Source organism: Pseudomonas sp. GW822-FHT02E03, from assembly GCF_058802325.1.
The window spans coordinates 56,717-113,241 of record NZ_JBXAOA010000001.1 but is presented as its reverse complement, the minus strand read 5'-3'; the positions used below and the strand labels follow the sequence as shown (position 1 = coordinate 113,241).

Genomic DNA, 56,525 nt, shown 5'->3' with positions numbered 1-56,525 from the left:
CCAACTTCATCGGCGTCTATCGACTGAACTTCCTCTCCCAATGATCGGTGCCCGCATGCTGCGCATTTGCTCTCGAATTCCATTGCTGCTGGCCCTTCTGGCGCCTTTGGCCACGGTCAACGCCGAAGACACCGTCGAGCCAAGCGGCTACACGCCGGTGGCCGGTGAAAGCTTTTTCCTGCTGGCCGACAGCAGTTTCGCCAGCGACGAACAGGCGATGGTTCGCCTCGAAGCGCCGGGCCGCGATTACCGCCGGTTCCGCATGGAACCTTACGGCGGCGCGGACATTCGCGTGTATCGCATCGACAAACCGCTGGATTTCCTCAAGCGCCAGAAGAACCTGCACCGCGTGGTCAGTGACGGCCAGTTCAAGGGCGAAGGCCTGTCGAACACCCTCGCGTACCTGTGGGACAACTGGTACCGCAAATCCCGTCGGGTGATGCAGCGGGCGTTTTCCTACGAATCGCGTAAACAAGTCACCGAGGAAGTGCCGGAACTGAAGATGGGCACCGCCATCGCCGCGCCAACGCCCTACGACGCACAGCCGCAATTCGCGTTGATTCCAGGCCTGCCGGTGGTCAGTCAATTCCGTTATCCGCTGTGGCAAGCCAAACCGATCCAGCCGCCTCCAGGGGTGAACCTGGCCGGTTCTTCCAGCGAGTTTGTCAGTGTCTCGCCGGGCAATGTGTACATCCCGTTGGGCAACCTGAAGCCGGGCCTGTACCTGGTGGAAGCACTGGTCGGCAAATACCGCGCGACCACCATGGTTTTCGTTTCCAACACCGTGGCCGTGAGCAAGATTGCTGGCGATGAATTGCTGGTGTGGGCCGCGCGCAAACACGAAGGCAGTTCGGTGCCAAAAGTGAATGTGCTGTGGACCGACGGCCTGGGCGTGATGAGCAGCGGCGCGACTGATGCCGACGGTTTGCTGCGCCTGAAGCACGTCAGCCCGGAGCGTTCGTTCGTGATCGGCGAGGACGAAGAGGGCGGGGTGTTCGTCTCCGAGAACTTCTACTACGACAGCGAAATCTACGACACCAAACTCTATGCGTTCACCGACCGGCCGCTGTATCGGCCGGGGGATTGGGTGTCGCTGAAAATCGTCGGTCGCGAGTTCAAGAATGCGCGGGATTCCGTGGCACCGACCGCTGCCGACGTCAATGTCACCGTGCTCGATGCCACGGGCACGGCGCTGCAATCGTTGGCGCTGAAGCTTGATTCCAAGGCCGGTACTCAGGGCCGTTTCCAGTTGCCGGACAACGCCGTGGCTGGCGGCTATGAGCTGCGTTTCAGCTACAAGGATCAGGCCTACAGCAGCGCCTTCCGTGTTGCCGAATACATCAAGCCGCACTTCGAAATTTCCATGAACCTGGCCAAGCAGGATTACCGCACCGGCGAACCGGTGAAGGGCAGTCTGGTGCTGTTGTACCCGGACGGCAAACCGGTGGCCAACGCCAAGTTGAGCCTGAGCCTGCGCGCCCAGCAATTGTCGATGGTCGACAACGAGCTGCAATACCTCGGGCAATTCCCGGTGGAGCTGACCAGCGCCGAACTGACCACCGACGCCAAGGGTAACGCCAGCCTCGATCTGCCCGCCGCCGAGAAACCGAGCCGCTACATGCTCACCGTGTTCGCCAGCGATGGCGCGGCGTATCGGGTCAAGACCACCAAGGAAATCCTCATCGATCGCGGTGCCGCGAGTTTCCGCCTGAGCGCGCCGCAGCGGTTCAGCGCGGTGGGCGGTAAGGTTGCCTTCAGCTATGCCAACGAAGGTGGCAGCGAGCAGAGCAAAGCGGTCACCCCGAGCAGCTACAGCTGGGTGCGACTTGAAGATCAGACCACTGGCGAAGGTAAACTCACCGCCAAAGATAAAGGCTTCACCCTGGCCTTCGACCGTCCGGGCACTTACAACCTGACGCTGAAAGATGATCACGGCCGCGTGCTTGGCGCGACCGGTCATTCGGTCACCGGCGATGGCGTTAAAGCCGTGCCCGGCACCGTGGAAATCGTCCTCGATAAACCCGAGTACAAGGCCGGCGACGAAGCCCTCGCGTTGATCACTTTCCCCGAGCCGATTATCGATGCGCTGTTGTCGCTGGAACGCGACAAGGTCGAGGCCACGGCGCTGCTGTCCAAGGGCAGCGACTGGCTGAAGATGGAAAAAATCAGCGACACCCAGTACCGCGCGCGCATCCTGGTGAAGGACACCTTCGCGCCGAACCTGACGTTCTCGGTTCTTTACACCAAGGGTGGCCAATACAGCTTCCAGAACGCCGGGATCAAGGTGATCGCGCCGCAAATCGATGTGGCGATCACCACCGACAAAGAGGCGTATCAACCAGGGGATACGGTTACCGTCGATCTCGCTACGCAGTTCGCCGGCAAAGCCATTCCGGCGCACCTGACGGTCAGTGTCGTGGACGAGATGGTCTACGCCCTACAACCGGAAGTCGCGCCGACCATCGACCAGTTTTTCTACCACCCACGCCGCAACAACGTGCGCACCAGCGCCAGTTTGTCGTTCATCAGCTACGACGTGGCATTGCCGGGCAGCCCAGGCGCGCCGGGCAAAGCCAACCGCAGCGAACGTGGCGTGAAAGTGCTGGAACGGCCACGTCGCGAAGACGTCGACACCGCCGCGTGGCAGCCTGAATTGATCACCGATGCGAATGGCAAAACCCGCTTCACCTTCAAAATGCCGGACTCGCTGACCCGCTGGCGCATCACCGCCCGCGCCATCGCCGATGACGGTCAGGTCGGGCAGAAGAAGCAGTTCGTGCGCTCGGAAAAACCGCTGTACCTGAAGTGGAGCGGCCCGACCAAGTTCCGCAACAGCGACAAACCGGACCTCGGTGTGTTCGCATTCAGTCAGGCCGAGAAACCGGTCAAGGCTGAGCTGGTGATTCATTACGCGGGCGCCGAGCAACGTGTGCCGGTCACGTTGAACAACGGCATCAACTACATTGCATTGCCAGCGTTCACAGTGGCCAATGGCGAGTGGACCGCCGAGCTGGTGCAGGACGGCAAAACCGCTGATGCCCTGGCCGTGCGCCTGACCGCGACCGGCGAAGGCTGGCAGGTAACGCAGAGTCAAAGCCTGGACGTGGCCAGCGGTGATACACCGTTGACCTTGCCCGCAGACGCCACGGATATTCGCCTGCGTCTGGATGACAGCCCGCAAGCGCTGTTCCGTTCGGCCCTCGATGATCTGCTGAGCTATCCGTATGGCGGCGTTGAACAGACCGCCAGCCGTTTGCTGCCATTGAGCATCGCTTATCCGACCTTATCGTCGAACCCGCAGATCCGCGATCGCTTGCGTTTGATCATGCAGAACAGCCGCCTGCGGCTGGTACAAATGGCCGGCCCGTCGGCGAGCTTCACCTGGTGGGGCTTTGACGGTGAGCCGGATGCGTTCCTCACCGCCTATGCCTATTACGCCGACTGGCACGCCAGCAAAGCGCTGGAACTGAGCCTGCCGCCGGAGCATTGGCAGCGGGTGCTGGAGGTGTACGCCAAGCAGGCGCAGAACACGCCGCTGTTGCAGCGGGCACTGATTCTGTCGTTTGCCAAGCAGATGCAATTGCCGGTGAACACGCTGCTCAGCGGTTTGATCGACGATTTGGTGAAAGCCGGCGAAGGTCATGGGGCGAGCGTGATGGACGATGGCGAAGAGAGCCTGGTCATGAACGATCCGGACTCGGCATTGGGGCTGGCCAGTGCTCGGCTGTTGACCGCATCGATGGCGCGTCAGGCCAAGGTCAATCTGCCGGAGGCGTTCAATCGTCAACTGGACGCTGCGCAACAACAAGTGGCCGCCAGCTCCCAGCCATTTGTCGAAGCCTTGAACCTGTCGCTGCAAGCCTTTGATCAGGCTCACGCGCAAGCGCTGTTGCAACGCCTGTTGCCACAGCAATCGACCCTGGAACGCGCCTTGGCGCTGACCTGGCTGCAACGCAGCATCGAACAGGCCTCGCCCACCATCGCACTGGCACCGGGTGAAGGCTGGAAGAAAAAGTACGGTGATACCGGTGAGATGTATTGGACGTGGCAGGGGGCTGCAACCGTGCCTGCAACGTTGTCGCTGAGCGGGACGCAAGAACGCCCGCTTCGCGCTGCGTTGAGCTTCCAGAGCAAGCAACCGCCGGTAGACCCGATGGCGGTGACCATCACTCGTCGTCTGTCGCGTTTGGTGCCGGGTGACGAAGCGTTCGAGTTCAAACTCGAAGCGGTCGGCACCAAACCGTTGTCCAGCGACAGCCTGTACCTGGACGAAGTGATCATCACCAGCAAAGCCGCAAAACCGCTGCGCTACGGCATGCTCGAAGTGCCGCTGCCACCGGGCGCGGACGTCGAGCGCACCACGTGGGGCATCAAGCTGATGGGCAAGGCCGGCACCGAGCCGACTTCGCTGGAGAAGGCCCGTTTCGAACCGGGGCAAATGGCTTACGCGCTCCCGGTGGATGCCTTGAGCGGTGAATTGCGCCTGCGTCATCTGGTGCGTTTCTCGCAAAAGGGTCAGTTCAACCTGCCGCCGGTGCGTTTCACCCAGGTCTATGCGCCACAGCATCAGGCTCAGGAACAGAAACCGGCGCTCGGCCAGGTCACGGTTCACTGACGATGACCCGGCGTCTGGTCTGGTGGTTGTTGTGTTTGATGCCTGCGCTGGCGACAGCGCAGGACGAACCGTTGCGACTGGGCTTCAAGGATGAATTGCTTTCGTTGAGCCAGACTCAGGTGATCTCGCGTCAGCCATTGCCTGCTGATCTGCAAACCCCTCTGGGCAGCTTGTGGAAGCTGTTTGTCTACGGCTGGCTGGTGGACACCGGCGCACGGGAACCGGCTTATGAATGTCGCGGGCAATCGAAGGAAGAAGTGTATTGCTGCACGGCGGGCGGCAGGATTGAGCGCGATCAGGCGTTGGTGAAGTCTTGCGGGTTGTACTTTGAGCCTGCACGGCTGGGCATTGCTGGCGCTGAATGGCGCGATTATTGGCAGGCGAGACAAGCGCCGAGCTGGTTGCTGGATTTGCCGTCGTTGCAACCGCAGACCCGGGTTTCGGTGGCTGAGTTGCTGAAGGTCTTGGCCGTGATGCCGGCGCAGGATCAGGCGCGGCGAGTGTTGCTTGATGTGGTGCTGAATGCGGCTGACGGCAATGTCGTCGGTGAGCTTGGCGGTCGGTTGCGGGTGAAAACCTGGAGCTGGTTGGGGGATCAGGACCCTTCGTCGCGCCAGGGCGGGTTCGCTGGCTGGACGGCGGACGGCACACCGATCTGGGCCGGTGGGCGCGGCACCAGTCAAATGGTCTTGCGCAATTACGGTCAGGCACTGGCGACGGTGTTGCCTTCGTCTTGGCCCGCCGAGGCGGGGAAGTGCGTCGAGGTCAGCCTGTTCGCGCGTTATCCGCTCAAACGCGTGCTGTCGGGGGATCGCGTGTTAGCGCCCGGGCCCTTGCAAGGCGACTATCGCGTCGAGTTCGCCAACGGCAATCAACTCGATATCCATAGCGACGGTGAGTTGTTCTTGCTCAAGGACAAACTCGTCGCCCGTCTGGACCGCGAAGAATACGTCGCCCGCGTCCTGCAGCGCGAAGCCAGACCGGAACCCGCCGAAGCCGCCAAAGCCCTGAGCGTCGCGATCCGTACCTACCTGCTGCAAAACGCCACCCGCAACGGCGACTGCCTGAGCATCGACGACAGCAGCAGCCGACAGCGCGTCGCCCCACGCCCGGCCGCGACCGAATCACGCAACATCGCCGCGTGGACCAGCGACCTGGTCCTGGCCGGCAGCGACGTCACCTATCACTCCGACCAACCGGGGCCGGACAAGCTCTCCTGGCTGCAAGCCGTCGAACAGGCCAATGCCGGTCAACGCTATGACGCCATCCTGCTGCACGCTTACCCGCGCGCCAGCCTCAGCCGCTGGGACAATCCAGTGGCTTCCTGTGATGCATTGCCCGCCGCGCAAGACTGGCTGCAAAAACAACGCCGCGGTTGGCGACCACGGCTGGAAAGCGAGGTTGGCTACAACGAAGTCAACACCTTCGCCGTCTGCCGCCTGGCCTTCGGCCGTCCTTTTGTCGATCGCGAACGCCAGCGCATTTACGTGCGCGGCGTGCTGTCGCTGCAAGACCGCCTCGACCTGACCCACGAATACCTGCACCTGGCCTTCGAAGCACACCCCAACGGCCAGGATGAAACCTACATCGAAGGGCTCGCCCGCCACCTCTTGCTGGATTAGGCCATGAAACTCCGTTACCCACAGGTCCTCCTGTTCCTTTGTTCCTTTTGCGTATGGTCGACCCCGTTCGCCGCCGATAGCGCGGTCAAACTCGACACACCCGTCGGCGGCTGGCGCACGGGCGCGCCCGAAGGCGAAGGCGAAAACTTTCGTCAGACGGTTAATTACCCGGCTTCCTCGGTCAACACACCGGTGGGGCAGGCCAATACCGCTCGCATTACCGGCCAAATCAAATCCACGCCCAAGGGCAATGAGCCCGGCAAGCTGATCGTCAACGGCGTCAGCATGCCGCTGAAGCTCGACCCCACCGGCCGCTATGATCGCCCGTTCTCATTCCCCAACGGCAGCAACAGCGTTGAAGTCCGCAGCCCCGATGGCCAACAACGCCACCGCACGCAGTTCCTCAACACCAGCGGCGGCGCCACCCCGGCCAAGTTGCGAGTGCTGCTGGCCTGGGACAGTGACGGCACCGACCTCGACCTGCACCTCGTCACGCCTGACGGCGGCCACATCTGGTACGGCGACCGCGTCGCGGCAAACGGCGGCGCACTCGACGTCGACGTCACCACCGGCTACGGCCCGGAAATCTTCGCCATGCCGGCGCCGATCAAGGGGCAATACCTGGTGTACGTGAACTACTACGGTGGCGGGTATCGCAGTGATGAGGAGGGGCAGGAGGAAGCTGCGCAGGCCCTGACCACTGCGCACATCACAGTGATTACGGAAGAGGGGACGCCGAACGAGAAGATGGAAACGTTCCTGGTGCCGATGCGGGCGGTGGGGGAGTTGACGTTGGTTAAGGGGTTTAGTTATCCGTGAGGAGATAACTGAGTTGTGAGTTATTCAAGTTTAGCTTTTTTCTGAGTCGGTCTTTTATCCAAAAGGCAGAGAAGGGCACCAATAACCGGGCTGACCACCGCTGTTTCTTGAAAGGATTGAACATGCTAAAGCGCTTGGCTCTTTCCGGGCTGTTTCTACTAATAGCGGCATTTGGGTATACGGCAGTCATGGGCCGCTTGGGCGGAGGTCCTGCTCCAACCCCGGAGCTTGATCAGCCAAACAAACAGGCTGATTTGATAACCGTCAATAAACAAGAAAGGCGGATGTTTCTATGGCGAGAGGGTGTGGTATTGGCCGAATATCGCATAGCGCTTGGAGCGGCCGCGAATGACGGCGCAAAGCAACGAGAAGGGGATGAGAAAACGCCTGAGGGACGTTATTTCATTGATTGGCGCAATCCAAAATCAATGGCGTACCTTAGCTTGCACATTTCATATCCGAATCCGGCAGACGAAGCCGCTGCTCGTCATAACGGGTATTTGCCAGGCGGTAACATTATGATTCATGGTCTACCCAATGGATGGGCGTGGCTTGAACCGCTTCATCATCTGTGGGACTGGACTGATGGTTGCATTGCTGTAACTAATAGCGAAATGCGAAAAATCTGGATGTTGGTGCCTGACAGGACGCCAATTGAAATCAGATAGGACGCTGCCTGCACTTTCCAGCCCTTTAACTACCGAAGCCATGATGAACTTTACTCCGCCTCGTTTGAGATTGTTGTCGATACTGACCGTGACCCTGTTAGTGGTGGGCTGTACGTCCTACTACCTGTTTCGCCAGAGCAGTGCGTCGACAAGTGAAAGCTTCACCGCCGAGGACATGAACGAAGGCGGCGTAGAGGACATCGGCACGCTGGCACTGCCTGACGTGGAAAAGCGTCTGAACTACTTGATCCACGACACCGGTGAAACCCTCAGCGCTTTGGAGCTGGTCACTCACTCGGAATTTAGCCTGACAGTTGACGGAACCAAGCCCGCCGACGAGCAGAAGTTGCAATACGAGGAGCTGTTTGTCCCTTTCACCAGTGCGCAGGTGAAAACTGCGCTGGCGTCGGTCCAGGACCTGCGTTTTGTTCAGACGCTGTTTTCTGATGGTTCCGAAGTGAGGTTTGACACCAGCAGCCTTGATCCTCTCTGGAAGCGCGCCGCCACGCCGGATGAGCCGGTGGCCGAACAGTACCGTCCGCAGCGTTTGCGGTTTCGAGATGGCAGCGAGAAAGTCTTCGCCGATATAAAGGTGCAGTCCAAGGTTGAGTCGCACGATAGTGTGTCGTCCCGTGAACCCATCGCACTATCGGTCAACAAGCCCTTGGCTAGTCTCGGCCTGACGATCGCTTACCGCAGCTATCCGGCGTTCAAAAAAGTGGTCCTGGACAAGGATCACCCGCAGGTTACCCTGGACGACGGCCAATATTTTCAGCTCACGGCCCTTGGTGACGCAAGCGCCTCACTGCGGCTGAGTACGCCCAAAATGTCGACCTTCGTGGTGCAGGGTTTGACCGATTCGGGCAAGGCGCTTTACAGCAATGGCAACAACACCCGCTCCTTCCCCTCGGACGGCGATATTGCGGCGATGCGTGACTTTTACAAAGCCCTGCTGCAGACCAAGGATGATCTCGATCGGTTCAAGACCAGTCAGGCTGTGCAACAACGGCTGGAGCATTTGGTCAGTAATCTTTCCACTCAGGCGGGGCCGCTGAAAAACACCGAGGCCGACTACCAGTTCGAGGCCACGCCGCAACGTATCGTCATTCATGTGCTTGATCCGATGGAAGACAATACCGCCGTTATCAACGAGGTACACAACGTTCTTGCAGAGCAAACACGTTACATCGCCCGCGACCGGAAAACCGATCACTACGGCTTCATCGATCAGGCCGGACAGTGGTTGATCAAACCACGTTGGGTAGAGCTGCACGATAGCGTGGTGGCGGATATCTACACGTTGTTCACACTAGAAAAATCCAGCGACCCTCAATCTGACATGCAGGAATTGCGCAGCCAACTCGCCTATTTTCCCGCCGCTAGCAATAAACTCGTCTACCTGCCGTTCGAAAACATAACGCAGACATTGGACGATGGCCTGCTGCTGGTGGAGCGTGAAACCAACGGACCTTATGGGCTCTACGACGCCAGGAATCACCGTTTCACGTTGCCGATGAAGTTCGTCAACCCCACCGTCACCGGCAACGTGTTCATCGCCCGTCTTGGCAAAAAAACCTATGCCATGGAAGGCCTCTACGGCGCCTATACCTTGGACGGCAAGGAGATTCTGCCACCACAGTTCTCTGACATCGAGCAAAGCGGTGGCTACCTCTACACCCACTCAGCCGATCGGAGTCGTCAGGACGTTTTCGACCTGGAAGGTAAACGGATCAACCTCCAGGGTTACAACGTGATAGGTCGGTTCTTCGGCGAGCAGCCGCTGCTGGTGCAGGACGCTAAAAGTAAGAAATTTGCTTTTATCAACCGCCAGGGGACGCTGCTACCCATCAAGTTACCGTATGACGAGGTGGAGCCGTTTTCCAACGGCATGGCGGTGGTCGGGCGTGATCACAGCTATGGAGCCATCGACCTGACCGGCACGTTGCAGATTCCGCTGGAGTACAACAGGATCAACTCTTTCCAGACCCGCTACGCAGCCGCCGTCCCGGCCGGCGGTGGTAGTGGACTGGTGTTGATCAGTCAAAACAACAAACAGGTCAAGAAACTCGGTTCCTACACCAGCCTGAAAGTCCCTGATAACAGCAACGAAGCCCGTTACTACGTGAATGATCCGAGCAATCCTGACGAGTATCTGGTCTATGACGCCGACGGCAATCTTGTGCGGAATGAAGAATAAAAAGGTTTCAAGAACAGTACAGACACGCAGTTGCGTCTGATCAACCTCAGGCAGATGGGTGTCTCGCGGGCCTCATCGCGGGCAAGCCCGCTCCCACAGGTGTCTGCTTTGACTAAAAGATTTGTGAACGACACCGATCACTGTGGGAGCGGGCTTGCCCGCGATGAGGCCAGCCCTCCCAGCACAAAAACCGAAGTGAAACCGCTGAACAAGCACTGTTATGGGGGCATTGACTCAATCATCGCCGACCCAGATCTGCGGTCTGCGCTCATGCCACGGCAGCGCCTGTTCCAACTGCCCGGCCAACCGCAACAACACCTCCTCAGCCCCGAATCGCGCAGCAAATTGCAGGCCGATGGGCAAACCCTGCTCGCGGGACATGGCCAGCGGCAACGACATCGCCGGCGTCCCCGCCACATTGAACACCGGTGTGAACGGTGAGTGCTCGAAGACCCGCGCAGTCCATTGCAAACCGTCCATGGTTTGCGCTCCACGGCTGTAGGTGTCGAGGGCGTGGGGCAGGCGCGGCAGGGTCGGCGTCAGCAGTACGTCGAAGTCGTCGAACCAACCGGCCACGCTGCGGGCGATGAGGTTACGCACTTCCAGCGCGCCGGCGAATTCCACGGCGCGGGCCTCTAGGCCATAGGCGTAGCAGGCGAGGGTGGCGGGCTCCAGGGTGCTAAGGTCGATGGGCCTTGAAGTGGCGGCGGCGAGCCCGTCGATCCAGCGCACGAGGGTGGCACACCAGATGTGGGCGTTAGCCTGGACGAATGAATCCCACGACGTACCGAGTGGTGCGATCACTCGTTCTACGCGATGACCGAGCGCTTCCAGTTCGCGGGCCACGGCCAAGGTGGCCTCGGCAATCTCGGGATCCAGTGCGGCGCCGTTCCACGGTGTGTCGAGCAGGCCGATGCGCAATCGTCCTGGATCGCGTCCCACCTGCGCCAGAAAACCTTCGTCCGGTGCAGCGGTGTAGTAAGGATCGCCCGGTGCATAGCCCTGGACGATGTCCATCAACGCCGCGCTGTCGCGCACGGTTCTCGACAGACCGAGTTGTACGCCGAAACCGGCAAATACCTCATCGAGCGCCGGGCCGTTCGAGGCTCTGCCGCGAGTCGGTTTCAGCCCGACCAGCCCGTTGTAAGATGCCGGTACGCGGATCGAACCCGCTGCGTCAGTGGCATGGGCAATCGGCACGATGCCGGCAGCGACCGCGGCACCCGAACCACCGCTCGATCCGCCGGCCGACAGCCGAGTGTCCCACGGGTTGCGGGTCGGGCCCTGGAGCACGGATTCGGTCTCGGTGCTAAAGGCCATTTCCGGGGTGGTGGTGCGCCCGAGGGTGGCGAGGCCGGCGGCGTTGAAGCGTTGCATCAGGTACGAATCCGACTCGGCCACCAGGCCTTGGGCCAATCGACTGCCCAGCTCAACGCGGCGGCCGGCCGAGGTAATCGCCAGGTCCTTGATCAGGAAGGGCACTCCGGCCAGCGGCCCCGTGCCCTCGGTGACAGTGGGCGACCAGTGTTCAATGACCGCGTTGATTTGCGGGTTGACCTGTTGCACGGCGGCAATGGCCAGCTCCGCCAGTTCAGCCGACGTGACTTCGCCAGTTGCCACCAATTGCGCGAGGCCGATACCGTCGTAGGTTACATATTCGTTCAGATTCATGGGAGTTCTCCAGTTGAGAGCCCCGATGATAGGTGCCGCCCGTGGCGTTGATTAGCCCATAAAAGCGGTATGAAATGTGCCGTCAGTGGCACAATTGGGCCATCTTGATTTTCCCTCGCAGGTGGCTCGAATGATCCGGGACTTGAATGACACGCTGGTGTTTGTGCGCGTGGTGAGGTTGGGCAGTTTCACCGCCGCGGCCCACGCTTTGCAGATTCCGAAGACGACCGTCAGCCGCCGCGTGCGCGAGTTGGAACAGGCCATCGGTGTGCAGTTGTTGCGCCGTACCACGCGCCAGTTGAGCCTGACCGAGGCGGGAGCGGTTTACTTTGACCAGTGCAAGGACATCGCCACCACCCTGGAACACGCCGAGCTGGCAGTGCATCAACTGCGCGATGACCCGCGCGGCTGGCTGCGGGTGACGGTGCCGTACTCGTTCGGGGTCAGTTGGTTTTCACCGTTGGTGGCCGGTTTTCGTCAGGCGTACCCGCACATCAGACTGGAGATTCTGGCGTCCCACGTGCCGTTGGATCTGGTCGGCGAGGAGGTTGATGTGGCGCTGCGCCTCGGCGCCTTGCCGGATTCCAGTCTGGTCGCCCGCCGCCTGGCGAGTTACGCCACGGGCATCTACGCCGCGCCTGAGTACATCGAGCGCCATGGCTTGCCGGCGACGCCGGACGAACTGGTTCAACACCGGACATTGGTGCTGCATCAGGCTCGGCGCGATGTGGGTTACGTTTGGCCGTTGCGCAAGGCTGGCGTCAAAATGCGCAGTTATCGGGTTGAGCCGACCATCATCGCCAACGATCCCGCTCTGCTCAAAGATGCATTGTGTGCCGGCGAAGGGTTGAGCCTGGGCATGGATCAAAGCATGCAGGCCGATGTGGACGCGGGAAGACTGCGCCGGGTGCTGCCGGAATGGATCGGGCCGCCACAGGACCTGAATGCGGTAACGGCTCGGGAGCATTTGCCGTCGCCCAAGGTGACGGCGTTTATCGGTTTTTTGAAGGCGCACATGGCGACGGTGGCAGGTTGAGTCTCATCCAGTGCTTTTCCTTTCCGACGATTAGCCTACGCTTTCGTCTCGCCATAGGAGAAACCTGCCAACCATCGTTGTCGTAGCCCCAGCAGCTCCAGATAAAACAGGAGAGCCACATCATGAAAGTCTTGCTCAGAAGCATCGGACTGTCATCGCTACTGGTGGCCACAGCGGCGTTCGCTCATCACGGCTGGAGTGAGTACGACTCCAGCAACTCCATGCAGCTGAACGGAACCATTGAGGAATCCGGTTATTCCCATCCGCACGGGCTCTTGCGGCTCAAAACAGCCGACAAGACGTGGATCATCGTTCTGGCACCACCCTCGCGCATGGAGAACCGTGGGCTGTCCAAGGACATGTTGAATGTCGGTACGACGGCTACCGTGGTCGGCTATCCGAATCGAAACAAACCCGATGAACTGCGAGCAGAGCGCATCACCATCGGCGATAAAACCACCGAGTTGCGTTGATGGACACCACAAGTGCCCGCGCGGGGACAGGTCCGGATAGTTGGCTGGACTGGCTGGATGGCTCGCGACTCGGTCTGGCCATGCGCAGTGAGTTGTGGCTTTACCCGATAGTCGAGGTGGTTCATATCATTGGCTTCGTGGTGCTGGTCGGCTCGGTGTTCATGTTCGATCTGCGGGTGCTTGGCCTGTCCAAAGATATCCCGGTGACGGCGCTGGCTCGGCATCTGCTGAGATGGTCCGTCGCCGCCCTGGTATTGATCGTACCGGCCGGCCTGATGATGTTTACGGCCCATCCCCATGACTTCGCCACCAATAATATTTTCATTTTAAAGCTGTGCCTGATCGCTACGGCGGGCCTCAACGCAGCCCTTTTTCACGTCGGTGTTTACCGTTCAGTCGGCCGGTGGGACACAGACATTGCGGCACCTGCAATGGCCAAAGTGCAGGCAGTGCTTTCGATGGGGTTATGGGTCACGGTGGTGCTGTGCGGCCGATTGTTGGCCTATACCTGACTCACAACGCGGAACCCAGCAGCTTGAGGTACTGCGGGCTCTCGGATATCGAGTTGTGGCCCGTGCCCGGTATCACTTGCAGCGAGGCCACGCCCTTGGCGAAATGGGTGTAGAGCTGGTCCGTGCTTGAGCGCGGTATGACTTCGTCGTGCTCGGCGGCAATCAACAGCGTCGGTACGGTGATGTGAGCGGCGTATTTCCAGGATTCGAACTTGTCCCGAAGCAGCCACTTCACCGGGAACCAGCGGAACTGGCGGGCGGCGAGGTCTTCAAGGCTGTTGTAGGGCGTGATCAGGATCAGCCGCGAGGCCGGGCGTTGGCTGGCGAGGCGCACGGCGACACCGGAACCGAGGCTGCGCCCGACTACCGCAATATTGGTATGGGTGTTGTAAACCATGTCGAACAAGGTCATGGCATCTTGCTGAATCGCCTCCTCGGACGGCGACCCGGAACTGCCACCGTAGCCTCGGTAATGCAGCAAGTAGATCGCATGATCCGCAAAGGCCTGCGAAAACCCGGGCAGGCTGCGGGAAACGTCCTCGGCATTGCCACCAAAGTAGATCAACGCCTTCGGGCCGTCGTGTGGCCTGACGGTCACCAGCACCTGCGCATCGGCGACTTGCAGCGTCAGCAGTGTTTCGGGCGCGTCGATGGCGCGTGGTTGCGGGTAGTAGATGAGGGCGCGTTGAAACACGAACAACGCCGCGCAGAGCACCAGGTACGCAATTGCAATGAAAGCGAAGAGAGACATCAGGGGGCGCGACATTCGACTAAGTTTAGTGGACGACATGGACTGCTTTGGGCCTTGAGACAGCTATTGCCTGAGTGCGGCCAAAGTGTAGTTCAGCAAATTCAGCTGTACAGGAGAGGTGCCCAATGTCAGTCAATCAAGCGCAATTCCTGTGGGAGCGGGCTTGCTCGCGAAAGCGGTGTGTCAGACAGCATCAATGTTGACTGTGTCGCCGTCTTCGCGAGCAAGCCCGCTCCCACAGGGTTGCGTGTTACTGACTGGTCTTTGCCTATGATTGTTTTCAGCCGTAGAAAAATACTCACGCTGGCTGCCGGTGTTTCGGCGGTCTTCACCTTCGATCCGGCCTATGCCGCATCGGCGCCGTCGACGGAAACAGGAGGCAAGAACATGCTGACCCGAGCCATTCCTTCCAGCAACGAGCCGTTACCCATGGTCGGGTTGGGCACCTATCGCGGCTTTGATGTCGCGCCTTCCGACGCCGCCTACAAGCAACTGCCCGCCGTGCTCATCGCGTTGTTCGAGAAGGGCGGCACGGTGATCGACAGCTCGCCGATGTATGGTCGTGCCGAGCAGACGACCGGTGAGTTGCTGTCGATCCATCGGCCTCGTTCGCCTGCGTTTCTGGCCACCAAGGTCTGGACCCAGGGTCGCGAAGAAGGCATCGCGCAGATGGAGCAGTCGTTCAAGCTGTTGCAGACCGACCGTATCGATCTGATGCAGATTCACAACCTGCTGGACTGGAAAACCCACCTGCCCATTCTGCGCCAATGGAAGGCAGAAGGGCGCATCCGCTACATCGGCATCACCCATTACACCGCGTCGGCGTATGACGAAGTGGAGGCCGTACTGAAAGCCGAGCCACTGGACTTTTTGCAGATCAACTACGCCCTGGACGACCGCGGCGTCGAGAAACGAATCCTGCCACTGTGCCGCGAACGCGGTGTGGCGGTGATCTGCAATCGGCCTTTCGGCGGCGGTGACCTGCTCGCGCGATTGAAAGGCAAACCGCTGCCGGGATGGGCCGCGCAAGTGGGGGTCATTAGCTGGGCGCAATTGGCGCTCAAGTTCCTGCTGGCTCATCCGGCGGTGACCTGTGTCATCCCCGGTACCAGCAACCCGCGTTACATGGCGGAAAACGCCGGTGCAGGTGCAGGCCCGATGCTGACGGATGCGCAACGCCAACAGTTGATGGCCTTGGTGGGGTAGTCGCGTTGGTGGGGCGATTAATGCCAGTCAGTCAAGCGCAATCCATGTGGGAGCGGGCTTGCTCGCGAAGGCGGTGTGTCAGGCAACATCAATGTCGACTGACACTCCCTCTTCGCGAGCAAGCCCGCTCCCACAGGTTCTGCGTTTAACTGACTGACATTCCGGCGGTCGGCAATGCGTCGGCAGTCTCCAGCGGTATCTCCAGGGTGAAAAGCGCTCCCTGGCCCGGTCCATTGCTATGGACGCGAAGGTGCCCATTCATCTCCACCGCCGCGAGCGCACAACTGTGCAGGCCAAAACCATGACCTTCCTTGCGGGTGGTGAAGCCGTGATTGAAGATTCGGGTCAAGTTCTCGGCCGCGATTCCTTCGCCCTGATCCTCTACGCTGAGGCGCAGTATTGCGTTATCGATAATCTTGACGCCCAGCGTCATATGGCGCTGATGGTCGCTGACCTTGGACATTGCATATTTGGCATTGCTGATCAGGTTGATCAGGATCAACAGCAGTCGGTGTTTGTCGCCGATGATCGTCGGTGCGTCCTGGTAGTCCTTGGTGACGACGACATGGTGCCGGCTCAAGGCGCCGGAATTCATGCGTAACGCATCCTCGAACAGATCGACGACGTTCAACGGCTCGACCAGCCTGGCCGCACCGGCATAGGCCTGTTGAGTGGAAACGATGTCCTTGATGTGATCGATGCTTTTGGTCAGTTGCGACAGCTCGTCAACGATGCTCGATTGCTCGAGCGCAATGGAGTCGACCAGTTGATTGAGGTAAAGGGGGAGCAATTTGCCTTTTTCATCGCACGTGATGAACTGCCCCAGGTCTTCGGCATGTTCGTTCATCATTTTCACCGCTTTACCCAGGCCGAGGGTTTTACTGGCTGCCAATTTGCGGGTGATTACATCTGCCGAGACGTTAACGCTGTTCAGCACATTGCCGACGTTGTGCAGCACATTGGTCGCGATCTCTGCCATGCCGGCCATTCGCGCGGCATCGACCAGTTCGCGCTCGGCTTCCAGCAGTTCGCGGGTGCGTTCTTCGACGCGTTGTTCCAGTCGCTCGTTTGCCGTTTGCAACTCACTGTTCATTTTGTTGATCAGGGCATAACTGCGAATCAGGCGGCCGGCCAGATACAACAACAGCAGGGCCATGATGCCGGCGCATATGCCCAGGTAAAGGTGATATTGGCGGTCTGTCGCGCTGGTGCGCCGTTGTTTCTCGTTCAATAATTCGTTGATGCTGTCCAACTGCCGTGCGACCGGAATCACACTGATGCGATCAAGCAGATCATTGACGATGGGCTGTTCTCGAACAATGGCATTTACCGCGTCTACAAAGGCAGTGAAAGGCGGGCGCTGTTCGAGCGGCAGTTGATTGATGTAGTCATTCAGATACTTCATATGCCCAGAGATTTCCTCAGCCCTTTCGCTGGAGACATAGAGGGCGTATTCAAGGGTATCCAACGTAACATCGAACACCACTGAGGCCGCCACAGCATCCACTTTCGGGCGTTTGTCGTTGAAATCTTCCAGCAACCCCCGAATGTTATCTTCCAGCTCAGGCAGGGCCTCGAATGATATTCGCAAGGCCGTATTGTGCTGTTTGAATTGCTCAACCAGTCGGGTTTTGTTTTCTAACGCATCCAGATAACCCTGGCGTCGAGTTTGCCAAAGGGTCGAGAGGGGGCCGGTTGTATTGAGGTTGTCGAGCTGCGCCCATCGCTGTTCTGCTTCAGCGGGTGCTCCCAGAAACAAATTGTCGTTCAGGCCGATTTTGGCTCTCAGAATCTTCACGTTCCAGTTGGCATCGTACTGCTTGAGTTGGCGAACGAAGTCGCGCGACTCGAAGTAGGTCGATGTGTCGTAGGAATAGGATTTGATCAGCAAAAATATCAGTACGCTGAAAAGAGTCAGCGCAATGGCGCCCAAGGCAGTCCATTTGTAATGATTGGAAAGCTTCATTGCGGCATTCCTCCCTGGGCCATCCTGAGGGAGAGATTTTGCCAGCGGTTAATGATTTCCATTTTTGCGCTCCCTGCAAAATGGCGATGATCACCACATTGTTTGTAAGCCTAGCGTTGTTGGCGGACACCGTTGAAAAAAACACCGAACGGCGGGTCGGCACTCGTTGTTAGAGCCCTGAGTGTTGAAACACCCCTCGGCGGATCCAATGACGCCGAGGGGCGTTTTTTTACAGATAGAGGCTATGAATGACCTGACGACTGTCATCGGGATCGTGACGGGTCTCAAAGCCCAAGGCTTTGGCCAAATCGCGCATGGGTGCATTGCTGGCGGCGTCGACGGAATACATCTGACGAAAACCATTCTTGCGCGCGGCCTTGATCAAATGCTCCATCAGCGTCGTGCCCAAGCCCAGATGCTGGTATTCATCGGCAACCGTCACGGCACATTCACACTCGTTGTCGGCGGTGGCGGCATAGCGGCTGACACCGATTTCAATCAGTTTGCCGTTGTCATGGACCAGGGCGATGTAAGCCAACCGCTTCTTGCCGTCGACATCCATCAACTGGTCGAGCATGGCCGTGCCGGGCTCATTGACTTGCGCCAGAAAGCGCATGTGCCGCGACTCCGGGGACAGCTGCTTGATAAAAGCATATTCACGTTCGCGGTCTTTTTCTGTCAGCGGCCGGATCAGCACATGGCGCCCGTCCCTGAGCGCTTCAATCCAGTACTGTCCGGAGACGGCAGCGTAGGCGGCGGCCGCTCGGTCATTGTGGTCTTTAACAGTGAGCATGGTGCAATTCTCCATCCGGGTTGAAAGGCTCGCGCGTCGCAACGAACCACGCGGTTCATTTCTTTCTACGCCGCTGGCGGCGCTTGAATCTGATCTGGATCAGACACTCGTGACAGGCAGGCTCAAACGCTCGCATCTGATGTAAATCAACCGGGGCAGGGAGCAACGAGCGCAGTCTGGGAACATACCGGCGCTTTGGACCGGCACCGAATCGAGGTGTGTTATGGGTCAATATCAACGTGTGTTGCTGATCGCCGACCGAACCCTGTACCAATCCCCGGCCTTGCAGCGCGCCGTTGCCCTCGCCAAGGTCAGCGGGGCGATTCTGGATGTGCGGGCGTTCATAGAACCGGCCCCGATCATCCATTTGTGGGAAGAAAAAACCGATGAGGCGGAGTACCAGCGCTATCTGCGCCGCTATCGCCGCTGGATGGCGGAAGAAATTCAGCGCCTCAGCGGTGAGGGACTGAAAGTGAGCGTGGAAGTGGTCTTTACCACTCATCCATTGCTGGACATCCTGAGGTGCGTCGAAGATCTCAAGCCCGACCTGCTGATCAAGGACGTCACGCTGGAGCCGCTGCTCAAGCGCGTGTTTGTCACCCCTCTGGATTGCCATCTGCTGCGCGAATGCCAAGTGCCGGTGCATCTGGTCAATGAGGCCCGTCACGCTTTGCCGCACCGGATCGTGGCGGCAGTGGATCCGTTCGACCCCTCGACGCAAATCAGTGGCCTCAACGACACCATCATTCAATCGGCGAATGCACTGGCCCTGCAATGCGATGTACCGCTGCATCTGCTGTACGCGTATGACTTGTCGCCGGCCTTCAATGGCGATGCGCCCTTGGTCAGCGGCGGGTGGAACGTGGACTTCATGGAGGAGCTGCGGCAATCCCTGCACCAGACGTTTGTCAGCCTGGCCGATCGCTATGGCGTGCCACCGGAGCGCCGGCATTTCATCATGGGCCTGCCGGCGCCGGTGCTGAGTGAGTTTGTCGAGGAGTATCTGGTCGATGTCGTTGTAATGGGAACGGTGCATCGGGTGGGGTTCGATCGGTTGATCGGCAGCAACACGGAACGAGCGCTTTACTCGGTGCCGGGCAGTATTCTGGCGGTCAAACAGCCGGGATCGCGTATCAGGGGATGAGCACAATCGCGCCTTTGACCTGACCGGCCCGCAGGCTGGCCAGTGCCTGATTGGCATCGTCCAGGGCGAAACAGGTGACATCGCTGTGCACGGGCGTATGACGCAGCTCTGCAAAAAACGCCGTGCCGTCCTCGCGAGTCAGGTTTGCCACTGAACGGATGCTGCGTTCGCCCCACAGCAATCGATAAGGGAAGCTGGGGATGTCGCTCATGTGGATGCCCGCGCAAATCACACAGCCACCCTTGACGGTGGCCTCCAGCGCCGGTGGCACCAGCGCACCGACGGGGGCGAAGATCAGGCTGGCGTCGAGCGGGTGAGGCGGCGGTTGATCCGAGGGGCCTGCCCATTCGGCGCCCAGGGTTCGGGCATAGGCCTGGCCCTCGCTGTCGTCCGGACGGGTGAAGGCATACACCTGCTGCCCCCGGCCCCGTGCCACCTGAATTGCCAGATGCGCCGCCGCGCCGAAGCCATAGAGACCCAGATGACGCGCCCCTTTGGCCATTTGCAAGGCGCGAAAACCGATCAGCCCGGCACACAGCAACGGTGCGGCTTCGGCGGCCGAGAGCGCGTCCGGGATGGGAAAACAGAAATGGGCGTCGGCAACGGTGTACTCGGCATAACCGCCATCCAGGTGACAGCCGGTGAACCGGGCGCGATCGCAGAGGTTCTCCCGGCCCGAGCGGCAGAATGTGCACTCACCGCACGTCCAGCCGAGCCAGGGAACGCCCACGCGTTTACCGACCCAGTCGGGCGCGACGTTGGCACCCACCGCCGTCACTTCACCGACGATTTCATGGCCCGGCACCCGCGGCAGCACTGCTTGCGGCAATTCACCATCCACCAGATGCAGGTCGGTGCGGCACACGCCACAGGCCAGGACTTTGATTAACAGTTGGTGTGCGTCGGGTATCGGGATGGCACGCTCCTCCCGTTGCAGCGGCTGGCCGGGGGCATGCAAAACCATCGCGCGCATGATAATTCTCCAAAAGCCGATGCACCTGGGGCGTCAGGGGGGCGACTGCCGGTGACAGCCGACGACCAATTGCTTGAGCCCGTCCAGATTCAGGACTTTGACGTTACGCCCGCAAATCTCGACCAACCCCTGATCCCGCAGATGAGCGATGCCCCGGCAGATGGTTTCCAGGCGCAGGCCCAGATACGAGCCGATCTCTTCACGGCGCATCTTCAGCACGAAGTCTCTGGACGAGTACCCGCGAATGCTCAGCCGTTGCGACAGGTTCAGCAGGAAGGCCGCCAGGCGTTCATCGGAGTTCATGTTGCCCATCATCATGAGCATGCTGTGATCACGAACGATTTCCCGGCTCAGGAGCTTGTTCATGTTGTGTTGCAGTGAGGGCAACTCCTGGGCGAGTTTCTCCAGTTGTGAGTAGTGCAGGGGGCAGACTTCGCTGTCTTCCAGGGCAAAGGCGCTGCAGGTGTGCCGATCGTCGCTGATGGCGTCCAGACCGAGCATCTCGCCGGGTATCTGAAAACCGGTCACCTGCTCGCGGCCATCGACCGACAGCATGCTGGTCTTGAATGCACCAATGCGTACCGCATACAGCGAGCGCAACGGATCACCGGCCCGGTACAGGGCGGCACCTTTTTTCACCTTTACCCGCTGAACGATCAGGGTATCCAGCCGCTCGACCTCCTGGCCGGTCAAGCCGATCGGCAGGCACAACTCCAGGACGCTGCAGTTGGAGCACGCGGCCTTCAGATAATGATGTTGGTAGGGTCGGGTTTCGGGCATCGCATAGAGCCCCCTTAGAGTGGGGTAAAGCATAGTTCGGATCACTGTTTCAATCGGGCGTTTACGGAGGCAGTCGACGAGCGGAAAAAGGTGTGTCCTTGTTGCGCCGACCAACGATTGATCGGTGCGTCACGGTCGCGGTAATGCCGGGGGTGGCTTCAACGGCATCAGCGGCGGGAATTCCTCGGGGGTGAGGGTTTCCTTTTCCAGCAACAGGCGGGCCCCCTCATCCAGGTCGGCCCGGCGACTCTCCAGCAATGCCTTGGCCCGTTGGTAGGCTTCATCGAGCAGGGCGCGGATACCCAGGTCGATTTCCCGGGCGGTCTGTTCCGAATAATCCTTCTCGCCTACCGTGGCCATGCGGTCTCCCAGGTACGTTGCGTTTTGCCGCTCCAGCACCGATTGTCCGAGTTCGGCGCTCATGCCAAACCGGGTGATCAATTGGCGGGCGATATCAGTCGCGCGGCCCAGATCATCGGCGGCCCCGGTGGAGATCTGGCCATAGACAAGGTCCTCGGCGGCGCGCCCGGCCATCAGCACGACAATCCGGTCCTTGAGGGTCTGGCAACTGATCAGGAAGTGATCCTCGGTCGGTCGTTGCAGGGTATAGCCGAGCGAGCCGATGGCGCGGGGCACGATCGACACTTTATGCACCGGGTCCATCGCCGGCAGCGTGCTGGCGGCCAGGGCATGCCCCATTTCGTGATAGGCCACCACCCGGCGCTCGTCAGGATCGAGCAGGCTGCTCTTGCGTTCGAGCCCCGCGATGAGGCGTTCTACCGCCGCGGTGAAATCGTTCAGGCTGACCGCTTCGGCACCGCGTCGAGTGGCGACAATGGCCGCTTCGTTAACCAGGTTGGCCAGGTCGGCGCCGGTGAAACCAGTGGTGATCTCGGCGATACGCGCGCCATCGAGCCCTGGCTCCACGGTGATTTTCTGCATATGAACCTTGAGGATCGCCTCCCGCCCTTTGCGATCGGGGCGGTCGATCAGAATCTGCCGGTCGAAGCGCCCGGCCCGCAACAACGCCGGATCAAGGACTTCCGGCCGGTTGGTCGCGGCCAGCAACACGACACCTTCACGGGGATCGAAGCCATCCAGCTCGGCCAGTAACTGGTTGAGGGTCTGTTCTTTTTCGTCATTGCCGCCCAGCGTACCGACGCCGCGCATCTTGCCCAATGCGTCGAGTTCATCGATGAAGATGATGCAGGGCGCCGCCTGCCTGGCCTGCTCGAACAGGTCGCGTACCCGGGCTGCGCCGACCCCGACGAACATCTCGACGAACTCGGAGCCGGAGATCGAGAAAAACGGCACACCGGCTTCCCCTGCGATGGCTTTGGCCACCAGGGTCTTGCCGGTGCCTGGCGGGCCAACCAGCAAGGTGCCCTTGGGAATGTGCGCCCCCAAGCGTGCGTATTTGTCCTTGTCCTTGAGGAACGAGACGATCTCCACCAACTCGGCCTTGGCTTCGTCGATGCCCGCGACATCGGCGAAGGTGACCCCGGTGTCGCGTTCGACAAACACCCTGGCCCGGGATTTGCCGACATTCATCAGCCCGCCAAGACCTTGTTTGTCCGCCATCCCGCGAAACAGGAAATTCCAGAACACCATGATCAGGACAAACGGCAACAACCAGCCCAACAGGCTGTTCATAAAGGTGTTTTCGGTGGTTCCGGTAAAACCGACGCCCGATTGAGACAGTTCGGTCGCCAGCGCCGGGTCGACCCGCACGGTGGAGAACCGCTCGCGTCCGTCGATGGGCTCTTGCAACTTGCCGCTGATCTGGTCCTTATCGACCCGCAAATCACTGACTTTTTGCTCGTTCAACAGTTGCAGGAATTGGCTGTACGGGAGGGGCTGCACCGCCTGGCGCTCGCCGAAGAAAATCTGTGCGAGGCTCAGCACGATAAAAGCGATCGCGAAGTAGGACAGGTTCCACTGGTCGTTCTTTTTCATGGCCTTGGCTCAGAGTAGGAACGCAGGGTCTTTAAACGGGCCCAGACCGCGCGGTCAGGGTTGTTCCGGCGCCCAGGGGATGAAAAGTCATTGAAAGATGACACCCTGTTTGCGCAGACCAGCGGCCGACCCCCTTTAATAAAGATAGCCTGCTTCAGCTTCTCCCTCGCGGGTGAAGCGCTGCGCCATGACGCAGCACTTCAATGCAAAACTCCATTTCGTAGGGCGGCACGTTGCATTCGACGATGTCATGGGCGGCAACTTGCAGGTGCACACCGACAATATCGGCATGGATCGGTTGCTGGCAGACATGGCGGTCGACCAGTACCGCCGTGTAGACCCGACGAGCACCGAGTTGCGCCAGGTACGCGCAGGTGCGCAGGAGCGAATGGCCTTCAAACAGCACATCATCGACAACCAGCAGGGTGGTATTGGCAAGGTCCAGGGTGTTGAGAAGCGGGTTCTCGGTCAGTGCCGTGTGTGCATGCAGCACCTTGAGGTCATCGGCATAGCGCTTGACCTTCAGGGGGTAGAGAGGCAGTTCTGGCTGGCCGGTCTGACGTGACAGGTGTTGTTGTAAACGCTGTGCCAGGGGCTCACCTCGGCGTTGGATGCCAATCAGTGCCGCTTGAGCGGGCGGCAACAGGGTTGCGGCCTGGCGCGCCATCGCCTGCAGCACCCAATCGAGTTCATCGCTGTCGTACAAGCGCAACCGCTGACTCGCAGGCAGGTTAGGCATGGCAGTCTCCCGTCCAGAGCCGATGGGTGAATCATAGCGTAAGGGCTGTGTGGGGCATGCGCCTGGGAGGACCAGTGGACAGCAACGAATCTTCAGGAGCGGAATCTAAACGGGTGATTCAGTGAAGACGTCGGCTACCCACAGGCTGGAGAAGAGGATTGAAATGATTGAAGCTCGCTATCGAAAGCTGGACCTGGGGGAGGTGGCGCTGTCTGCCGACTTGCGTCTGCCCAAGAACGCTGTCGGCCTGGTGGTCTTCGTCCATGGCAGCGGCAGCAGTCGTTCAAGCCCGCGTAATCAACAAGTTGCCGAGTCTTTGGCCAGGCGGAGGCTGGGCACATTACTGTTCGACCTGCTCACGGAGCCAGAGCAACACCTGGATAATCAGACCCGGGAGCTGCGTTTCGACATCGAGCTGCTTTCCAGACGACTGGTGAAGGTGATCGACTGGATTGGCCGGGATGCCGAACTGCAACGGCTTCGGATCGGATTGTTCGGCGCCAGCACCGGTGCCGCTGCGGCGCTAATGGCAGCGGCCGAGCGTGCGGACCGGGTGCATGCCGTGGTGAGCCGAGGAGGGCGGACAGACCTTGCGGGCGCGGCGCTGGCCCGCGTGGAGGCACCGACTCTGCAGATTGTCGGTGAGCAGGATCCGGTGGTGCTCAATCTTAATGTGCAAAGCAGTCATGCCTTGCAGTGTGAGAAACGTCTGGAAGTCGTGTCAGGCGCTACGCATCTTTTTGAAGAAACAGGCGCGCTTGAAACAGTCGCCAGGCTGGCTGGCGACTGGTTCGAGCGGTATCTGCACGGTAGTCGTCCAGCGTCGACCCCCACCGTCTGATGCTTGTCATACGCCAAATGGTCCGTGCAAGGGAAGGAAGGCGGGTTATTTGCGCTTCCAGTACTTCTGCATTTCGATAAACAGAAAGGATGCTGTCCAGGTGATGAGTACCAGACCGGTCAGGGCCTCCAGACCCGTCAGGTACTTGAGGTTGCCCACGGGTGAAATATCGCCGAAACCGATTGTCGTGTACGTGGTGAATGAAAAGTACACGCAGTCCATCAGTGAACCATCGAAGTTGCCAATCAGGTTGCCCCATTCTCCGGAGCGCACCATCAGGTAATAGACCAGCGCGAAGCACCACACCTCTATGGCATGGGCCAGCAAAGCACCGAACACCCCGACGACAATCCTGAAGCGGCTCCAGAGTTTAAGCCTCGGCAACCAGTCATTGAGGCGTAACAGGCATTCGTAGTGGATTACCACTGCGACGATCACCACCAGCGTATTGATCAATGTGACCGCGAGCATCATGCACCTGTGAGTGTGTCCGGCTATCACTAACCGGTCATTAATTGGCAAAAATCAGACCCCCACGGTCATAACGCCAGAGACTGTCATCACAGCCTGTCGCAGCGTCCCTCTACAGATCTTCAGGTGAAACCACCCATACACTGCACGGCATTTTGTACAGCAGATGCTCCACGGTGCTGCCCACCAGTCGACCCATGCCACGATGGCCGACCCGGCCCATGACAATCACATCGACGTTGTACGCATCGGCGTAATGGGTAAGGACCTTGGCCGGGTTGCCCATGATCATGTGCTGTTGCTCCGGCGCAATACCGTTGCGTTCGGCCAGTTCGCGGAAGGCATCGGCTTGTGCGTCGAACAGTGTCTTGGCTTTGCCTGAAGAGAAAAACGTCGAGCTGTTGTCGAAATCGAACTCGTCCGCGCTGATCGATGACAGGTCATGGGCATAGATAACATCGAGCTCGGCGTTGCAGGTACTGGCCAGTTTTGACGCCTCGCGCACAATCCTGTCGTTGAAATCCTTGTACTGAGTATTGCTGTGGAAGGGGTCGACCGCGGCGACGATCTTGCGTGGCAACGCGTGCTGCACATGGCTGACAAAATGCAGCGGAACCGGGCATTCGCGCAGCAGATGAATATCCAGGGGCGTGAACATGATCCGTGACAGCAGCGACTCGTACTCCAGGGCCTTGATCAGGACTGCCATCGGCTGTTCTTTGAGGTGAACGAGGATTTCCTGCAACGGTCTTTCTACCCAAACCACCTCAGTGGTGACAGGCACACCGATTTTACGCAAGGGACGGGCCTGTTCTTCGAGCCATTGGCGATGGCGCTCGACATACCCGAGCCGCATCTGCTCCAGCACTTGTTCATTGACCAGGCTGGCCGTTGCCAAACCTTCCAGGTAATCGAAGGCGACGATGTGCAGGGCCGCGCCCGCGGCCTTGGCCAACGCTGCGGCCCGATCGAACGCGGGGCTGTTTTCCATGAGCGGCGAGACGAGCAGCATGAAGCGTAATTGCTCAGACATGACAAAACTCCTGTTAAAAACTGCGGAAACACCTGTGCTCCATGGCACCCATGCGTTTGGGCACCTAGGCCCTGTTTTTATCCTGTCACTGACGGGGGGAACGGGATTGATCTTTATCAACCTGGCGAGTGATGCAGCATGCGCCCCGACGTGTGGTGGGGGGCGTTGTAGAGTCGCTTTCGGGTTTGTTTCCAGCAAACTGACGATTCAGAAGAACGGTCGACCCTATAGCTGACAAAGATCAAATCCCTCGGTTCTGAAGCGCTCACTCTGTGGTTCTACCCATTGCATCGAGATGGCCGTACGCCGAGGTGCCCTATGTCGCAGACACAGCGTTTACTGTTGATCGCTCCTTGCGCCATGACTCGTACTCCGGCGTTCGACCGGGCCGCCATGTTGGCCCGCGCGATGCAATTGCCGCTGCACATTGTGAAGGGAACGGTGCAGCACACAGGGTTGAACAGGCTATTGGGAACCATTGCCGAACAGCTCTTGCATCGAGCGCCTTGCAGTGTGCTGGCGATCAAGTCCGGCAGGATGTTGCAAGGAGAGTAGAGGTGAAAATTCAACGCCTGCTATTGATTGCCCCGACCGAAATGGTCCGCACCCCGGCTTTCGATCGGGCGCGAGCCCTGGCCTGTGCAACCGGTGCAATGTTGCACATCGTCGCTTTCGATCATGTCCAGGCACTGGCGGTGGCCGGCCTGTTTGACCACGACGCGATGGCCCAGGCGCGGGAAGGTTACTTGCAGGTGCATCGTCACTGGCTGGAGCAGCAAGCCCGGTTTCAACGATGCGAAGGGTTGCAGGTGACCACTGAAGTAGTCTGGGCCAGACCGAGCCTGGCGCATTTGCTTGAGTACGTGAATGACTTCCATGCGGACCTGGTGATCAAGGACACACATCGCGTGTCGGCACTCGATCGCGTCTTTCACCGGCCTCTGGACTGGCAGTTGCTGCGCAACTGTCCGGCCCCTTTGCACCTGGTCACCGATGCTGCAAATGCAAACCCGTTGAGCATACTCGCCACCGTCGACCTGTCCCATCTGGAGGCGCTGACCCAAGGGCTTAATGACCGGATTCTCGACCTGGCCTCGACGCTGGCTGAATCCTGCGGCGCCACCTTGCACCTGCTCAATGTCGACGGCTGGTCGGAGTTGGGGGAGTCTGAGGTGAACGTGCCGACAGCGACACTGGATGGCAGTTTGAGAGACGCGGTCATCGATGCTCAGCTGGAGGCCTTCGAGGTGCTTGCCGAGCGCTATGGAATCGAGAAACAACAGCAACATCTACTGCCTGGGATTCCCCCTGAGGTGATCGCACATTTTGCACAACAACATGCCTTCGACATGGTAGTACTGGGGACAACCTACCATCGCGGGATCGATATTTTCATCGGCAGTACGGCCGAAAGTGTGTTGAACCGGTCGCCCTCCAGTCTGACGATCGTCAAGCCATTGCCCCGGGTCGACTGACAGGTTCTGCCTGGCGCCCTCGCGACCACAAAAAAAGCCCCTGGCCGGTTTCCCGGCAAGGGGCTTTCTGTCGCGCGAAGGGCGATTCAGCTTGATTTGATTTGCACCTTTTTGTCCGCGTTCATGGCTTCGGGCTTCTTCGGCAGCGAAATACTCAGCACACCTTTACTGAAGTTCGCTTCGATCTTGTCGGCATCGACGCCTTTAGGCAGGCTGAACGCCCGCTGGAAGGAGCCATAGTGACGCTCTGACAGGTGATAGCCCTTTCTTTTTTCTTCCTTGTCCTCTTTCTTTTCACCCTTGATGATCAGGTTGCCATTGGACAATTTGATGTCGATATTTTCCTGATCCATGCCCGGCAGTTCGGCGGTGATTTCGAAGCTTTCATCCTTCTCGGTAATGTCCACCGCAGGCAGGCTGCGGCCGATAAATTCCCGACTCCAGAACGGTTCGACATCGAACAGCCCACGCCGGAAAGGGGTCAACCCCGAGCCACGATTGAAGTCTTCGAACAGGTGATCGACCTGCTGGCGCAGTCTTTCCAGGGGCCGCCAAGGGTCTGCCACCGTCGGTTGCTGATCGGTTTTTTCGCCGTCGGTCTGCACCGGCATTTTCTTCTCGAAATTGGCCATTTTTCATTCCTCCTATCGAGCACTGCGGTGGGCCGGGAACGTCTCGGAGGCCGGTCCACCACGACAGATTCAGGCCTTACCTTAAAAGGTTAGTATTCCTGCGGCCGCCAGGCCAACCAACAGTCGGTTTCTGGCGGCGAGCCGTCTATCTCGAGAACTTGCGCGCACCGATCACGCAAAGAATCACCGCAACAGTCACACCCAACATGCCAAGGCTGACCTGCTCATGCAGCAGCGTGGCCGCCAGCGCCAGGCCAAAAAACGGCTGTAGCAGCTGAAGCTGACCGACGGCGGCAATCCCGCCCTGGGCAAGCCCGCGATACCAGAACACGAAGCCGAGAAACATGCTGAACAGCGAAACATAAGCCAGGCTGAACCAGGCGGTCGGGGTGATTCCCGAGAGCGAAGGCGGGGCCAGGAACCAGGTCAGCGGGACCATGACGGGCAGCGACAGCACCAGGGCCCAGGAAATCACCTGCCAGCCGCCCAGTGTTCTTGAAAGCTTCGCGCCTTCTGCATAGCCCAATCCGCAGGCGAGGATGGCCAGCAACATCAGAATGTCCCCCGCAGGCGAAGCGCTCAGGCCTTGGGAAACGGCAAACCCCACCACCAGCAGGCTGCCCAACACCGAGAAAAACCAGAACACCGGCCGGGGACGCTCGCCACCGCGCCAGACCCCGAAGGCTGCCGTGGCGAGGGGCAACAGGCCAACGAAGACAATGGAATGCGCAGACGTCACATACTGAAGTGCCAGCGCAGTCAGCAGCGGAAACCCGAATACAACGCCCAAGGCCACGATTGCCAGGGAGAGAAGCTGACTCTTGGCTGGCCGTTTTTCGTTGAAAAGCAGCAGCATGCATAGCGCCAGAAGGGCAGCGATACTGGCTCGGGCAACCGTCAAAAAGACCGGGTCAAACTCCAGAACGGCCACCCGTGTCGCGGGCAGCGAGCCGCTGAAAATGAGCACGCCGATGAACCCGTTGAGCCAGCCGCTCGCGGTCTTTTCCGTGGTGTGGGTTTGCAGATTCGATGTGCGTTCCATTGAGAACTCCCTTTATGCCGGTTGCATGGGAGGCATCCTATGGACGAAACTCAATACAATCAAAATATTGTCATGGATACACTTGCGCATGCCTCGTTCACGCTACAAATCACTGGTGGATGAATTTGCCGCGGACATCCGCTCAGGACGACTGTTGCCAGGCACGCGCCTACCGACCCACCGCCAGTTGGCGGCAACGCAAGGCCTGGCGCTGGTGACGGCTAGCCGGGTTTACGCGGAGCTGGAAGCCATGGGCCTGGTCAGCGGGGAAATGGGGCGGGGCACCTTTGTGAGGGAAACTTCGTGGTCGCCGGGCCAGAGTATTGACCAGCATAGCGTTGCCGCCGGCATGACGGACCTGAACTTCAACTATCCGGCGCTTCCCGGGCAAGCAGAACTGCTACGAAATGCCCTGCGCCAGCTCGCATCAGCCGGCGATCTGGAATCGCTGCTGCGCTACCAGCCACACGCGGGGCGCCTGCATGAGCGTGCCTCTGTGGCGCGACATCTGCGCGTCCGAGGCCTGGCGGTTGAGGCGGAGCAGGTGCTGATCGTCACCGGTGCCCAGCAGGGGCTGGCCGTGACCATGATGGCGCTATTGCAACCCGGTGACGTGATTGCGGCGGATGCCTTGACCTATTCAGGATTCAAGGCTCTGGCCGACTCACTGCACCTTGAAATCGTGCCCATTCCGGTGCTCGATCATGGCCCTGATCTGGAGGCACTGGAAAGCCTGTGCCGGCACAGGCGCGTACGGGCCGTGTACACGATGCCGACCCTGCACAATCCGCTGGGATGGGTGATGAGTGCCGATCAACGCGACTGTCTGGTGACGATTGCGCGCCGACATGGGCTATTGATCATCGAGGACGCCGCTTACGCCTTCCTGGCAGAGAATCCCCCCGCACCGCTGGCGGACCTCGCCCCTGAGAGAACGGTGTACGTATCAGGCCTCTCCAAGAGCGTGGCCACCGGACTGCGCGTCGGCTTCGTCGTCGCCCCCCTTCAACACGTGCCCGCGCTGGAGCGCACGATCAAAGCGACCACCTGGAATACCCCGGGCGTGATGACAGCGATCGCCACTGCATGGCTCGATGACGGCACCGTCATGCAACTGGAAGCCGAGAAGCGCCAGGACGCGCAAGCGAGGCAAGTCGTGGCCGGCGAGGTACTGGCGGGGTTGCGCTGCATTCGCCATCCCTCGTCGTATTTTCTTTGGCTGCCGTTGTCGGAAGACGCAAGGGCCGATCAGATCGCCATGGCGTTGATGCGCGAAAACGTCTCGGTTTCCACCGCCGAACCGTTTGCCACCTCAGTCAACGTCCCGCATGCGTTTCGTCTGGCGCTGGGCTCCGTGGAGATGGGCGCATTGCGCGAGGCGCTGGAAAAAGTGAAGTGGATGATTGGGGCTTATTCGTAATAAGCCGCTACGCAACCCTCGTAGCAGCTGGCGAAGCCTGCGTTCGCCCGTAGCAGCTGTCGAGCCCCGGCGAGGCTGCGTTCGGCTGCGAAGCAGTCGTGAATCCGGCTGACGCGGTCTACCTGATGTACCGCAGTTTCTGATTTTACGACTGCTTCGCAGCCGAACGCAGCCTCGCCGGGGCTCGACAGCTGCTACAGATCGCATTTATCCCCGGACCTAGCGTAACCAACGATTATTTGCTTAAGTCCAGCTATCGCAGCCACGTCGGTGCGGTACTTCAACCCCTGAAGGGCGCTTCAACCGGAGAATCCCATGACCCCTCGATTCCCGCGTTTCGCCGCATTGCTCGCCATCCTCCTGGTCGGCACCTTGCCCTGCGCCCACGCCGTCGAATACACCCAGGTGAACACCACCGCCAGCAAGATCTCGTTCACCTATAACCAGTTCGGCTCCAGGGCGTACGGCACCTTCGGCAAGTTCGACGCCACGCTCGATTTCGACACGGCGAATCCCTCCGCGGCCCACGCCAAGCTGACCATCGACCTTGCCAGCATCGACGCCGGGGGTAGCGACGCCAACAGCGAGCTGCAAAAGCCTGCCTGGTTCAACACGGCGGAGTATCCGGTGGCGACCTTTGAATCGACCGGGGTGAAAGCACTGGGCAATCACCGCTACCTGATCACCGGCAACCTCACGCTCAGGGGCATGACGCGCGAGTTGCAGGTCAAGGTATTGCTGAAGCCGGAGAAGGGCATCGGCCTCTTCGATGGCGACATCATCGTGAAACGCAGGGACTTCAAGATCGGCGAAGGGGAGTGGGCGGACAATGTTGTCTCCAACGACATCAACATCCGCTTCCGCATCGTCGCGCCCGAGCGTTGATTTTCCTGCGAGGGCTCGATCTGTGACAATAGCGGGCTTAACCCGGAGTCTAAAACGCAATGCCCCAGCTCACCCACTTTGCCACCCCATGCCCAGAGCCCATCAACAGCCAGATTCTGCAGATGGTCGTCGACAATTTAACCGACATCAGCATGGTGGGCATCGCGCCGAGCAACCCGTTGTACAACGTCTATCAATACGCGGTGGGCTATGAGGTTCATCTCTACCTCGAAGCGCTCAGTGGCGCCAAAGGCATTGCGGTCGAACTGATCGTCGCCACGGACGATGAAGACCCTGAGCAGGTCATCGGCTTTCTGCTGTACCTGCCGGTCAAGGACGATCCCGAGGCGTGCGGCGTGGCGTACATGGCGGTGCAGGCCAGCCAGCGGCGGCGGGGCGTTGCCCGGGCGATGCTGCAAGACATGCTCGATCGCTACCCGCATGCCGAACTGACCTGCACCGTCGCCAAGGTGCCCTGGTTCGAATCGATGGGCTTCCAGGTGCTGGGCGTGCGCGGCACTCAGGTGCTGATGAACACCCGTGATCACGGCACCGAAGGCTTGATGGGCTTACTGGATGTCACATCTATCTACAGTTCTCTGGAGGTGCGGCAGATACATACGTACCTGCTGCAGAAACACGGCAAGCGGGCGATGATCGATGCAGAGAAGCAACGGGACCGGCATCTTGACCAAATGACGCGTAACGCCAAGGCGTTTGTGCTGGATCGTTTGAGCAAAGACGCCGGGCGCGGGTCTCGTCCCGACTAGACTGTTGAGTCCTTTCGGGCGCGCAGGCTGGCCGAGGCGTGATATTCTGTCGCATTAACTTGGTTTGACTTATTCGGTTCGTACGTCCACAGACGTCCGACAGAATCAATGTCGCTCAAGTAACTGAGCCAATAATGATAAAAAGTCAGTGCACGAGGGACATATAACTGAGGTCGATGGAGACACGTCGGCCTTGTGTGCCCACCTTCAAATCCTTGTAGATGCAGGAACCCACGGCACGCTGCCTGCGTACCCGTACTCTTGGGTTGCTCATGTTGAGGATTGAGGGCGGATGGCGTTTATCATAGGTGCTACAGATGTTTAAGAAACTGAACACGGCCCTGCTGGGGCTGGCTTTGTCGATGGGGATCACGTCCGCCTACGCGGAAGAGGCAAAGAAAGTCGATGTGCTGCTCATTGGCGGCGGCATCATGAGTGCAACGCTGGGTGTCTGGCTCAATGAGCTGGAACCTGGTCTGTCGATGGAAATGGTCGAGCGCCTCGACGGCGTCGCCCAGGAAAGCTCCAACGGCTGGAACAACGCCGGTACCGGTCACTCCGCCCTGGCCGAGTTGAACTACACACCGGAAGACGACAAAGGCAACGTCCAGATCCCGAAAGCCGTTGAAATCAACGAAGCCTTCCAGATCTCCCGTCAGTTCTGGGCCTGGCAAGTTCAGCAAGGCGTGCTGAAGAACCCGCGTTCGTTCATCAACTCCACTCCGCACATGAGCTTTGTGTGGGGCGATGACAACATCAAGTTCCTGAAGAAGCGCTACGAAGCCCTGCAAGCGAGCCCGCTGTTCGCCGGCATGCAGTACTCCGAAGACCCGGCTGTCATCAAGAAGTGGGTTCCGCTGATGATGGAAGGGCGTGACCCGAACCAGAAAGTCGCGGCCACCTGGAGCCCGATCGGTACCGACGTCAACTTCGGCGAGATCACCCGCCAGTTCGTCGCGCACCTGCAAACCACGCCGAAATTCGACTTGAAACTGTCTAGCGAAGTGCAAGACATCACCAAGAACGAAGACGGCAGCTGGCGCGTCAGCTACAAAAACCTGAAAGACGGCACCAAAACCGAAACCGACGCCAAGTTCGTCTTCATCGGCGCGGGCGGCGGTGCACTGCACCTGCTGCAGAAGTCCGGCATTCCTGAAGCCAAGGAATACGCAGGCTTCCCGGTTGGCGGCTCGTTCCTCGTGACCGAAAACCCGACCCTGGCCGAACAACACCTGGCCAAGGCCTACGGCAAAGCTTCCGTTGGCGCACCGCCCATGTCGGTTCCGCACCTGGACACCCGTGTCCTGGACGGCAAGCGCGTCATCCTGTTTGGCCCATTCGCGACCTTCAGCACCAAGTTCCTCAAAGAAGGCTCGTACCTGGACCTGCTGACCACCACGACCACGCACAACGTGTGGCCAATGACCAAGGTCGGCATCAAGGAATACCCGCTGGTCGAGTACCTTGCAGGCCAACTGATGCTGTCTGACGAAGACCGCCTCAACGCCCTGAAAGAATACTTCCCGAACGCCAAAGCCGAAGACTGGCGCCTGTGGCAAGCCGGCCAACGCGTGCAAATCATCAAGCGTGATGAAGCTGCCGGTGGCGTGCTGAAGTTGGGTACCGAGATTGTTGCCTCTGCCGATGGCTCCATCGCTGGTCTGCTGGGCGCATCGCCAGGTGCATCGACTGCCGCACCGATCATGCTGACCGTGCTGCAGAAAGTGTTCAAGGACAAGGTTGCCTCGCCAGCCTGGCAGGAAAAGCTGCACCAGATCGTGCCTAGCTATGGCACTCAGCTGAACAGCAACCCTGCGAAAGTGGCTGAAGAGTGGGCTTACACCTCCAAGGTGCTGGAGCTGACTCCACCGCCGGCGATTGGTCAGGTGGCGGCTCCGGCTGCTGCTCCGGCTGCTCCTGCCAAGGCGCCGAAGGCTAATGCTGCGACGGATATGGCTTTGTAAGTAGAAGCGTAATCGCAAAGCCCACTGGATCGGTGACGGTCAGTGGGCTTTTTTGTGGGGGAGTGGTTTTTAAGGGGCAGATTCATTTCGGCCGACGTGTCAGCTTTCGGCCAAAAACGGACCTTGAAGCGGGAAAAATACGGTGCTCAAACCGCCTACATGCCGTCGGATGCTTCTCGGTTACCCGAGTGCATATGCGTAACTTGTCTTAGCGACCTATCACTCTCTCGCGGCGGTTGGCTCAAGGGTGACGGTCATCTCGCCGAAGATGGCTTGGTAAGCTTCCTGGCACGAACTCTCGGCAGTCAGCACCGCGTCGTCAACGAGCTGCGCGCCCGCGGGGGTTAAGCACGCATAACCAACGCGCGCATCGCGGGGATCGCTTTGGCGAGATACCCAACCTATTTTTTCCAAGGGCAGAAGGGACTTGGTTACGGCTGATGCGGTTAAGCCCATGCACTCTGCCAAATCTGCACGACGAAGCCTGCCGCCGTGGGCTTGCTTAAGATGATGCAGAATCATGAAGTCGCTAAAGCTCAACCCATGCACGGCGGAGAGTTTGGCGTCGATACGCCGAGTGGCGGCAGTGTATGCCCGGGATATGCGGATATAGCGTTCAAGTGTTGAGGGCGAAGTGCCTTCCGCACCCGGTGTGTAGTCATACATTGCAACACTCCTTCAGTTCGGATGGGGATGGGTGTTCAAAGCGTGCGTCCATGGCCTCGAACATTTGGGCCGTTATTTCGAACGAATAGCCCGCGCCTTTTTCCAGGTTTCGTTGCAATACGCGCTCACGGCGTAGCGGCTTATCGGCATTTACGAAGTGGCTAAGCACCTCATAGCCCGCGTTGTGGGCCTGCAGTCGGATTTGAGTGCGGTCTGCTTTCGTCATAAAGCCTTGATCCAGCACCACGTCCTTGCCCGACGCTAGAACCTGCACGCACGTTTCCCATATTTGCGCCTCGCAACGTCTAACACGGGGAAGCACCCATTCCAGGCTAAGGGGCTGAGGCAGATCTGGGCCGTATAGACGCTGCATCCATTCATCAATCGAGAAGCTGACAGCGTTTAGCTGGGCCGTTATCTGCCGAGCTAGTGTCGACTTACCGGCCCCGAGAGGGCCGAAAATAATGTGTACGGCGTTCATTTGTCACCTTGTTTCCAGATACTTTACCTATACAGTATCTAGACGTAAGACTAGCGTTGTCAATCCACAGAACGTTTTGAAAAAACTGCTTTCCTGCAAAGTGGTAAGTGAACAGTGATTCGACCAGACGCTGCCCCACACCTTAGATGATGGGCACCTTTGAGATCGGCGCAATGTGTAGCGAGGACCATAAAGGCTGCTTTTGGCCCAGAGTGTGTAAAAACGCTTCGCCCAAAATTGAAGTGTGCGCGTCTACGTTAAATCTGAAATTTATCGGCACGTCAGCAGATGTGGATTTCGCGTAGAAGCGCGATTTCCAGTCCAGTGTTGAGTACCTGTCGCACTCAAAAACGTTTTTACACACCCTCGGCCCATAGCTGCCGGTCGTGATCGTCCGCTTTAGGCCGTAAAACATTTCGAGTGAAGAGAATTAACTCGTCTGATTTTCACCTGTGCAGCTAGATCAAGGACGGACTTTAACGAATGCGTCTTTAGGGACATGGGCTCTTATCTTTTGCTCGATTTTGCGTATAGCCATGCCGCTGCATGGCATAACGGTGGCTGGTGAATGCGGTTCACTCACGCCCCTAAACGAGGCGGCACACGGGAGTTGCGTTACAGCGCCCGCACTGGAATGCAGATGTCGCAGCTTAACTCACCGGTTTGGAGGTCAAGTGCCGTGGGCGCAGAAAACATCTCGAAGCAAGGCCGGTCGTCGCATTGCAGTCCGCTGGACGGCATCCATTCACGCGTCAGCCACATCCAGGCGTTAGCTAAATTCTCAACTTTCCCTTTGAAACTCGCTACGGCATAACGGCCGCCCGGCAGAGCTTGAATATCTGCCTGGCCGCTAGCAACAAAATGCGCGGGTACTTCGACGCAAGCGTCATAGCGGCACTTGTTGGCTGGCGTGAGAGACGGGTCGTCATACGCTATGCCATAACACGTTTCATCACTGAGGCCATTTGAGTGCATCCACGGCGCAATGGCTCCGCGCCAAAATTCGCCGATGGCGGGCCCATATGGACCGATCAAACGTTGATACGCGACGCGTGCTTTTGGTAAATCAATGATACGTACATCCATGGCAATTTCTTCCGCTAGCCGATAAGAGACGTCAGATTCGCCGAGCGCGCGCTCGTCTTCCTGATGGATATTGCCGAAGACCTGATCAGGATTGCTCTCTTGGCTGCCTGGTTGCTGTCCGATCGCGGCTGCCTGCGTTTTCAGCCGCTGAAGAGTCGTGGAGCGCCAGGCCGATGGCGTGCAGCCGAATTTGAGTTTGAAGGCTCGCGCAAACGCTTCGCCCGAATGGAAGCCGGTGGCCAACGCTGTTTCAAGTACTGTTTCATTGCTACCGCAGGACATCCGGAAGGCCGCCTTCTCGAGCCGTCGACGCTGCGCATAGCTGCCAAGCGTTTCGCCCATCCATGCGGCGAAAACTCGATGAAAATGGAAACGCGAGAAATTGGCGATGTCGGCCAACTGCGCGCCATCCAACGGCTGATCGAGGTGAGCATCGATGTAGTTGAGTACACGATTTATCCGTCGCGTGTACTCAGCGCGGGATGTTTGCGCGGAAGATTTGGTCATCATGTTAGGTAAATCACCGTTCATGTGGCTGTTGAGCCGTTGAGTTCCTGCGACTACCGCAGCGCGTCCTATTCTGCCAAAAAGTTTGAGTGCCCGCTCCCGGCCGACTGCTGCCCTTCCTGACAGGCAGAATTCGGTGGCTTCTATCAAACCAGCGGACTCACCCGCATCCCCCGCGCCGGGGCATCCAGCAACTTGGCTCCACCATAAAATCAATCAGCCTCCGCATCGACGGCAGCAGCCCATGCCTGCTCGCGAACACGGCGTAGATCATTTCAGTCCTTGGCGCCCAGTCAGGCAAAACCACCACCAGTTGCCCCCGATCAATGTAGTCATGCACCAGGGGCATAGGCATCTGTGCAATGCCGACGCTGTCCACCGAAGCGCATCGCAGCATCGGCAGTCCCTTGGTGATGAGTTGCGGACGGTGTTGAATCGTGAATTCCACGCGATCCTGATGAAACAACGTCCAGCTGTAATCACGTTGCGGACTGCCGTGATGGACGCTGGGGAAGCGTGACGGGTGTTCCGGTTCCAGGGGTTCGCAAATGGGCTGCCCGGCTTAATGTCGCGTTGGTTGTTGAGCTGATATCAGTGGTCGCTATTGAGATCTATTTGTTGTCGCTTTATGTTACTCGTTTTCATGGATGATTCTGACTTATGGCACGCGTGGGCTTGATACTGACACCCGGTTTTGCGGACTGGGAATACGCTTTCATTGCAGGAACCGCATCCCCGTTTTACGGGATCGACGTCAGGTTTTTTGCCTCTGCTACGGGGCAGTTCCGCTCGCAGGGGGGGCTGGCTGTAACTGTGGATAGCAACTTGCAACAATGCCTGGACTGGAAGCCGGACGTTGTTGCCGTCATCGGTGGAATGATCTGGGAACGTGCGGATGCACCGGATATTCGGGACTTTCTGCTTGCGAGTCGTTCAAGTGGAGCGACAATTGCCGGTATCTGTGGGGGAACGCTGGCACTTGCGAGAGCCGGGCTTCTCGACTCGGTTTCTCATACCTCGAACAGCGCTGACTTCTTACAACAGAATGCCGCCGGTTATGAAGGCGCCGCGCTTTATCGAAGCAGTCAAGTAGCGGTGGTTGCCGACCGCATCATAACTTCTCCAGGCCCTGCGCCCGTTAGCTTTACCTGCGCCGTGTTCGAAGCTGCGGGGCTGTCCTCAGAGAGCGTTTCGCAGTTCAGGTCATTGTTGGCAGCGGAACACGGGTAACCGGTTGTTTCAATTGAAGAGTGGCATGAACCATTTCTCGTTACTGCTCAAGCATCAAGCTACGCCAAATGATCATCGGCTTTTCTAGAGGCGCGACTTCCGGTTGCAACTGCTCCTGTGTGGGCCTGTTGTGCGGTGGTTGCTCCTCTGGTTCAGGCGCTGGAGTCTGATAATTGGCGGCATGCACGTTATCTACTGACATTTTTTATAGTGCGCTTATTTGATTGTTATGGTGACTTTGCCTTTTGATCTGCCCTGCTCGACGTACCGCAACGCCTCTGCAGTCGATTCAAAAGGGAAGGAACGATCGATGACCGGTTTGATGACGCCAGCCTCGATAAGCGAGGTGATTTTTTGCAGTTGTATTCCGTTGGCACGCATAAACAAAAATGTATAGCTCACCCCGTGCTTGCGGGCTTTTCTGCGAATACCGCTGCTCAGCAGGCGCATGACTTGCCGTAGCATCCAGGACAAGCCTTGCTCTTGGGCAAATTGCGCGGTAGGCGGCCCCGAAAGGGAAATGAGCTGTCCGCCAGGCTTGAGAACCTTGATCGATTTCTCCAGTACATCGGCACCGAGGCTGTTCAACACCACGTCGAAATCGCGCAACTCGTTTGCAAAATCCTGCTGTTTGTAATCGATGACCACATCCGCCCCGAGTGCTTTCACCCATTCGACATTCGCCGTGCTGGTGGTGGTCGCAACGAAGGCGCCGAGGTGTTTGGCGAGCTGGATGGCAAACGTGCCGACACCGCCGGATCCGGCATGAATCAATACCTTCTGGCCTTTTTTCACCTGGGCGGTCTCAACCAGCGCCTGCCAGGCCGTCAAGGCGGCCAAGGGGGCGGACGCCGCTTCGGCCATATCGAGATTCGAGGGTTTCAGCGCGAGCGCGTTTTCGTTCACGGCGATCAATTCGGCAAACGTCCCGATCCGATCCTCGGGAGGGCGTGCATAGACTTCATCTCCTGGCTTGAATCGCTTCACCGCCGAACCCGTGCGAACGACCACTCCGGCCAGGTCATTGCCCAATACCAATGGGAATGTATAGGGCAGGATCAGTTTGAATTCCCCGGTTCTGATCTTCGAGTCCAACGGGTTCACGCTCGTTGCATGCACCTGGATCAGAACGTCATGCACACCGACCGCAGGGTCGGGCACTTCGCCAATCATTCCGTTCTGCTTGCCGTAGCGGTCGATAAAAAATGCCTTCATGTTGCAGCTGCTCTTGTCGGTGGAATGAGAATGGGGCGCGGCCCCGACAACGTTGATGCGATTAGACGTACAGGCTGTCAGGCATCGAGGAACGCCAAAGCGTTGGCCACGAAATCGGTATGGTGCTGGAAAATGCTGCCGTGTCCGGCGTCCTGGTAAATGATCAGTTGCGCGTTGGGGATTCGCTTTGCCAGCTCAAGCGAGTTCACGGTGGGCACCATGATGTCGTTGTCCCCGTTGGCTATCAGCGTCGGCATACGCAGGCGACCGAGTTCTTGCGGCGCCTGCTTGCCCCACGCAGTAATGGCTTTTAACTGCCGTAAAAACGCGCGGGGTGTCGGGCCTTTGTCCCGGTCTTGCTGGCGTTCTTTCAAACGTTGCAAATACTCGGACGCGGCACGTTGGCCGTTGGCCGTGGTGGTAAAGAACAGGTAGAACTTGGGGTCTCGCAGCGTCAGCAAACCTTTGATCATCAATGGCCAGGTCACCGAACCGACGCTGTCGATACCTGTGCCACCGGCCGGTCCGGTTCCGGTGAGGATCAGCCTGCGCACTCGTTCGGGTGCTTTCATGGCGATGTCTTGAGCGACGAAGCCGCCGAGTGAAAAGCCGAGCAGGTCAACCTTGTCAAAACCTAGCGCACGAATCAGGCCGACTGCATCGTCAGCCATTTCACCGACGGTCAATGGCGCGGCGCCGCCCGAGCCACCGATACCGCGGTAATCAGTAGTGATGACACGCCGGTTTTTTGCCAAACCGTCGATGATCCTGGGGTCAAAGTTATCCAACGCTGCCCCCCAATGGTTGAACATGACCAGCGGGACCTCCGTCCTGGGTCCCAGGTCACGATAGGCGAAGGGGATCCCGCCAATCAGAACCGACTGGTTCGCCGCGTTGATAAACGACTGCGAACCCGGGTGATTGCTTGTAGCGATAAGGGTCATGTTTACTCCGTCCGATTGCGGGGCGAGGCCGACCTGCTCGACAGGGGTCAGGCTTGAGTCAAATAGCGTTGCGCCACGGCGGACTGCCTGATCTGCGACAAAAGACCCTGACGCGCGGTTTGCAGGGCATCCCAGCGCTCGCCTTCATGCAGCGGAGGAATGGTCACCGGTTCGCGACGGTCGAAGCCGACCAGTGCGGCATCGACCAGATCACCCACTTCCATGATTTCGCTCAAGGTGTTGATGTCGATACCGGCGCGATCCCAAATCTCCGTGCGGGTGGCGGCGGGCAGTACGGCTTGCACATAAACACCCTGAGGCGAAAGTTCCAGGCTCAGGCCTTGGGACAGGAACAGCACAAACGCCTTGGTCGCCCCATAGACCGACATACCGAACTCAGGTGCCAGACCCACCACCGAACCGATGTTGATGATCGCGCCTTCACCTGCTTTGGCCAGGCGTGGCGCGATGGCGCTGGCGAGCCGCACCAGCGCGGTGGTGTTGAGGGCCACCAGTTGCGCAACGCTGTCGGTGCTTTGCTCGATGAAGGTGCCTGACTGTGCGGCGCCGGCATTGTTGACGAGGATGCCGATGCGCGCGTCATCCCGCAGGCGCGCTTCGACGGTGTGCAGGTCACTGAGTTGAGTCAGGTCGGCCTGAAGCACTTCAATGGCGACGTTGTGTTCGCCACGCAACTTTGCGGCGAGCGTTTCCAGGCGCGAGTGGTCGCGGGCGACCAACACCAGATCATGCCCGCGTTGGGCGAAACGCTCGGCGTAAACCGCGCCGATACCGGTGGAAGCGCCAGTGATGAGAACGGTAGGGTGGGTAGTCATGATGTCAGCTCTTTTTTCGGGAACATGAATGGGGAGGGATGCACGATAAAAATCAGGCCCGATCAGCTTGTGCCTGGTTCGCGGCAGCGCTTGATTCGGCAAGCGTCGGGTAGTCGATGTATCCCGCCGCACCGCCGCCGTAGAGCGTGGAGGGGTCGAAGGCGGACAGTGGCGCACCGTTCTTGAGCCGCTCCACCAGATCAGGGTTGCCGATAAAAGGGCGGCCAAAGGCGATCAGGTCGGCCTTGTCATGCGTAAGGCGTGCCGTGGCCAGGTCCAGGTCATAGCCGTTGTTGGCGATGTAGGTGTTCTTGAAGCGCTGGCGCAAGGCGTCGAAATCAAAGGGCGCCACGTCGCGTGGCCCACCGGTCGCGCCTTCGACGACGTGCAGATAAACGATGTCCAGAGCATTGAGTTGGTCGACGATGTAATCGAACTGAGCCTGTGGATCACTGCTCGATACACCATTGGCCGGCGAGACAGGCGAAAGGCGAATGCCTGTGCGATCAGCACCAATCTCGGCGGCCACCGCGGCCGTCACTTCCAGCAGCAGGCGCGCACGGTTTGCGATCGAGCCGCCGTAGGCATCAGTACGCAGGTTGGCGCCGTCCTTGATGAACTGATCCAGCAAATAGCCGTTTGCACCGTGGATTTCCACGCCGTCGAAGCCTGCCGCAATGGCGTTTGCCGCCGCTTGGCGGAAATCGTTGACGATGCCCGGCAGTTCGTCAGTCTCCAGCGCTCGTGGCTCGGAAACGTCCTCGAAGCGATTGTTGACGAACACCTTGGTCGCGGGACGAAGCGCGGAAGGGGCTACCGGCGCCGCGCCTTGCTGTTGCAGATCCACGTGGGAAACACGGCCCACATGCCACAGCTGCAGGAAAATTCTCCCGCCCTTGGCGTGCACGGCATCGGTCACCTTGCGCCATCCCTCTATCTGCGACTGCGTGTAAATGCCCGGGGTGTCCTGATAGCCCTGTCCCTGCTGCGAGATCTGCGAGGCTTCGGAAATCAGCAAGCCCGCGCTGGCCCGCTGGCTGTAATAGGCGGCAGCAAACTCACTCGGCACAAAGCCTTTGCCTGCGCGATTGCGCGTCAGTGGAGCGAGAACCACGCGGTTCGACAGCGTCAGGGCGCCAAGCGTGTAGGGAGTAAACAGATTCAGGTCGCTCATGGGTGTTTGTTCCGTGCCCGTTGGTGAATTTCATATGGCTGGCATTTAGGATGATGATCGAAATCTAAACTGTCAACAATTTTGATTATGGTCAACATCTATGTATCATCAGCCGATGAATTTCCAGCGGTAGCGAGGTATCGAACATGCGAGTGTCCAAGGCCCAGGCCCAGGCAAATCGGGAGCACATCGTCGAAACGGCCTCAGTCGTGTTTCGCGAGCGCGGTTTTGACGGTGTCGGCGTGGCCGACCTGATGGCCGCCGCCGGTTTCACCCATGGCGGTTTCTATAAACATTTCGGTTCGAAGGCTGACCTGATGGCCGAAGCCTCGGCCAACAGTCTTGCGCAGTCACTGGCCAGCGCCGAAGCATTGAGCGTGAAGGATTTCATCGATGTGTATGTGTCCAGGGATCATCGCGACGGGCGCGCCACGGGTTGCACCATGGCGGCGTTGTGCGGTGACGCGGCGCGTCAGTCAGGCGATTTGAAGTCGGCATTCGCTGAAGGCATCGAGCGCACGTTGCAAACGCTCGGCGAAAAATACCCGACCGGGCCGGATGCGGCGCCGGGTGAGGCGAGGGTGAAAATGATCGACCTGCTGGCGCGTGCGGTCGGCGCGATCATGCTATCGCGCGCCTGTCCTGACGACTCGGCGTTGGCCGATGAAATTCTGGCGGTGTGTCACGCGCAAATGACCGCATCATTGAAAACGTATTGAAACCACGGCTCCAGCGCTACTGGTTTGGACATGAGTCGATTCGATAGCTGTGCGCAAGCCTCTGCAAAGGATTTCGCCGATGCCGAGAAGACTGGTTCACTCGCTCCGAGCATGGCATTCAACATGTCGACTTCCCAAGCGGTGCAGGGCGCGGTGTTTGATGTCGTCACCCACTTCATGAATGACAAGTCCGCCGATGCTGGCAAGGCTGGCAGGCAATTGCTGGCCGCGATCAAGGCCGCACAATAAATTGCCTTTGGTTTGAACTGCTCCGTATACCGATTACGGAGCAGTTATTGGCGTGTCATCATCCACTAGCGGCCGCTCGCGCCGCGATCATCAACCTCTCGCTCTACCACGCTCTGTTTATCTCTTTTGATTTCCCGATAAGAAAAACCGATACCCGCTTAAAGATTTCCCAGAGGCGGGCGGGATACCTGCGGCTTTACAGTCACCTCCATCGTTCAGCGTGGATGGGAAACCTCCAGGCCTTGTCCATCGGGACTTCTACAAAAATAAGAAGGTGAGAGCATGACTAGTGAAACGGTCGATATCAAAGCGTGGATCGACAACCGAAAAGTGGCGCCATACCAGTGGCTGATTATGGGCTTATGTTTTTTCATAGTGCTTTTCGATGGCTTCGACGTGGCCGTGATGGGGTTTATCGCGCCTTCCTTGATCCAGGAGTGGGGGCTATCGAAAGCAGTGTTTGGCCCGGTGATGAGCGCTGGCATGGTTGGGCTGGCGATCGGCGCCCTGACCGCCGGCCCTTACGCCGACCGACTCGGCCGCAAAAAGGTACTGCTGACGGCGGTGACCGGCTTCAGCGTGTTGAGCCTAGCCTGTGCGTTCGCTCGGAACCCTTATGAATTGGCAGCTCTGCGTCTGCTTACCGGTGTGGCGCTGGGCGCAGCGTTGCCCAACACCACCACACTGCTTTCCGAGTATTTGCCGGAACGCAATCGGTCACTGTTCATCACGATCATGTTCACCGGGTTCAATATGGGGTCGGGGTTGGGAGGATTTCTCGCCGCGTGGTTGATTCCCCATCACGGCTGGCAGTCGGTGTTGCTCGCCGGCGGGATTCTGCCGTTGCTTCTGTTGCCGTTGATGTGGCTGCTGTTGCCTGAGTCCGCTCGTTTTCTTGCCGCTCGCAATGCGCCTGCCAGCCAGATCGCTAAGGTGCTAAACAAGCTGGGCGGCACGTTCAGCGCAGCGACAAAATTCGTCATCGCCGAGCCTGAAGCGCAACAGAAGGCCCCGTTACGCTTGTTGTTCACCGAGCACTATCGTTTCGGCACGCTCGCCTTGTGGGCGACTTATTTCATGGGGTTGCTGGTGATTTACCTGACTATGGGCTGGATGCCGACCCTGCTGCGTGAAGGTGGGCTGTCCATTGAACGGGCAGCGACCATCACTGGCCTGTTCCAGATTGGCGGTACCGTCGGCGCCATCGTGGTCGGCTGGGCGATGGACCGGCGTAATCCGAACGCTGTCATTGCCACGTCCTACGCACTGGGTGGCGCTTTCATTCTGCTGCTGGGCGCCTTCAGCCTTGAATCGAGTCTGCTGGCGTTCGGCGTGGTGGCGGCAGGTTTCTGCATGAGCGGGGCGCAAACCGGCCTCAATGCTTTCGCGCCGGGGTACTACCCGACGGACTGCCGCGCCACGGGCGTCAGCTGGATGCTGGGTATCGGCCGCTTCGGGGCTATCTTTGGTTCACTCATCGGTGGTGCGGTGCTCAGCCTCGGGCTGGGGTTGCCGCTGCTGTTCGCCCTGTTGAGCGTGCCTGCCTTTATCGCCGCGCTGGCGATTATGGCCAACGGTCATGCACGGCGCCGGGTCAGTCGGGCCTTGCTGGCGCATTAATCTTTTTCGACAAAGGAACTCGTTATGGCACGCATCATTGGTGGCCTCGCTGTATCCCACACACCGACCATTGGCTTCGCGGTCGATCACGATAAACAGCATGAGGCCGCTTGGGCGCCGATCTTCCGCGGCTTCGAACCGATCAAGGTGTGGCTGAAGGAGCAGAAACCGGATGTGCTGTTCTACATCTTCAATGACCATGTGACCTCGTTTTTCTTTGATCACTATGGTGCGTTTTCCCTCGGTGTCGATGAGCGTTACGAAGTCGCCGACGAGGGCGGCAACCCGCGCGAACTGCCGGGGATCGGTGGACATGCGGCATTGTCCCGGCACATCGGCGAAAGCCTGGTGGCGGACGAATTCGACATGAGTTTCTTCCGTGACAAACCGCTCGATCATGGCTTCTTCTCGCCGATGTCGGCGCTGTTGCCGTGCGAGCCGGATTGGCCGGTGGAAATCGTTCCGCTACAAGTTGGTGTGTTGCAGTTCCCGGTGCCAAGTGCGCGGCGTTGCTACAAGTTAGGCCAGGCGCTGCGCCGGGCGATTGAAAGCTACCCCGAGGATTTGAAAGTGGCCATCGTCGCGACCGGCGGCGTGTCCCATCAGGTCCATGGTGAGCGCTGCGGGTTCAACAACCCGGAGTGGGACCAGCAGTTCATCGATCTGCTGGTGAATGATCCCGAGCGCCTTACCGAAATGACCCACGCCGAGTACGCCGCGCTGGGGGGCATGGAAGGTTCGGAAGTGATCACCTGGCTGATCATGCGCGGCGCGTTGTCGGCGACGGTGAAAAACCTGCATCAGGATTACTACCTGCCGTCGATGACCGGGATTGCAACGCTGTTGCTGGAAAATCAGGACCGGCCAGTTCCCGTCGACGTCATCGCGCGGCACTTGCAGCACATGCAACACCAGCTGGCGGGTATCAAGACGCTCGAAGGCACCTATCCGTTCACGCTGGAGCGCAGCGCCAAGGGCTATCGGTTGAACAAGTTTCTGCATCGCATGATCGAGCCGCACTGGCGTCAGCGTTTCCTTGAGCAACCTGAGGCGCTGTTTGACGAAGCCGGGCTGAGCGATGAAGAACGCGATCTGCTGCGACGCCGTGACTGGCGCGGGTTGATCCACTATGGTGCGATTTTCTTCGTGCTGGAAAAACTCGCTGCCGTGCTCGGGGTGCCCAATCTGCAGATTTACGCGGCAATGCGCGGGCAAAGCCTGGACGAGTTCATGAAAACCCGTAATCAGCAGGTGCTCTATTCGGTGGCTGGCAAAACACCGCGCTAACGTTTTCAGCATCATCTGCGGCTCGCCCAGGGCCGCTTTCGCAACACCCTTGAATGACTTCACTGCGCCTGGTTCACGCGGGCGTAGCGGCCTGCTTCATCCCTAAAAAAACGGATAACAATAACAATGAAAATCACCGCCAATACCCGCGTAGTCTTCACGCTGTCCGTCGTTTGTGCACTTCCTGCGCAGGTTTTTGCCGCCGGCTTTGTGGAAGACGCCAGCGCCAATCTCAACCTGCGCAACTTCTACATCAATCGCAATTTCACCAACCCGGCCAATGCGCAGGGCAAAGCCGAAGAGTGGACACAGAATTTCATTCTCGATGCCCGCTCCGGATTCACCCAGGGCACCGTCGGATTTGGTGTTGATGTGCTGGGGCTGTATTCGCTGAAGCTCGACGGTGGTCAAGGCACGGGTGGCACTCAATTGCTGCCGCTGGACAGTGATGGCCAACCTGCCGATGAATTTGGTCGCTTGGCCGTCGCCGGGAAAATGAAAGTCGGCAAGACCGAAATCAAGCTCGGCGAGTGGATGCCGGTGCTGCCGATATTACGTTCCGACGATGGTCGCTCGTTGCCACAAACCTTTCGTGGCGGCCAGATCACGTCGCAAGACATCGCCGGGTTGACCCTGTATGGCGGCCAGTTCCGGCAGAACAGTCCGCGCAACGATTCAAGCATGGAAGACATGTTCATGCAGGGCAAAATCGCGTTCACCTCTGACCGCTTCAACTTCGTCGGCGGCGAGTACGCGTTCAACGAAAAACGAACGATGATCGGTGTGTGGAATGCTCAGCTTAAGGGCATCTACCAGCAACAATATCTGCAACTGATTCACAGCCAACCACTGGGTGACTGGACGCTGGGCGCCAACCTTGGCTACTTCTGGGGCCGCGAGGATGGCAGCGCCCGCGCTGGCGATCTGGACAACCGGACTTTCTCGGCATTGCTGTCCGCACGCTACGGCGGCAATACGTTTTACGTCGGCCTGCAAAAGCTCAGCGGCGACGATGCCTGGATGCGCGTCAACGGCACCAGCGGCGGAACCCTGGCCAACGACAGCTACAACAACAGCTACGACAATGCGCGGGAGAAATCCTGGCAGCTGCGCCACGACTACAACTTCGTCGTCCTCGGCATGCCCGGTTTGACCTTGATGAACCGTTACATCAGCGGCGATAACGTGCACAGCGGGGCCGTCTCCGACGGTAAGGAATGGGGGCGCGAATCCGAGTTGGGCTACACGCTGCAAAGCGGTGCGTTCAAGAACCTCAACCTGCGCTGGCGCAACTCGAGCATTCGCCGCGATTACAGCAGCAATGAGTTCGACGAGAATCGCTTGATCGTCAGCTATCCGTTGAGCCTGCTTTAACCGCGTCATTGGCCTGCGTTCGGATAACCTGGCGGATCTTCTCCATCAGTGCCTGCGCCACCGGTGAGTGCAGGCAGCCGCTGCGGTACGTCAGGCCGATGGCCCTGGCGGTCTGTTTCAATTCCAGCGGTAAAATGCACAACTCGCCGGACGCGATTTCCTGTTCCAGTTGATGCGCTGAAACGGCCGCGAGCATGTCCGAGCGCAACAACAGTCCGCGAATGATCGCCATGTCGGCGCTTTCCACCACCGGGGAAGGCGCCGCGATACCGAAGCCGGCGAAGCAATCGTCGAGCATTTTGCGGGCCGGCGAACCGGCGCGCGGCAATACCCACTGCGCGTTTGCCAGATGATCTTGCAGGCCGGTTTTGCCGTAGAGCGGGTGATCACGCCGCCCAAGCACGACCATTTCCTCGGTCAGCAGTGACTCACCGACCAAGTCGCTAGCGTAGGTCGACGAACGCAGCGCACCGAAAATGAAATCCACATCACCGGCGCGCAATTCAGTCGCCAGCAGATCGAAGGGACTCTCGTTGGTGATCACTTGAATACCTGGGTGCTCGGCCATCAGCCGCACGATGGCCTCGGGCAGGATGCGCGTGCGGCCAAGGGGCAGGGCCCCGACGTGCACGACACCGTGCAGGGCGCCGCGAAGGGAGGTGATGTCGGTGTCGATATGGCGCAGTTCGTTTAGCGCACGGCGGATGGCAAACAGGATGTCGTGACTGGCGCGGGTCGGTTGCAAGCCGCGCGGGGTGCGCTCGAACAACGACCGACCGCAGCCGTTTTCGAGGACTTTCAGCGTCGAACTGACCGCAGGCTGACTCAGCCCCAGCAGGTTGGCCACTGTCTGCATGTGCTGGGTTTCACAGAGTTTGACGAACACTTGCAGGCGTCGCGCCTGGAACAGATAAAGCGGTTCAATCGCAGCTTTTTCACCTTGGCCGAGCAATGTCGGCACGCTCTGAAGCTCCGCCAGCACCCGTCGCGCTCGGGGCAGCAAGCGCTCACCGAAATTGGTCAGGCGCATACCGTTGGCGTGGCGCTCGAACAGCATCACGCCCAGGCGTTCTTCGAATTCGGAGATGGAGCGGGTAACCACCGATTGCGCCCGGTACAGTGCGACTGACGCCTTGGAGACGCTGCCGTGATCAGCCACGCGGACGAAGGCGCGCACGTGCATCAGGCTCGGCAGTTCAAGGGTTTTCATGGGCAAGGACTCTGCGGGTCGGCGATTCAGTCGACTATGCCGCCGCTATTTTCGAGTGGCAATAAAAAAAACGCATACCTCGAACACTCGAACGCATTACTCCGTCGGCGGGGTGCGATGCGATGCTCTTTCGCAACGCAAGAGGAGTATCCGCAATGATCGAATCAACCAAAAACGCGCTGGTCGTCAGCGCCCACTCCGCCGATTTTGTCTGGCGTGCCGGCGGCGCGATCGCCCTGCATGCGCAGCAGGGTTACAACGTTCACATCGTTTGCCTGTCGTTCGGCGAGCGCGGCGAATCCGCCAAGCTGTGGCGCAAGGGCGAGATGAGCGAAGACAAGGTCAAAGCCGCACGCCGCGAAGAGGCCCAGGCTGCCGCCGATATCCTCGGAGCCAGTGTCGAGTTCTTCGACATTGGCGATTATCCGATGCGCGCCGACAAGGAAACCCTGTACCGTCTGGCCGACGTGTTCCGCCGGGTGCAACCGGAGTTCGTCCTCAGTCACTCGCTCAAGGACCCGTACAACTTCGATCACCCGCTGGCCATGAATCTCACGCAGGAGGCGCGCATCATCGCCCAGGCCGAAGGCTATAAACCGGGTGAGAAAATAGTCGGCGCACCGCCGGTCTACAGCTTCGAGCCGCACCAGCCTGAGCAGTGTGAATGGCGCCCCGATGTGCTGCTCGACATCACCGATGTCTGGGACAAGAAGTACGCGGCCATCCAGTGCATGGCCGGTCAGGAGCACTTGTGGGAGTACTACACGCGGGTCGCCCTGCAACGCGGTGTGCAAGCCAAGCGTAATGTCGGGATCACCTCGACCCGCAACATCGTCTATGGCGAGGGTTACCAGAGTATTTTTCCGCGTGTCACGGAGAATCTGGCATGAACGAACTTATCGGCAAGACCGGCGTTGTGGTGCGCAATATTCAGCGGGCCGAAGCGGCGCTGGTCGATGAGTTGAAACGCTTCGGGGTGGCGACCATTCATGAAGCGCAGGGTCGCAAAGGCCTGTTCGCGACTTCGATCAGACCGATTCAGCAAGGCACGGTGATCAGCGGATCAGCCGTCACAGTGCTGGTTGCGCCGGGTGACAACTGGATGTTCCATGTGGCCGTCGAACAATGCCGGCCCGGCGATATTCTGGTGGTCGCGCCGAGTTCACCGTGCATCGACGGCTACTTCGGTGACCTCTTGGCCACCTCGCTCAAGGCTCACGGCGTCCGGGCGCTGGTGATTGATGCGGGCGTGCGCGACACCCACACCCTGCGCGAAATGGGCTTCCCGGTCTGGTCCCGCGCCATCAGCGCTCAAGGCACGATTAAAGAAACCCTTGGCTCGGTCAACCTGCCGCTGGTGTGCGGCGGGCAACTGGTGCACCCGGGTGATGTGGTCGTCGCTGATGACGATGGTGTGGTGGTCGTGCGACGCACTGAGCTGTTGCAAGTCGTCGAAGCCAGTCGCGCCCGGGCCGACCTGGAGGAACAGAAGGCTCTGCGCCTGGCCAAGGGTGAACTGGGTCTGGACATCTACAACATGCGCGCGCGCCTGGCGGAAAAGGGTTTGCGTTACGTCGACAGCCTTGAAGAACTGGGAGACTGAGCATGGCGCAGACCCGCATTCCCTGTCTGTTGATGCGCGGCGGTACCTCCAAAGGCGCTTACTTTCTGGCCGATGATCTACCGCAAGAGCCCTCGCTGCGAGATCGCGTATTACTGGCGGTGATGGGCTCGCCGGATGCGCGGCAGATCGATGGCATTGGCGGCGCTGATTCGCTGACCAGCAAAGTGGCGATCATCAAACCGTCGAGCCGCGCCGATGCCGATGTCGATTACCTTTTCGCCCAGGTGCTGGTGGAGGAACCTCGCGTCGATTACGGACAGAACTGCGGGAACATCCTCGCCGGTGTTGGGCCGTTCGCCATCGAGCGTGGGTTGGTGGCGGTGACAGCGGACGTCACCCCAGTGCGGATCTACATGGAAAACACCGGACAGATTGCCATCGCCCATGTACCGACGTCTGATGGTGAGGTGCGCTATCACGGTGACGCCCGTATTGACGGAGTGCCGGGACAGGCTGCGCCGTTGATCGTCGAATTCGAGGACGTCGCCGGCGCCAGTTGCGGTGCCTTACTGCCGACCGGCAATGCGAGGGACCTGATCGACGGCATCGAAGTGACCTGCGTCGATAACGGTATGCCCGTGGTGCTGATCCGCGCGCAAGAGCTCGGTTGTAGTGGGTATGAGAGTCCCGCGCAACTCGACGCCGATGCTTCACTGAAACAGCGTCTGGAGTCCATCCGACTGCAAGCGGGTCCGCGTATGAACCTGGGGGATGTACGCCTGCGCAACGTGCCGAAGATGTGCCTGATTGCACCGCCACAGGTAGGTGGGGCCATCAGCACACGCAGCTTCATTCCCCATCGATGCCACACCAGCATTGGGGTTTTTGGCGCCGTCAGCGTAGCTGCCGCCAGCCTGATCAACGGCAGTGTGGCGGAGGGCATGGCATTTGTGGAGGAGGGTGATGTGAAGCGCTTGTCGATCGAACACCCGACGGGCGAGTTCACTGTGGAAATACGGGTACAGGATGGGCAAATAGCCGGCTGCGGGTTGATGCGCACCGCCAGACTTTTAGTCAGCGGTGTCGTATTCGTTCCGTCAGGTCTTTGGAGTGATAAGCCAACTCGTTAGTTTTGACCGTCCATTTGAGATCAACCAAGCGATCCTATAGATACGCTTGTGAGTTCGGGTTGCGGAAACCGAAGAAATCATGCGGAAAGGATCTACAAATTCCCGCTTAAGGCGACCCTGCCCAAACACATCCCGAAATAGACTGTAAAACAAGGCTGGTTTTCGGAGAATCGCTCTCCCTATAGCCGATCGTCTTCCTCTTTATGGTAGTTGCCGGTCGCCGTCCACTTGAGTAACGCCGACTAACTACTGTCCTCCAGGCAACCAATGACCGCTGTGTGGTTTCTTGCCGGTCGCGAAGGGCAACAGAATCGACCAAATATAGCTGACCCTCAGGATTTCGTACTCTCAAACCTCATCCGCGAATTTGCAAACCACTGACGACATATTGGTAGGTCTGGGGAGGGGCATGACCACCACGCAAAACCTGACTCAAACAACGTGCAATGTAAGATCGAAGGTTATGGGTTGTCATGAAATGAAAAAAAGCTGTCGCCAAATGAAAGGCTGGCGCACGCCACGTCTATAAACTTCTCCTCAAGCTTGCGCAGCAAGCCCAGCTATTTGGCTGTTGGCGCTCACGGACGTGGGCATTTCCTACGAATGGAGAAGAGACAATGAGAGAGCGGTCGATAACGCAGTTCTTTTCCGCCCTAGGGGCCCCGCTTTGCATGCCGCGGCAGTCTTGGGGGCAGCGCGAGCAGATGCAAAAATCTCCGTTTTCTGCGTCCTCCCCGACTAGTGCGCTGTCGGTTGGACGACACATTGTTACCAAAACAGCAGTAGACTGTTACAGACTGTAAGCTGGCTATCTATTAGTATGCTTGGTATATTTGAAAATTATTCATCAACTTTGAATCTGGATAATTAAGAATTTTAACAAACTAACAATACTATAAGAGCTTAATATCTAACTTACAAATATATTGCTGTAAGTCAACAGCCTGGCTGCGCAGTCACCCTAATAAAGCTTGCGTTTGAAAATGCGTTCCTAAATCACATTGCTGAAGATAAAAATAAGTAATAGTTTTTGCGATTTGTTTTTTGTTATATTCATAAATTGTACAATCAAAAACCATGACAAGCTTTGCAAAAACATCACTTCAATACCCTCAATGCTGGAAGCTAGATATAAATAATCGAATCCTGTTTGACGGTGCCAATCAAATACACTTGACAAATATTGAGAGCATAATTGTAAAGAACATGCTCCTCAAGGAGGAGCGCGTAATCAGTAGAGCAGAGCTAATTAGTAGTATTGGGAGAGAGCCTGGTCTCTATCGTGGCCTGGAGATGAGTTTGAGTAGACTGCAAGTAAAGTTCAAGAAAGGCGCTGGAGGTGGGTATCTCTTTCGCGCAGTCAGAAATCGTGGCTACTGCCTCACTCAAACCATACATATTAATGGGGAGCCGTCTCGGGAATTTACGTGAGGTAAGCGGCAATACACCCCTCGCATGGTCATATGGCTGATGATGACTAACGAGCTTATGAGTTTAGGGAGTTAACTTTTTACGATGGTCCTTGCGCTTTGATACTGGTGCAGCGGATTTGAAAATGCCGTCGCATAACTTCTGAGTTATGCGACGGCTAATTCGGGCGTGAAACTGTCGCACGTACTCAGTTATCTGCGACATGAGATGCACAGATGTGGCATTGAGAAAGAAGGGAGCCTGATGGAGAGCAAGGGAGGTGAAGTCGACGAGGGTATTCTTACGGCTTCCCCTGTTTACCGAGCGGTCGCTTGCGCTGCTTCAATGATCAGCGCTGCAACTTTCTCCGGGTTGGACGTCATCACCACATGGGAGGCTCCCGGGACGGTGACAGTTTTTTTCGAGCCAGCTCGCTCGGCCATAAACTTCAGCGCGGCCTCGGGAATGTTCTTGTCCGCCGAACCGTAGATAAACCAGGACGGTCGTTTCTTCCAGGTCGGGTCGCCAGACGCCTCGGTCAATGCAAACTCGCTGATCGGACGTTGGGTTGCGGCCATCAGCGCGGACTCAGCAGCAGGAACGTCAGCGGCAAACTGCTGACCGAATTTGTCCTGCTGGATGTAGAGATCCTTATTGCCGTCGTCCAGCAGCACCGGAGCTGCCAAGGTCGGGCCAAGGGTGCCACCAGGGTAGCGGCTGGACAGTTCGATGGCTGTTTCGCCTTTGTCCGGTGCGAAGGCTGCGACGTAAACAAGCGCCTTGATCCTGGAGTTGTCATGGCCTGCGTTGGATATCACGGCCCCGCCGTAGGAGTGACCAACGAGGATCACCGGACCGGCGGTTTGCTCGACGATGTCGGCAACATAATCCGCGTCATTCTTCACTCCGCGCAGCGGGTTTGCTGCGGCAATGACTGGGTAACCCTGACTCAACAACTGAGCGGCAACGCCATTCCAGCTGGACGATTCGGCGAATGCGCCATGCACAAGTACTACGGTGGGCTTGGCGGTTGTGGCTTGCGCGGCGGCTAAATTATTGAGTGATGCCAGAGCCAATGCAGTGGTGATGGTGGTGGTCAAGAGAGACTTGAAATTACGCATGATGATTTCCTTTCGTGGATTGGGTTGGTAACGCTGCTTCAGGGGTAACGCTCATGCGCGGCCCATGGTTATGGGGGCGTTGATTGGCTTGCAGCCATCTGGGCAGCACATGAGGAGGATTGGTCCGGGGGGCGGTGGGCTTACTTCTGCAGGAAGTCCAACAGATCCTGATTAAGGCGCTGCTTGTGAGTGTCGGCGAGCCCGTGTGGCGCACCGGGGTACACAATCAGTTCGGCTCCCTTTATCAGTGCTGCCGAGGTCTTGGCTGAGGTGTCCACAGGCACGATCTGGTCGTCGCCACCGTGGATTACCAAGGTTGGCACATCGAATTTCCGTAGATCCTCACGGAAATCGGTAGCTGAGAATGCTGCGATGGAGTCGTAAGTGTTCTTGTGGCCAGCCTGCATACCCTGGACCCAGAACGACTGAATTAAGCCCTGAGACGGGGTGGCGCCTTCACGGTTGAAACCGAAGAAAGGGCCGGAAGCGATATCGAGGTAGAGCTGCGAGCGATTTTCCAGTGAGGCCTTGCGCAGGTCATCGAACACTTTTATAGGCAGGCCGTCGGGGTTGCTTTCGGTCTGTAACATCAGCGGTGGAACGGCTGCCACCAGAACCGCTTTCTTGACGCGACTGGTGCCGTGGCGGCCGATGTAGCGAGCCACTTCTCCGCCACCGGTGGAGAAGCCGACCAGGGTGACGTCTTCCAGCTTCAGTGCTTCAAGTACGGCTGCCAGATCGTCGGCATAGTGATCCATGTCGTTGCCTTCCCAGGGCTGGCTGGAACGGCCGTGGCCACGACGGTCATGGGCGACAACGCGGTAGCCTTTGTCAGCGAGGAACAGCATCTGCGCTTCCCAGCTGTCCGAGTTCAGCGGCCAGCCGTGGCTGAATACGACCACGTGGCCGTCTCGTGGCCCCCAGTCTTTGTAATAGAGCTGTACGCCGTCTTTGGTCGTGACGTAGCTGGCAGACTGGACGATGCGGCCGACAGCGGATGCGCTGGCGCCAGCTTTATTGGGCTGCGAGGCTTCGGCGGAAAGAGTAGCGAGAGCCAGGGTTGCCAATGCCAGAGTGCGATTCAGGGTGTTCATCGTATATCTCCAAGAAAGTCGGGTGACCTGTCACGACCGTAGTGATCGTGTCTTGGAGAGTAAGGAGGGACAGAGGGGCCGAGAACTGCCGTAACCCTGATAGCTGCCATAGCCCAGGCCGATGGCTTCGAGAATGGCTAAATCTCAGGTGATCCTCTCAGGCGGTCTATCCAGCACGGCGTGTTCAACTCGGCTCCAGTTGGGCGCTTAGATAGAGCTGTTGGCGCAGCCATTGGTGGCCGGCATCCTTATGGGTGCGAGCATGCCATGCCAACACCAGACGCAGTGCAGATAACCCGAGCGGAGGTTCGAAGAGGTCCAGACGATCAGAGTATTGGCTCAGGAAGCGAGAGGGCAGCGTGCACACCGCATCCGTAGTGGAAAGAAGCAGGGGAACGTGGGAGTAGTTTTGAACCGAATACATCACATTGCGCGAATAGCCTTGCTCGAGGAGTGCTTCATCTACCATGCCTGCGAAACGCCCTCCTTGTGTAGAGACAAGGACGTGGTTGAGGGAGCAGAAGCTTTCAATATCGAAAGGCCCGGTGCCGCGGGGGTGTCCCTTGCGTTGCGCAGTTCGAAATCCGTCTTCCCAAAGCGGGCGTTGCATGAGGTCTCCAGGCAGGCCATCCGGCACGGTGATCAATAGATCGATCTGTCCTTGCTCAAGCTTCTCGTACACATCGCGTGGCGGATAAATACAGGCCAAACGCGCATTGGGAGCCTCACGTGCAAAATTCGCACAGAGCTCGGGAATGAGTACCGCAGCAGGGGTTTCGAAAAGGGCGACGACAAAGGTGCGTGTAGTGGTGGCTGGATCAAACAGCTCAGGCTGGCTGACCAGTCGCTTGAGCCCCTCAAGTACATGCAGCAGCTCCTGCTCGAGAGCCTCTGCACGAGGGGTTGGCACAACACCTCGGCCGTTTGTCGCTGGGACGAACAAGGGGTCCTCCAGGATGTCGCGCAGACGCACCAGGCGTGCTGATAAGGCGGGTTGGCTGATCCCTAACTGGGCCGCCGCTCGTGTGACGTTGCGCTCTTCAAGCAGCGCTTTTAATGCAAGTAGCAGCGACCCATCGATATCCGTGTAATTCATCACCATTCCTCGGTCAGCGCTATCAAGCAAGCCTGTCTGTGGGGAATGAAAGCAAACA

The 56,525-nt window shown here is 58.7% G+C and carries 50 protein-coding genes and 1 pseudogene (1 of these 51 cut by a window edge); 27 read left to right on the top strand and 24 right to left on the bottom strand.

The annotated features are described in order from the left end of the window. The 6 genes from AC1RQB_RS00510 to AC1RQB_RS00485 form a co-directional block, all read left to right on the top strand. Positions 1-44, top strand: the end of a protein-coding gene (locus AC1RQB_RS00510; protein ID WP_008008411.1) for a DUF1175 domain-containing protein. It extends 595 nt beyond the left edge of the window; the window shows 44 of its 639 coding nt (coding positions 596-639); the start codon falls outside the window, past its left edge; its stop codon occupies positions 42-44. Next, complete coding sequence (locus tag AC1RQB_RS00505; RefSeq protein WP_081235307.1) at positions 41-4,615, top strand: alpha-2-macroglobulin family protein; 4,575 nt, start codon at positions 41-43, stop codon at positions 4,613-4,615. The genes AC1RQB_RS00510 and AC1RQB_RS00505 overlap by 4 nt, the downstream gene beginning before the upstream one ends. Before the next feature lie 2 nt (positions 4,616-4,617). Next, positions 4,618-6,237, top strand: a complete 1,620-nt coding sequence (locus tag AC1RQB_RS00500) for a DUF2300 domain-containing protein (RefSeq protein WP_063343185.1) — start codon at positions 4,618-4,620, stop codon at positions 6,235-6,237. Positions 6,238-6,240: 3 nt separating this feature from the next. Beyond that, positions 6,241-7,056: a YfaP family protein gene (locus AC1RQB_RS00495; protein WP_063343186.1), complete on the top strand. Its 816-nt coding sequence runs from the start codon at positions 6,241-6,243 to the stop codon at positions 7,054-7,056. A 122-nt stretch (positions 7,057-7,178) separates the two neighbouring features. Continuing rightward, positions 7,179-7,724 carry a L,D-transpeptidase family protein gene (locus AC1RQB_RS00490; RefSeq protein ID WP_008073987.1) on the top strand — a complete coding sequence of 182 codons (546 nt, stop codon included), beginning with the start codon at positions 7,179-7,181 and terminating at the stop codon, positions 7,722-7,724. A 43-nt stretch (positions 7,725-7,767) separates the two neighbouring features. Further along, a complete protein-coding gene (locus AC1RQB_RS00485; RefSeq protein WP_063343187.1) occupies positions 7,768-9,921 on the top strand; it encodes a WG repeat-containing protein in 2,154 nt (717 codons plus the stop codon). Positions 9,922-10,155: 234 nt separating this feature from the next. On the opposite strand, the gene AC1RQB_RS00480 is transcribed toward AC1RQB_RS00485, so the two are convergent. Continuing rightward, positions 10,156-11,592: an amidase gene (locus AC1RQB_RS00480; protein WP_063343188.1), complete on the bottom strand. Its 1,437-nt coding sequence runs from the start codon at positions 11,590-11,592 to the stop codon at positions 10,156-10,158. A gap of 130 nt (positions 11,593-11,722) precedes the next feature. Between AC1RQB_RS00480 and AC1RQB_RS00475 the strand changes: the two genes are divergently transcribed. The 3 genes from AC1RQB_RS00475 (at position 11,723) to AC1RQB_RS00465 (ending at position 13,613) form a co-directional block, all read left to right on the top strand. After that, on the top strand, positions 11,723-12,628 hold the full coding sequence (locus AC1RQB_RS00475; protein ID WP_063343189.1) for a LysR family transcriptional regulator: 906 nt from the start codon (positions 11,723-11,725) through the stop codon (positions 12,626-12,628). A 122-nt stretch (positions 12,629-12,750) separates the two neighbouring features. Continuing rightward, positions 12,751-13,101 carry a DUF6152 family protein gene (locus tag AC1RQB_RS00470; RefSeq protein WP_007895167.1) on the top strand — a complete coding sequence of 117 codons (351 nt, stop codon included), beginning with the start codon at positions 12,751-12,753 and terminating at the stop codon, positions 13,099-13,101. Further along, the gene (locus tag AC1RQB_RS00465) at positions 13,101-13,613 is read left to right on the top strand and encodes a DUF6644 family protein (RefSeq protein ID WP_063343190.1); all 513 of its coding nucleotides are present in this window, start codon (positions 13,101-13,103) and stop codon (positions 13,611-13,613) included. The genes AC1RQB_RS00470 and AC1RQB_RS00465 overlap by 1 nt, the downstream gene beginning before the upstream one ends. A gap of 1 nt (position 13,614) precedes the next feature. On the opposite strand, the gene AC1RQB_RS00460 is transcribed toward AC1RQB_RS00465, so the two are convergent. Next, the gene (locus AC1RQB_RS00460) at positions 13,615-14,403 is read right to left on the bottom strand and encodes an alpha/beta hydrolase (RefSeq protein ID WP_063343191.1); all 789 of its coding nucleotides are present in this window, start codon (positions 14,401-14,403) and stop codon (positions 13,615-13,617) included. 348 nt (positions 14,404-14,751) lie between these two features. On the opposite strand from AC1RQB_RS00460, the gene AC1RQB_RS00455 reads away from it, so the two are divergent. Next, positions 14,752-15,570 (top strand): aldo/keto reductase, encoded by an 819-nt coding sequence (locus AC1RQB_RS00455; protein WP_063343192.1) that lies wholly within the window; start codon positions 14,752-14,754, stop codon positions 15,568-15,570. A 145-nt stretch (positions 15,571-15,715) separates the two neighbouring features. On the opposite strand, the gene AC1RQB_RS00450 is transcribed toward AC1RQB_RS00455, so the two are convergent. Both AC1RQB_RS00450 and AC1RQB_RS00445 read right to left on the bottom strand, forming a co-directional pair. Continuing rightward, positions 15,716-17,536 carry a DAHL domain-containing protein gene (locus AC1RQB_RS00450; RefSeq protein ID WP_063343193.1) on the bottom strand — a complete coding sequence of 607 codons (1,821 nt, stop codon included), beginning with the start codon at positions 17,534-17,536 and terminating at the stop codon, positions 15,716-15,718. Between the two features lie 229 nt (positions 17,537-17,765). After that, positions 17,766-18,329, bottom strand: coding sequence for a GNAT family N-acetyltransferase (locus tag AC1RQB_RS00445; protein ID WP_063343194.1), 564 nt, complete (start codon positions 18,327-18,329; stop codon positions 17,766-17,768). A gap of 223 nt (positions 18,330-18,552) precedes the next feature. On the opposite strand from AC1RQB_RS00445, the gene AC1RQB_RS00440 reads away from it, so the two are divergent. Beyond that, complete coding sequence (locus AC1RQB_RS00440) at positions 18,553-19,473, top strand: universal stress protein (RefSeq protein ID WP_008073964.1); 921 nt, start codon at positions 18,553-18,555, stop codon at positions 19,471-19,473. Here AC1RQB_RS00440 and AC1RQB_RS00435 read toward each other — a convergent pair. The 4 genes from AC1RQB_RS00435 to AC1RQB_RS00420 all read right to left on the bottom strand — a co-directional run bounded on the left by AC1RQB_RS00435 (position 19,463) and on the right by AC1RQB_RS00420 (position 23,921). Beyond that, positions 19,463-20,446, bottom strand: a complete 984-nt coding sequence (locus AC1RQB_RS00435) for a zinc-dependent alcohol dehydrogenase family protein (protein ID WP_063343195.1) — start codon at positions 20,444-20,446, stop codon at positions 19,463-19,465. The genes AC1RQB_RS00440 and AC1RQB_RS00435 overlap by 11 nt on opposite strands. Before the next feature lie 33 nt (positions 20,447-20,479). Beyond that, positions 20,480-21,226, bottom strand: a complete 747-nt coding sequence (gene fnr / locus AC1RQB_RS00430) for a fumarate/nitrate reduction transcriptional regulator Fnr (RefSeq protein ID WP_063343196.1) — start codon at positions 21,224-21,226, stop codon at positions 20,480-20,482. Positions 21,227-21,355: 129 nt separating this feature from the next. Then, positions 21,356-23,182 (bottom strand): ATP-dependent zinc metalloprotease FtsH, encoded by a 1,827-nt coding sequence (ftsH, locus tag AC1RQB_RS00425; protein ID WP_207267347.1) that lies wholly within the window; start codon positions 23,180-23,182, stop codon positions 21,356-21,358. A gap of 154 nt (positions 23,183-23,336) precedes the next feature. Beyond that, positions 23,337-23,921 (bottom strand): phosphoribosyltransferase family protein, encoded by a 585-nt coding sequence (locus tag AC1RQB_RS00420; RefSeq protein ID WP_063343197.1) that lies wholly within the window; start codon positions 23,919-23,921, stop codon positions 23,337-23,339. Positions 23,922-24,084: 163 nt separating this feature from the next. On the opposite strand from AC1RQB_RS00420, the gene AC1RQB_RS00415 reads away from it, so the two are divergent. Next, positions 24,085-24,762 carry a dienelactone hydrolase family protein gene (locus AC1RQB_RS00415; RefSeq protein WP_063343198.1) on the top strand — a complete coding sequence of 226 codons (678 nt, stop codon included), beginning with the start codon at positions 24,085-24,087 and terminating at the stop codon, positions 24,760-24,762. A gap of 45 nt (positions 24,763-24,807) precedes the next feature. Here AC1RQB_RS00415 and AC1RQB_RS00410 read toward each other — a convergent pair whose 3' ends face one another. Both AC1RQB_RS00410 and AC1RQB_RS00405 read right to left on the bottom strand, forming a co-directional pair. Next, a complete protein-coding gene (locus tag AC1RQB_RS00410; protein ID WP_008070896.1) occupies positions 24,808-25,233 on the bottom strand; it encodes a potassium channel family protein in 426 nt (141 codons plus the stop codon). Between the two features lie 112 nt (positions 25,234-25,345). Beyond that, on the bottom strand, positions 25,346-26,266 hold the full coding sequence (locus AC1RQB_RS00405) for a universal stress protein (protein ID WP_008070895.1): 921 nt from the start codon (positions 26,264-26,266) through the stop codon (positions 25,346-25,348). A gap of 318 nt (positions 26,267-26,584) precedes the next feature. Between AC1RQB_RS00405 and AC1RQB_RS00400 the strand changes: the two genes are divergently transcribed. Both AC1RQB_RS00400 and AC1RQB_RS00395 read left to right on the top strand, forming a co-directional pair. Further along, positions 26,585-26,821 carry a universal stress protein gene (locus AC1RQB_RS00400; RefSeq protein WP_063343199.1) on the top strand — a complete coding sequence of 79 codons (237 nt, stop codon included), beginning with the start codon at positions 26,585-26,587 and terminating at the stop codon, positions 26,819-26,821. 2 nt (positions 26,822-26,823) lie between these two features. After that, complete coding sequence (locus AC1RQB_RS00395; protein WP_063343200.1) at positions 26,824-27,741, top strand: universal stress protein; 918 nt, start codon at positions 26,824-26,826, stop codon at positions 27,739-27,741. An 86-nt stretch (positions 27,742-27,827) separates the two neighbouring features. On the opposite strand, the gene AC1RQB_RS00390 is transcribed toward AC1RQB_RS00395, so the two are convergent. Both AC1RQB_RS00390 and AC1RQB_RS00385 read right to left on the bottom strand, forming a co-directional pair. After that, positions 27,828-28,373, bottom strand: coding sequence for an Hsp20/alpha crystallin family protein (locus AC1RQB_RS00390; RefSeq protein WP_008070889.1), 546 nt, complete (start codon positions 28,371-28,373; stop codon positions 27,828-27,830). 145 nt (positions 28,374-28,518) lie between these two features. Beyond that, positions 28,519-29,415 (bottom strand): DMT family transporter, encoded by an 897-nt coding sequence (locus tag AC1RQB_RS00385; RefSeq protein WP_063343201.1) that lies wholly within the window; start codon positions 29,413-29,415, stop codon positions 28,519-28,521. Between the two features lie 88 nt (positions 29,416-29,503). Here AC1RQB_RS00385 and AC1RQB_RS00380 point away from each other — a divergent pair, with 88 nt between their 5' ends. The 4 genes from AC1RQB_RS00380 (at position 29,504) to mqo (ending at position 34,454) form a co-directional block, all read left to right on the top strand. Further along, entirely contained in the window at positions 29,504-30,835 is a 1,332-nt protein-coding gene (locus AC1RQB_RS00380) for an aminotransferase-like domain-containing protein (protein ID WP_063343202.1), read from the top strand. Between the two features lie 315 nt (positions 30,836-31,150). Then, complete coding sequence (locus AC1RQB_RS00375) at positions 31,151-31,720, top strand: YceI family protein (RefSeq protein WP_063343203.1); 570 nt, start codon at positions 31,151-31,153, stop codon at positions 31,718-31,720. A gap of 59 nt (positions 31,721-31,779) precedes the next feature. Beyond that, on the top strand, positions 31,780-32,490 hold the full coding sequence (locus tag AC1RQB_RS00370) for a GNAT family N-acetyltransferase (RefSeq protein ID WP_063343204.1): 711 nt from the start codon (positions 31,780-31,782) through the stop codon (positions 32,488-32,490). A gap of 317 nt (positions 32,491-32,807) precedes the next feature. Beyond that, on the top strand, positions 32,808-34,454 hold the full coding sequence (gene mqo / locus AC1RQB_RS00365; protein WP_063343205.1) for a malate dehydrogenase (quinone): 1,647 nt from the start codon (positions 32,808-32,810) through the stop codon (positions 34,452-34,454). A 219-nt stretch (positions 34,455-34,673) separates the two neighbouring features. Here the strand turns inward: mqo and AC1RQB_RS00360 are convergent, their stop codons facing one another. The 4 genes from AC1RQB_RS00360 to AC1RQB_RS00345 all read right to left on the bottom strand — a co-directional run bounded on the left by AC1RQB_RS00360 (position 34,674) and on the right by AC1RQB_RS00345 (position 37,732). Then, entirely contained in the window at positions 34,674-35,120 is a 447-nt protein-coding gene (locus AC1RQB_RS00360) for a MarR family winged helix-turn-helix transcriptional regulator (protein ID WP_008070874.1), read from the bottom strand. Continuing rightward, positions 35,113-35,601, bottom strand: a complete 489-nt coding sequence (locus AC1RQB_RS00355; protein WP_063343206.1) for a P-loop nucleotide/nucleoside kinase family protein — start codon at positions 35,599-35,601, stop codon at positions 35,113-35,115. Before AC1RQB_RS00355 ends, AC1RQB_RS00360 begins: the two co-directional genes overlap by 8 nt. 615 nt (positions 35,602-36,216) lie before the next feature. Next, positions 36,217-37,197: an AraC family transcriptional regulator gene (locus AC1RQB_RS00350; protein ID WP_063343940.1), complete on the bottom strand. Its 981-nt coding sequence runs from the start codon at positions 37,195-37,197 to the stop codon at positions 36,217-36,219. 157 nt (positions 37,198-37,354) lie between these two features. Beyond that, positions 37,355-37,732 carry a LysR substrate-binding domain-containing protein gene (locus AC1RQB_RS00345; protein WP_241824509.1) on the bottom strand — a complete coding sequence of 126 codons (378 nt, stop codon included), beginning with the start codon at positions 37,730-37,732 and terminating at the stop codon, positions 37,355-37,357. Between the two features lie 122 nt (positions 37,733-37,854). Here AC1RQB_RS00345 and AC1RQB_RS00340 point away from each other — a divergent pair, with 122 nt between their 5' ends. After that, entirely contained in the window at positions 37,855-38,424 is a 570-nt protein-coding gene (locus AC1RQB_RS00340) for a DJ-1/PfpI family protein (protein ID WP_063343208.1), read from the top strand. Positions 38,425-38,640: 216 nt separating this feature from the next. On the opposite strand, the gene AC1RQB_RS00335 is transcribed toward AC1RQB_RS00340, so the two are convergent. The 4 genes from AC1RQB_RS00335 to AC1RQB_RS00320 form a co-directional block, all read right to left on the bottom strand. Then, positions 38,641-39,639, bottom strand: a complete 999-nt coding sequence (locus tag AC1RQB_RS00335) for an NADP-dependent oxidoreductase (RefSeq protein WP_063343209.1) — start codon at positions 39,637-39,639, stop codon at positions 38,641-38,643. Positions 39,640-39,716: 77 nt separating this feature from the next. After that, a complete protein-coding gene (locus AC1RQB_RS00330; RefSeq protein WP_063343210.1) occupies positions 39,717-40,583 on the bottom strand; it encodes an alpha/beta fold hydrolase in 867 nt (288 codons plus the stop codon). A 47-nt stretch (positions 40,584-40,630) separates the two neighbouring features. Beyond that, the gene (locus tag AC1RQB_RS00325) at positions 40,631-41,419 is read right to left on the bottom strand and encodes an SDR family NAD(P)-dependent oxidoreductase (RefSeq protein ID WP_063343211.1); all 789 of its coding nucleotides are present in this window, start codon (positions 41,417-41,419) and stop codon (positions 40,631-40,633) included. 52 nt (positions 41,420-41,471) lie between these two features. Further along, on the bottom strand, positions 41,472-42,593 hold the full coding sequence (locus AC1RQB_RS00320; RefSeq protein ID WP_008070829.1) for an alkene reductase: 1,122 nt from the start codon (positions 42,591-42,593) through the stop codon (positions 41,472-41,474). Positions 42,594-42,739: 146 nt separating this feature from the next. On the opposite strand from AC1RQB_RS00320, the gene AC1RQB_RS00315 reads away from it, so the two are divergent. The 5 genes and pseudogenes from AC1RQB_RS00315 to AC1RQB_RS00295 all read left to right on the top strand — a co-directional run bounded on the left by AC1RQB_RS00315 (position 42,740) and on the right by AC1RQB_RS00295 (position 47,842). Further along, positions 42,740-43,312, top strand: a complete 573-nt coding sequence (locus AC1RQB_RS00315; RefSeq protein WP_008070828.1) for a TetR/AcrR family transcriptional regulator — start codon at positions 42,740-42,742, stop codon at positions 43,310-43,312. A gap of 24 nt (positions 43,313-43,336) precedes the next feature. Then, positions 43,337-43,561: pseudogene (locus AC1RQB_RS00310) on the top strand (sugar ABC transporter substrate-binding protein); the annotation flags it as partial. Positions 43,562-43,843: 282 nt separating this feature from the next. Then, complete coding sequence (locus AC1RQB_RS00305) at positions 43,844-45,181, top strand: MFS transporter (RefSeq protein ID WP_063343212.1); 1,338 nt, start codon at positions 43,844-43,846, stop codon at positions 45,179-45,181. Between the two features lie 24 nt (positions 45,182-45,205). Further along, complete coding sequence (locus AC1RQB_RS00300) at positions 45,206-46,468, top strand: gallate dioxygenase (protein WP_008070822.1); 1,263 nt, start codon at positions 45,206-45,208, stop codon at positions 46,466-46,468. Between the two features lie 126 nt (positions 46,469-46,594). Next, positions 46,595-47,842 carry an OprD family porin gene (locus tag AC1RQB_RS00295; RefSeq protein WP_063343213.1) on the top strand — a complete coding sequence of 416 codons (1,248 nt, stop codon included), beginning with the start codon at positions 46,595-46,597 and terminating at the stop codon, positions 47,840-47,842. On the opposite strand, the gene AC1RQB_RS00290 is transcribed toward AC1RQB_RS00295, so the two are convergent. Beyond that, entirely contained in the window at positions 47,817-49,052 is a 1,236-nt protein-coding gene (locus tag AC1RQB_RS00290) for a LysR family transcriptional regulator (RefSeq protein WP_008070803.1), read from the bottom strand. The two genes, AC1RQB_RS00295 and AC1RQB_RS00290, sit on opposite strands and share 26 nt — an antisense overlap. Positions 49,053-49,207: 155 nt before the next feature. On the opposite strand from AC1RQB_RS00290, the gene galB reads away from it, so the two are divergent. Genes galB through AC1RQB_RS00275 form a run of 3 tightly spaced genes read left to right on the top strand, consistent with a single transcriptional unit; the run spans position 49,208 to position 51,746 of the window. Further along, on the top strand, positions 49,208-49,942 hold the full coding sequence (gene galB / locus AC1RQB_RS00285; RefSeq protein ID WP_063343214.1) for a 4-oxalmesaconate hydratase: 735 nt from the start codon (positions 49,208-49,210) through the stop codon (positions 49,940-49,942). Continuing rightward, entirely contained in the window at positions 49,939-50,655 is a 717-nt protein-coding gene (locus tag AC1RQB_RS00280; protein ID WP_063343215.1) for a 4-carboxy-4-hydroxy-2-oxoadipate aldolase/oxaloacetate decarboxylase, read from the top strand. Before galB ends, AC1RQB_RS00280 begins: the two co-directional genes overlap by 4 nt. 2 nt (positions 50,656-50,657) lie before the next feature. Next, positions 50,658-51,746, top strand: coding sequence for a 4-oxalomesaconate tautomerase (locus tag AC1RQB_RS00275; protein ID WP_008070795.1), 1,089 nt, complete (start codon positions 50,658-50,660; stop codon positions 51,744-51,746). Positions 51,747-53,473: 1,727 nt separating this feature from the next. Here the strand turns inward: AC1RQB_RS00275 and AC1RQB_RS00270 are convergent. The 3 genes from AC1RQB_RS00270 to AC1RQB_RS00260 form a co-directional block, all read right to left on the bottom strand. Further along, positions 53,474-54,277: an alpha/beta fold hydrolase gene (locus AC1RQB_RS00270; RefSeq protein WP_063343216.1), complete on the bottom strand. Its 804-nt coding sequence runs from the start codon at positions 54,275-54,277 to the stop codon at positions 53,474-53,476. A 140-nt stretch (positions 54,278-54,417) separates the two neighbouring features. Next, positions 54,418-55,371, bottom strand: a complete 954-nt coding sequence (locus tag AC1RQB_RS00265; protein ID WP_063343217.1) for an alpha/beta fold hydrolase — start codon at positions 55,369-55,371, stop codon at positions 54,418-54,420. Between the two features lie 184 nt (positions 55,372-55,555). Then, entirely contained in the window at positions 55,556-56,467 is a 912-nt protein-coding gene (locus tag AC1RQB_RS00260) for a LysR family transcriptional regulator (protein ID WP_081235309.1), read from the bottom strand. Between the last annotated feature and the right edge of the window lie 58 nt (positions 56,468-56,525).

What these genes read in the sequence shown, in the direction of transcription:
- AC1RQB_RS00385 (WP_063343201.1), bottom strand. Translation starts at nt 29,415, where the DNA reads ATGGAACGCACATCGAATCTGCAAACCCACACCACGGAAAAGACCGCG.
- AC1RQB_RS00400 (WP_063343199.1), top strand. Translation starts at nt 26,585, where the DNA reads ATGTCGCAGACACAGCGTTTACTGTTGATCGCTCCTTGCGCCATGACT.
- AC1RQB_RS00370 (WP_063343204.1), top strand. Translation starts at nt 31,780, where the DNA reads ATGCCCCAGCTCACCCACTTTGCCACCCCATGCCCAGAGCCCATCAAC.
- AC1RQB_RS00440 (WP_008073964.1), top strand. Translation starts at nt 18,553, where the DNA reads ATGGGTCAATATCAACGTGTGTTGCTGATCGCCGACCGAACCCTGTAC.
- AC1RQB_RS00360 (WP_008070874.1), bottom strand. Translation starts at nt 35,120, where the DNA reads ATGTATGACTACACACCGGGTGCGGAAGGCACTTCGCCCTCAACACTT.
- galB (WP_063343214.1), top strand. Translation starts at nt 49,208, where the DNA reads ATGATCGAATCAACCAAAAACGCGCTGGTCGTCAGCGCCCACTCCGCC.
- AC1RQB_RS00265 (WP_063343217.1), bottom strand. Translation starts at nt 55,371, where the DNA reads ATGAACACCCTGAATCGCACTCTGGCATTGGCAACCCTGGCTCTCGCT.
- AC1RQB_RS00500 (WP_063343185.1), top strand. Translation starts at nt 4,618, where the DNA reads ATGACCCGGCGTCTGGTCTGGTGGTTGTTGTGTTTGATGCCTGCGCTG.
- AC1RQB_RS00330 (WP_063343210.1), bottom strand. Translation starts at nt 40,583, where the DNA reads ATGACCCTTATCGCTACAAGCAATCACCCGGGTTCGCAGTCGTTTATC.
- mqo (WP_063343205.1), top strand. Translation starts at nt 32,808, where the DNA reads ATGTTTAAGAAACTGAACACGGCCCTGCTGGGGCTGGCTTTGTCGATG.
- fnr (WP_063343196.1), bottom strand. Translation starts at nt 21,226, where the DNA reads ATGCCCGAAACCCGACCCTACCAACATCATTATCTGAAGGCCGCGTGC.
- AC1RQB_RS00390 (WP_008070889.1), bottom strand. Translation starts at nt 28,373, where the DNA reads ATGGCCAATTTCGAGAAGAAAATGCCGGTGCAGACCGACGGCGAAAAA.
- AC1RQB_RS00290 (WP_008070803.1), bottom strand. Translation starts at nt 49,052, where the DNA reads ATGAAAACCCTTGAACTGCCGAGCCTGATGCACGTGCGCGCCTTCGTC.
- AC1RQB_RS00495 (WP_063343186.1), top strand. Translation starts at nt 6,241, where the DNA reads ATGAAACTCCGTTACCCACAGGTCCTCCTGTTCCTTTGTTCCTTTTGC.
- AC1RQB_RS00260 (WP_081235309.1), bottom strand. Translation starts at nt 56,467, where the DNA reads ATGAATTACACGGATATCGATGGGTCGCTGCTACTTGCATTAAAAGCG.
- ftsH (WP_207267347.1), bottom strand. Translation starts at nt 23,182, where the DNA reads ATGAAAAAGAACGACCAGTGGAACCTGTCCTACTTCGCGATCGCTTTT.
- AC1RQB_RS00325 (WP_063343211.1), bottom strand. Translation starts at nt 41,419, where the DNA reads ATGACTACCCACCCTACCGTTCTCATCACTGGCGCTTCCACCGGTATC.
- AC1RQB_RS00490 (WP_008073987.1), top strand. Translation starts at nt 7,179, where the DNA reads ATGCTAAAGCGCTTGGCTCTTTCCGGGCTGTTTCTACTAATAGCGGCA.
- AC1RQB_RS00465 (WP_063343190.1), top strand. Translation starts at nt 13,101, where the DNA reads ATGGACACCACAAGTGCCCGCGCGGGGACAGGTCCGGATAGTTGGCTG.
- AC1RQB_RS00380 (WP_063343202.1), top strand. Translation starts at nt 29,504, where the DNA reads ATGCCTCGTTCACGCTACAAATCACTGGTGGATGAATTTGCCGCGGAC.
- AC1RQB_RS00320 (WP_008070829.1), bottom strand. Translation starts at nt 42,593, where the DNA reads ATGAGCGACCTGAATCTGTTTACTCCCTACACGCTTGGCGCCCTGACG.
- AC1RQB_RS00470 (WP_007895167.1), top strand. Translation starts at nt 12,751, where the DNA reads ATGAAAGTCTTGCTCAGAAGCATCGGACTGTCATCGCTACTGGTGGCC.
- AC1RQB_RS00305 (WP_063343212.1), top strand. Translation starts at nt 43,844, where the DNA reads ATGACTAGTGAAACGGTCGATATCAAAGCGTGGATCGACAACCGAAAA.
- AC1RQB_RS00480 (WP_063343188.1), bottom strand. Translation starts at nt 11,592, where the DNA reads ATGAATCTGAACGAATATGTAACCTACGACGGTATCGGCCTCGCGCAA.
- AC1RQB_RS00295 (WP_063343213.1), top strand. Translation starts at nt 46,595, where the DNA reads ATGAAAATCACCGCCAATACCCGCGTAGTCTTCACGCTGTCCGTCGTT.
- AC1RQB_RS00280 (WP_063343215.1), top strand. Translation starts at nt 49,939, where the DNA reads ATGAACGAACTTATCGGCAAGACCGGCGTTGTGGTGCGCAATATTCAG.
- AC1RQB_RS00340 (WP_063343208.1), top strand. Translation starts at nt 37,855, where the DNA reads ATGGCACGCGTGGGCTTGATACTGACACCCGGTTTTGCGGACTGGGAA.
- AC1RQB_RS00335 (WP_063343209.1), bottom strand. Translation starts at nt 39,639, where the DNA reads ATGAAGGCATTTTTTATCGACCGCTACGGCAAGCAGAACGGAATGATT.
- AC1RQB_RS00405 (WP_008070895.1), bottom strand. Translation starts at nt 26,266, where the DNA reads ATGTCTGAGCAATTACGCTTCATGCTGCTCGTCTCGCCGCTCATGGAA.
- AC1RQB_RS00445 (WP_063343194.1), bottom strand. Translation starts at nt 18,329, where the DNA reads ATGCTCACTGTTAAAGACCACAATGACCGAGCGGCCGCCGCCTACGCT.
- AC1RQB_RS00275 (WP_008070795.1), top strand. Translation starts at nt 50,658, where the DNA reads ATGGCGCAGACCCGCATTCCCTGTCTGTTGATGCGCGGCGGTACCTCC.
- AC1RQB_RS00505 (WP_081235307.1), top strand. Translation starts at nt 41, where the DNA reads ATGATCGGTGCCCGCATGCTGCGCATTTGCTCTCGAATTCCATTGCTG.
- AC1RQB_RS00315 (WP_008070828.1), top strand. Translation starts at nt 42,740, where the DNA reads ATGCGAGTGTCCAAGGCCCAGGCCCAGGCAAATCGGGAGCACATCGTC.
- AC1RQB_RS00355 (WP_063343206.1), bottom strand. Translation starts at nt 35,601, where the DNA reads ATGAACGCCGTACACATTATTTTCGGCCCTCTCGGGGCCGGTAAGTCG.
- AC1RQB_RS00375 (WP_063343203.1), top strand. Translation starts at nt 31,151, where the DNA reads ATGACCCCTCGATTCCCGCGTTTCGCCGCATTGCTCGCCATCCTCCTG.
- AC1RQB_RS00350 (WP_063343940.1), bottom strand. Translation starts at nt 37,197, where the DNA reads ATGATGACCAAATCTTCCGCGCAAACATCCCGCGCTGAGTACACGCGA.
- AC1RQB_RS00475 (WP_063343189.1), top strand. Translation starts at nt 11,723, where the DNA reads ATGATCCGGGACTTGAATGACACGCTGGTGTTTGTGCGCGTGGTGAGG.
- AC1RQB_RS00435 (WP_063343195.1), bottom strand. Translation starts at nt 20,446, where the DNA reads ATGCGCGCGATGGTTTTGCATGCCCCCGGCCAGCCGCTGCAACGGGAG.
- AC1RQB_RS00410 (WP_008070896.1), bottom strand. Translation starts at nt 25,233, where the DNA reads ATGCTCGCGGTCACATTGATCAATACGCTGGTGGTGATCGTCGCAGTG.
- AC1RQB_RS00270 (WP_063343216.1), bottom strand. Translation starts at nt 54,277, where the DNA reads ATGCGTAATTTCAAGTCTCTCTTGACCACCACCATCACCACTGCATTG.
- AC1RQB_RS00460 (WP_063343191.1), bottom strand. Translation starts at nt 14,403, where the DNA reads ATGTCGTCCACTAAACTTAGTCGAATGTCGCGCCCCCTGATGTCTCTC.
- AC1RQB_RS00455 (WP_063343192.1), top strand. Translation starts at nt 14,752, where the DNA reads ATGCTGACCCGAGCCATTCCTTCCAGCAACGAGCCGTTACCCATGGTC.
- AC1RQB_RS00415 (WP_063343198.1), top strand. Translation starts at nt 24,085, where the DNA reads ATGATTGAAGCTCGCTATCGAAAGCTGGACCTGGGGGAGGTGGCGCTG.
- AC1RQB_RS00300 (WP_008070822.1), top strand. Translation starts at nt 45,206, where the DNA reads ATGGCACGCATCATTGGTGGCCTCGCTGTATCCCACACACCGACCATT.
- AC1RQB_RS00420 (WP_063343197.1), bottom strand. Translation starts at nt 23,921, where the DNA reads ATGCCTAACCTGCCTGCGAGTCAGCGGTTGCGCTTGTACGACAGCGAT.
- AC1RQB_RS00450 (WP_063343193.1), bottom strand. Translation starts at nt 17,536, where the DNA reads ATGAAGCTTTCCAATCATTACAAATGGACTGCCTTGGGCGCCATTGCG.
- AC1RQB_RS00485 (WP_063343187.1), top strand. Translation starts at nt 7,768, where the DNA reads ATGAACTTTACTCCGCCTCGTTTGAGATTGTTGTCGATACTGACCGTG.